The organism is Brevundimonas lenta (genome assembly GCF_014196335.1).
In the GTDB taxonomy this organism is placed as follows: domain Bacteria; phylum Pseudomonadota; class Alphaproteobacteria; order Caulobacterales; family Caulobacteraceae; genus Brevundimonas; species Brevundimonas lenta.
In genome coordinates this window covers 664,566-718,726 of the sequence record NZ_JACIDM010000001.1, presented here as the reverse complement: position 1 = coordinate 718,726, position 54,161 = coordinate 664,566, and the positions used below count along the sequence as shown (strand labels likewise).

Below are 54,161 nucleotides of genomic sequence, written 5' to 3'. Positions count from 1 at the left end.
ACGCCTATACCGAGAAAACTCCCGCAGGCGGACGCTGGCTGGGACGCCATTATCCGAATACGAGCGGCGGCGCCTGCGGCCTCGGCCCGACGATCATGCCGCTGTCCAGCGATGCCGCCACTATCAAGACCCGGATCGGCAATTTCGTCTCGTCAGGCTCGACCGCGGGCCAGATCGGCATCGGCTGGGGCTGGTACATGCTGTCGCCGGAGTTCAACTCTATCTGGCCGTCGGGCTCGGCAGGCGACTACAACCCGGCCAAGTTGCTCAAGGCCGTCGTCATCATGACCGACGGTGAGTTCAACACTCCGTACTGTTCGGGCGTGATCCCGGACAACTGGGGCGCCGGCACCAGCGCCGCGCAGAGGATCGACTGCACCGAGGACGGCGTCTCGCGCTACGAGGATCCCTTCGCCCAGAGCCGCAAGATGTGCGAGGCGATGAAGCTGAAAGGCGTCATCATCTACACGGTCGGCCTGCAGATCGACGCCAACGGCGACGCCGCCGACCTGCTCGAGGACTGCGCCAGCTCGCGGGACAATTTCTTCATGCCGGCCAGCGGCGCCGACCTCTCGGACGCCTTCGCCGCCATCGGCCGCGACATCGTCCAGCTGCGCATCTCGAAATAGAAGAAGGGCGGGACGTCATCGACGTCCCGCCCTTTCGTTCCTGGCGCTCAAGCAGCAGGCGCCCGCGGCGCCTGCGATAGCGTACGCAACCGCGCTCAAGCAGCACCCCGCCCCGCGGGGTGCGATAGCGCCACTCAGATGAGCCGGATTTCCTTCAGACGTTCGGTCAGGAAGTCCTCGGCCATGATCGACTTGCCGACGTAGCGGTCCGGGTTCTCCGGGGTCACCGTCGACGGCAGGCTCTCGATCACGAAGTCCGGGTTGAAGTGCAGAAAGAAGGGCGTCGAGTAACGCGCGAAGCTGGCGCGTTCCGGCGTCGGATTGATCACCCGGTGGCTGGTCGACGGCAGCACGTGGTTGGTCAGGCGCTGCAGCATGTCGCCGATGTTGACCACCAGCGCGCCCGGCGGCGGGGCGATGTCCAGCCACTCGCCGTCCGCGTCCTTCAGCTGCAGCCCGGCCTCTTCGGCCCCCAGCAGCAGGGTGATCACATTGATGTCCTCGTGGGCCCCGGCGCGCACGCCCGACGCGCCAGCCGCCACCGGCGGATAGTGCAGCATCCGCAGGATGCTGTTGCCCAGCTGAACCTTGTCCTCGAAGAAATCGTCGCCCAGCTCCAGATAGCGGGCGATCGCGCGCAGCACCTTGGCGCCCAGCGCGTCCATCGCGCTGAACATGCCGTACAGGTGCTCCTGGAAGCCCTCGACCTCGGTCGGCCAGACGTTGTCGCGCATGTATTTGCGGTACGGGTGGCCTTCCGGCAGCTCGCGGCCGACGTGCCAGAACTCCTTCAGATCGACGGTGGCCGCGCCCTTGGCCGCCTCGACGCCGAACGGGGTCAGGCCGCGCGCGCCGCCCGTGCCCGGCTGGTGATACTGGCGCTTCACGTCCTCCGGCAGGGCGAAGAAGGCCTTGGAGTCGTCGATGGCGGCCTCGATCACCGTCTCATCCAGCCCGTGGTCGGCGATGACGGCGAACCCGTAGCGCTTGAACGAGGCGCCCAGCTTGTCGGCGAACGCCTGGAAGTCGGCGTCATACAGTTTCATCGACACCGGCTCGATGGCGCGGCGGGCAGGGGTGTCAGCAGTCTGGGTCGAGCTCACGGACGGAACCTTTTGTAGTCGTTCTGGCGATGTCCATACGCCCTGCACCCCGACCTTGGCAAAGCGGAGGCGGCCCTGACCGGAAACAGGCTTTGCCGTTCATGCAGGGTACATCGGGAACCGTCACAGTAAGCCGGCGTTTTCAGCGCCTGTCCGCACCGTGGAAGGATCGTTCCCCCCAATGAATCTCAAACTGCTCGTCACCGCCGCCAGCATCACCGCCCTCCTGGGCACGGCCGCCTGCACCACCACCGACCCCTACAGCTCGACGCCGCAGCGCAACAACACCGGCACCGGCGCCCTCGCCGGCGCTGTCGGCGGCGCCCTGCTCGGCTATCTGACCAACACCTCTGACTCCGAACAGGGTCGCAAGAACGCCCTGATCGGCGCCGGCATCGGCGCCCTGGGCGGCGCGGCCGTCGGCCAGTACATGGACCGTCAACAGCGCGAACTCGAAGCGGAGCTGTCGGGCTCGGGCGTCGGCGTCGCGCGCCAGGGCGACAACCTCGTCCTGCGCATGCCGTCGGACGTGACCTTCGCGACCAACCAGTCGAGCATCAACTCGCGCTTCTATGCGACGCTGGACGACGTCTCCGCCATCCTGGCCCGCTATGACCAGTCGACCGTCGACATCATCGGTCACGCCGACGCCGACGGCGCGGACGCCTACAACCTCAACCTCTCGCGCCAGCGCGCCTCGTCCGTCGCCCAGTATCTGGTCGGCCACAACGTCCTGCCGGATCGCCTGTACGTCGACGGCAAGGGCGAATCCGCGCCCATCGCCTCGAACGACACCGCCGCCGGCAAGGCCCAGAACCGCCGCGTCGAGATCGTCATCCGCCCCTTCCGCGGCTGACGCGCGCAAGCGTAAGGCGCCCGCGCGCCAACCGCGCTCAAGCAGCAAGCGACCGCGTCGCGAGCGTTAGCGCACTGACAAGAAAGGGCGGGGCCGCGCGGCTCCGCCCTTTTTCCTGGCTGCACACCGTTCCGTGACTTGAAGTCCTGTTAACCAGATGCTGGAAAGGCTGCCGTTCGACTCGGGGGATTTGCGTGCGTCCGGACCATCAGGAATTCACCGACGGGCTGCGTCTCGCCGCCATCGCCGCAGTTTCGGCGATCGTCACGGCGACGCTGGTCATCGGCGCCGGCCGGTCCCTGCTGCCGGACCGCAACACCGCCCGCGCCGCGACGCCTGAACTGATCCAGGCCGTCTCCCGCTAGGTCAGGCGCGCCCGATCGAGCTGTAGCGGAAGCCGCGGGCCCGCATGTCGTCCGGGCGGTAGACGTTGCGCAGATCGACCATCACCGGCTGCTTCAGCAGCAGCTTCACCCGGTCCAGATCCAGCGCCCGGAACTGATCCCACTCCGTCAGGATCACCACCGCATCCGCGCCCTCGACCGCGTCATAGGGGCCGTCACGGAACACCACGCCGTCCAGCATCCGGGCGGCTTCGTGCATACCTTCCGGATCGAACGCCTGCACCGTCGCGCCCATGGCCATCAGGGCCGGGGCCACGTCCAGCGACGGCGCATCGCGCATGTCGTCGGTGTTCGGCTTGAAGGTCAGGCCCAGCAGGGCGACCGTCTTGCCCTTCAGATCACCGCCCAGCGCCTTGGCGACCCGCGCCGCCATCGCCTTCTTGCGATCGTCGTTGATCTGCACCGTGGTCTCGATCAGCCGCACCGGCGCGCCGGCGTCGGTCGCCGTCCGCACCAGGGCCAGGGTGTCCTTCGGGAAGCAGGACCCGCCGTAGCCGGGACCCGCATGCAGGAATTTCGAGCCGATCCGCTTGTCCAGGCCGATGCCCCGCGCGACCTGCTGCACGTCGGCGCCGACGTTCTCGCACAGGTCCGCCATCTCGTTGATGAAGGTGATCTTCATCGCCAGGAAGGCGTTGGCCGCATATTTGATCAGCTCGGACGTCCGGCGCCCCGTGAACAGGATCGGCGTCTCGTTCAGATTCAGCGGGCGGTACAGCTCGCGCATCACCTCCTGGGCGCGCGCGTCCTCGGTGCCGACCACGACGCGGTCCGGTCGTTTGAAGTCCTCGATCGCCGCGCCCTCGCGCAGGAACTCGGGGTTGGACACGACCGCGAAATCGGCGTCCGGGCGGCGTTCGCGGATGATCCGTTCGATCTCGTCGCCGGTGCCCACGGGCACGGTCGACTTGGTCACCACGACGGTGAAGCCCTCGATCAGCCCGGCGATTTCCTCGGCGGCGGCATGGACGTAGGACAGGTCGGCGTGGCCGTCGCCGCGGCGCGACGGCGTACCCACGGCGATGAATACGGCGTCAGCGGTGCGGATCGCCTCGGCGCCGTCCAGGGCGAAGCTCAACCGGCCGCCGCGGACGTTGGACGCCACCAGATCCTCCAGACCGGGCTCGAAGATCGGGATCTCGCCCCGCTCCAGCCGCTCGATCTTGGACGGATCCTTGTCGACGCAGGTCACCTCATGGCCGAAGTCGGCGAAACAGGCCCCTGACACCAGGCCCACATAGCCGGTTCCGATCATCGCTACGCGCATGCGGGCGCCCCTTTCGACTGTGGGCCCGGAGATAGCGGTCGGGCCCCGTTTTTACCACCCCGGCCCGGCTCGCCGCCTGGCGGAAATGCGAAACCGCCGGCCCCGTAAGGGACCGGCGGCTCCGGTAGTTCTGACTTGCCGTCCGTTCCCCGGCCCGAAGGCCGGGGGACGTCCCGACATCAACCTCAGAAGGTGATGTTGATGTGGGCGCGACGGTTGAGCGGCTCGCGAACACCATCGGCGGTCGGCTTGGCCAGCTCGGTTTCACCACGGCCATCCAGCGAGATGACGCCGCCGTTGACGCCCTGGGCGACCATTGCATCACCCACAGTGCGGGCGCGGCGTTGGGACAGACCCAGGTTGTACTCCGCGGAACCCGAGGTGTCGGTGTGACCGACGATCAGGATGCGCGTCGGACGACCCGTCTTCGCGTAGTTGACGGCTTGCGTGACGACCGCTGCGGCTTCGGTGGTGAGATCGTAGCGATCCCAGTCGAAGTACACCACGAACTCACGGGCTGCCGGACGAGGCGGCGGCGGCGGAGGCGGCGGAGGCGGCGGCGGGGGCGGCGGGGGCGGCGGGGGCGGCGGCGGCGGCACGTAGACCGGCTCATCTGCACCGAAGGCCATACGCAGACCCAGGGTGAAGGTGTGGCTGTCGTCGTAACGGCCCTCGAACGGACCGGCCAGCGGAGCCGCGGCCGGCAGCGACGTCACCGTATCGTAGTCCATGTCGGACATCAGATAGCGATAGGTGAAGTCGAGGTTCGCACGGCTGCCGATCCGCCAGGCGAAGCCGGCGATGACCTGCGCCGCCAGCTCGGTCGAGCTGTCGTCGGCGCCGACGCCGATCGTGCGCTGACGTTCGAAGGTGCCCGTGAACTCGGTGTCGACGCGGTTCACACCGGCGCCGAGGCCGACGAAGGGCCGGAAGCCCCACGACGCATTGCCGAAGTCATAGATGACGTTCGCCATAAGCGTGGTCGACGTGACTTCGCCCTCGGGAGCCTCGCAGGCCCCCACAGCCGGAGTCACGTTGCACACACCACCGATGAACTCGGGGTTCGGGTTGGTGATCCCGCCGATGTCGCCCGGGTCGCGATAGCCACCCTCGACTTCAACACGCCAGCTTTCGTTGAACCGGTAACCCAGTCGGGCGAAAGCCGCCCAGGAATCGTCCACGTTGATGTCCCATTTGGGACCCGTGGTCTGCGACGTCGTCTCCAGATCGTCGATAGTGTGCCAGCCGGCGTCGATCGCGCCGTACCAGCCGTTTGGCTCGGCAGCCGCGGCGCCAGCTGCGAACAGCCCTGCCATTGCGACTCCGGCGAGAAGTTTGACCTTCATCATATCCCTCACACTCAAGGTTGCCCGAATGCCCACGCTTGATCACGGGGCGCTCCCGAGGCCTAACCACAATGTACGGTTCCGGTTCCCGCAATCTGGTTGCGAATGCGGCGAGTGTGGCGCCGTTTCAACACAAATACCGGGGTTTCGCCTGACCAAACGGCTGCTAGGACAGGCGTCCAACAAGGAGAACAGTACAGATGGCGATTAGTTTCGACGGCCGCGTGGCCATCGTCACCGGCGCGGGCAATGGTCTGGGCCGTCAGCATGCGCTGGCGCTGGCGCGACGTGGCGCAAAGGTGGTCGTCAACGATCTGGGCGGATCCCGTGACGGCTCCGGCGCCTCCGCCACCGCCGCCGAGGCCGTGGTCGCCGAGATCGAGGCCGCCGGCGGCGAGGCCATCGCCAACGCCGCCTCGGTCACCGACTACGCCGCGGTTCAGGCCATGGTCGACGCCGCCATGGCGAAATGGGGCCGGGTCGACATCCTGGTCAACAACGCCGGCGTGCTGCGCGACAAGACCTTCGCCAAGATGGAACTGGAGGACTTCCGCTTCGTCCTCGACGTCCACCTGATGGGCGCGGTCAACTGCACCAAGGCGGTGTGGGACATCATGCGCGGGCAGAACTACGGCCGCATCGCCATGACCACCTCGTCGTCGGGCCTGTTCGGCAATTTCGGCCAGTCCAACTACGGCGCCGCCAAGATGGCGCTGGTCGGCCTCATGCAGACCCTGACCATCGAGGGCGCCAAGCACGACATCCGGGTCAACTGCCTGTCGCCCACCGCCCACACCCGCATGACCGAGGACCTCGGCGCCCGTCTGCCGCTCGAGCTGCTCGGGCCGGAGATGGTCACGCCCGGCCTGCTCTATCTCGTCAGCGAGGACGCGCCGAACCGTTGCATCCTCGGCGCCGGCGCCGGCGGCTTCGAACGCATCTACGTCGCCCTCACCCAGGGCGCCTGGATCGCCGGTGACGACGCGCCCGAGCAGATCGCCGCCCGCTTTGCGGAGATCTCGGACCGTACGGGCGAGATCATCCCCGAGATGGGCGCCGCCCAGGGCTTCATCGAACTGACCAAGGCGCAAGCGGCCCAGGCCAAGGCATGATATAAAGCGGGCGTCTGCCGGAGGCTCTCATGTCGACCACGGACGCCCGCCACGCCGCCTTCCTGGCGCTGGCGATGGCCATGCCCTTCGCGATCCTGTCGGGGATCGCCATGCTGGAACTCCAGCCGCTGGAGTCGTTCCTGCGCCGCGCCACCACTGACGGCAACGGCGGCCTGAACCTGCCGGGTCGCCTGCTGATCGGCGGCAGCCTGCTCCTTCTCCCGGCCGCCCTTCTGGTCAGCCTGCTTCCGGTCTTCCGGGGCGGCAGCCGTCCCTTCCTGGCGCTGAACCTCATCGTCGCGCTCGGCGTCGTCGCCCTTTCGGCGCCGGTCCTCCTGGCGCTCGGGGATGAATATGTGCGTTGCGAGGTGCGGCATCTCGCCAGATGCGACTGATGCGTCGACGACGCCTTGGCTGACGCAGCGATAACGCCTTACATCAAGGCCGAACCCACACCGCCCCAAGGCAAGGATCCTCCCTGATGCGTGAAGCCGTCATCGTCTCGACCGCCCGGACCCCGATCGGGCGCGCCTATCGCGGCGCCTTCAACGACACCCAGGCCCAGCAACTGGGCGCCCACGCCATCCGCCACGCCGTCGCCCGCGCCGGCATCGACCCGGCCGAGATCGAGGACGTGGTCATGGGCGCGGCCCTGCAGCAGGGCTCGACCGGCACCAACATCGGCCGCCAGGCGGCGCTGGCCGCCGGCCTGCCCGTCAGCGTCGCAGGCATGAGCATGGACCGTCAGTGCGCCTCGGGCCTGATGGGCATCGCCACCGCGGCCAAACAGGTCATCTTCGACCAGCAGAAGGTGGTCGTCGGCGGCGGCCTGGAGTCCATCTCCCTGGTCCAGAACCAGCATATGAACCTCTACCGCGGCAAGGACGAGGACCTGCTGAAGCTCGCGCCGCACATCTATATGTCGATGCTGGAGACGGCCGAGGTCGTGTCCCGCCGCTATGGCATCAGCCGCGACGCCCAGGACGAATACGCCCTCCAGTCGCAGCAGCGCACCGCCCAGGCCCAGGCCGAAGGCCGCCTCGACGCCGAGATCGTGCCGATGACCTCGACCATGCTGGTCGTCGACAAGGCCACCGGCGAGATCTCGAAGAAGGAGGTCACCCTCTCGAAGGACGAGGGCAACCGCGCCGACACCACGCTGGAAGGCCTGAAGTCGCTGAAGCCTGTCTTCGGCTCGGGCGAGGAAATCCAGCAGGGCGAGTTCATCACCGCGGGCAACGCCAGCCAGCTGTCGGACGGGGCCTCGGCCAGCGTCATCATGGAAGCGGGCGAGGCGGTTCGCCACGGCCTGCAACCGCTCGGCGCCTACCGCGGCATGGTCGTCGCCGGCTGCGAGCCCGACGAGATGGGCATCGGCCCTGTCTTCGCCGTGCCCAAACTGCTCAAGCGCCACGGCCTGACCGTCGACGACATCGGCATCTGGGAGCTGAACGAGGCCTTCGCCGTCCAGGTGATCTACTGCCGCGACAAGCTGGGCATCCCCGACGATCGCCTCAACGTCTCGGGCGGCTCCATCTCGATCGGCCACCCCTACGGCATGTCGGGCGCCCGCATGACCGGCCACGTCCTCATCGAGGGCAAGCGCCGCGGCGCCAAATACGGCGTCGTCACCATGTGCGTCGGCGGCGGCATGGGCGCGGCCGGTCTGTTCGAGATCTACTGAGGCGGACCATCAGCCTTGTGAGGCGAAGGAGACCCCTTCGCCTCCCACGCCGCCCGCTCGGCCTCCATCTTCGCATACCACCGCGCCCGCAGGACGGCGGGGCGGCCCGGATACCGGTCGTCGAGGAAGTCCGCCTCGACGACGCGGTCGGTGCGGAAGGTGCGGAAATCGTCGCGCGTCTCGCACCAGCCGACCAGCAGCCGCGTCGTCTCGCGATAGCCGACCAGGCAAGGCCAGATGACGCGCAATGTCTCCCGCCCCTGCTCATCCGCATAGTGCAGACGCAGCTTGCGCCCCGCGTGGATCCACGCCCGTACGCGCGCCATGTCCAGCGTCTCGATCTCGCGCTTCCAGGTCGGCGCCGACGCCACCGCCGGCTCCAGCAGGACGGGCCGCAGCTTCTCCGGCACGGTGGCGGCGATCTTGGCGATCAGGTCGCGCGCCGCCCGGGCCAGGGCGGGATCGCCGCGCCCCGCCACCCACTGCGCGCCCAGCACCGCCGCCTCGACCTCGTCGGACGTCAGCATCAGCGGCGGCATGTCGAAGCCGCCGTCCAGCACATAGCCGATGCCCGCCTCGCCCCGGATCGGCACCCGCTGGCCCATCAGGGTGGCGATGTCGCGATAGATGGAGCGTTTCGACGTCTCCAGCTCGGCGGCGATGGCGTCCGCCGTCACCGGCTTCGACGACCGCCGCAGCACCTGGATGATCTGGAACAGGCGGTCTGCGCGTCTCATTCCTGCACCCTGCCCGATCGCTGCTGACAACATGCTGGCAGCAGGGTGGCAGTAGATCAACAGGGCGGGCGGCGAGGGGCCGCCTGGCGCTCAAGCAGCGAGGGCCCGTGGCCCGAGCGATAGCGCCGCCAACAAGGAGATTGCAGATGCTGACGCTGTTCCACGCCCCCTGGTCGCGCTCCGGCCGCATCGTCTGGCTGCTGGAAGAACTCGGCGCGCCCTTCGACATCGAATACGTCGAGATCGTCCGCGCCCAGACCCGCAACGGCCGCCGCGACCCCGCCAATCCGCATCCGGACGGCAAGGTCCCCGCCCTGCTCCATGACGGCGCCCTGGTGACGGAATCCGCCGCCATCGCCCTGTACCTGACCGACCTCTTCCCCGACGCTGACCTGGGGGCCGCCGTCGGCTCGCCCGAACGCGCCGCCTATGTCACCTGGCTGGCCTGGACCGCCGGCGAGATGGAGCCCGCCTACTGGGGCCGGATCAGCGGCCAGACCGAAGGCGATCCCGTCGCGAAGGCCCGCTACGACGCGGTCAACGACCGCATCCTCACCGCCCTGAAGCACGGCCCGTATCTGATGGGGCACCGCTTCACCGCCGTCGACGTCATGATCGGCTCGGCCATGGCCTGGGGCCGCGAGTTCGCCCCCGAAAGCGAGCTGCTGGACGCCTGGCTCAAACGCGTCAGCGAACGCCCCGCCAATCTGGCCGCCGCCGCCAAGGACGGCACGCCGCCCGCGATGACCGAGGTGGCCTGATCTCACTTCATCCGCTCATCCCCGCGAAAGCGGGGACCCAGTTCTGTTGGTGAAGCGCCGGCGGTTCGGGACAACGGTCCGAGCGACCAGGGCAAGACCTGTCACCCAAAGCACTGGGTCCCCGCTTTCGCGGGGATGAGCGGATGGGGAAATCTAGGCCGCGCGGGCGGCGGCGTTGCCGCTGCCGTCCGCCGGCCGGTTGGTCGCCCGCAGCGAGGCGACGAAGTCGTCGCGCCAGATACTCACGTCGGTGTCCCGCACCACCTCCATCAGGCACTCCCATTTCCGCTTCCGCTCGGCCAGCGGCATGGTCAGCGCCCGTTTGATGGCGTCCGACAGCTCCTCGCGGCTGAACGGATTGACCAGCAGGGCCTCGCCCATCTGCTCGGCGGCGCCCGCGAACCGCGACAGCACCAGCACGCCGGGATCCTCCGCGTCCTGGGCCGCCACATATTCCTTGGCCACCAGGTTCATCCCGTCTCGCAACGGCGTCACCAGCCCGACCTTCGCCGCGCGATAGATTCCCGCCAGCTGATCGCGGCGATAGGTGCGGTTCAGATAGCGGATCGGCTGCCAGTCCATATCGGCGAACTCGCCGTTGATCCGCCCGGCCAGACCTTCCAGCCGCGAGCGGATGTCCTGGTAGGTGTTCACCTCGTCCCGGCTGATCGGCGTCACCTGCAGCAGGAAGACGTCGCCGCGCATGTCCGGATTGTCGTTCAGGAACTGCTCGTAGCCCAGCAGCCGCTGTTCCAGTCCCTTGGAGTAATCCAGCCGGTCCACGCCGACGATCATCGTCCGGAACGCCGCCGACGCCGCCATCCGGTCGTAGGTCCGCCGGCCGAACGCCGAGTTGCGCGCCTTCAGGAAGCCGTCGACGTCGATGCCGATCGGGAACACGCCCGTCTGCACCACCCGCCCGAACGCCTCAACCGCGTCGTTCGGCAACAGCCGCCCGCGCACCTCCGGCTCCGACGCGATGTAGTCCCTGAACAGGTCCAGCCATTCGCGCGTGTGGAAGCCGATCAGGTCGTAGCTGAACATCGACTCCACCAGCCGCCGATGGTGCGGCAGGGTCACCAGCAGCTGCCGCGCCGGCCACGGCGTATGCAGGAAGAAGCCGATCCGGTTGGTGACCCCGCGCCGCCTCAGGTCCCGGGCCAGCGGGATCATGTGATAGTCGTGGATCCAGATCACGTCGTCGGGCTGGATCAGCGGCGCCAGCACCTCGGCGAACCGCGCATTGGTCCGCTCATAGCCCTCGCCGTACGACCGCTCGTAGGCGGTCAGATCGACCCGGTGATGGAACAGCGGCCACAGCGTCTTGTTGGCGTAGCCGTTGTAGTATTCGTCGACGTCCTGCGGCTCCAGGTCGACCAGGGCGACGGTCACGCCGGACCGGTCCTCGATCTTGGCCTCGGGCACGAATTTCTCGACCGTCTCGCCCGACCAGCCGAACCACAGGCCGTCGTATTTCCGCAGCGCCGACGACAGCGCCATGGCCAGCCCGCCGACGGAGCCCGCGGCAGGGTCCTTCGGGGCTGAAACCCGGTTGGAGACGACGATCAAACGACTCATGAGGGCGTAACCGCCGCCTTCGCGCGTTGGTCGCAACGCAATGTCGTGAAACGGATCACCGCACGTCCGTCCACGACCGGCTCAGCAGCACCGCGCAGTTGATGATCCCGACCAGCGAATAGGTCTGCGGGTAGTTGCCCCACAGCTCGCCGTCGTTCAGCGAGATGTCCTCCGACAGCAGCCCCGCATGGGTCCGCCGGCTCAGCATCTGCTCGAAGATCTCGCGCGCCTCCTCGGTGCGGCCATTGAGGTGCAGCGCCTCGATGAACCAGAAGGTGCAGAAGTTGAACGCCGTCTCCGGCTCGCCGAAATCGTCCGGCTCGATATAGCGGAACAGGTACGGGCCCTTCTTCAGGTCCCGCTCGATGGCCTCGAACGTGCCCACCTGGCGCGGATCGCGCGGATCGAGGAAGCCCAGGTCGGTCATCTGCAGCAGCGAGGCGTCCAGTTCGCGATTGCCGAAGCTGGCGGCGAACCGGCCCTCGTCGGGCAGATAGGCCTCCTTCTCGATCCGCTCTCGGATGATCCTGGCCCGGTCGTTCCAGACGGCCGCCCGGTCCTCCAGCCCCAGGTGATGCGCCGCCTTGGCCAGCCGGTCGCACGCCGCCCAGCACATCACCGACGAATAGGTGTGCACCCGCGCGATGGTCCGGAACTCCCACAGCCCCGCATCGGTCTGGTCGTGCATGGCGAAGGCCCGCTCGCCGACCCGCTCCAGCGCATGGAAGTCGTCCAGCGTCGCCGGCCGCAGCAGGCGGTGATCGTAGAAGGCCTGCACCAGCGGCAGCACGATCTGGCCGTACACGTCGTGCTGCAGATGCTCGTGCGCCTGGTTGCCGACACGCACCGGTTTCATGCCGCGATAGCCCTCGACGCTGTCGACGATCCGCTCGCCGATGCCCGGCTCCAGCCCCACGCCATAGACCGGCTGCACATGCCCGCCCGCCGCGTCGTCGACCAGGTTCCTCAGATAGCCGAGGTAGTTCTCCAGGATGTCGACCGCGCCCAGCCGGTTCAGCGCCCGCACCACATAGTAGGCGTCCCGGATCCAGCAGTAGCGATAGTCCCAGTTGCGCCCGCTCTCGGGAAACTCCGGCACCGAGGTGGTCAGGGCCGCGACGATGGCTCCCGTCTCCTCATAGGCGCACAGTTTCAGTGTGATCGCCGCCCGGATCACCGCCCCCTGCCAGTCCAGCGGCAGGTACAGCTTGCGCACCCACTCCTGCCAGTAGGCCACGGTCCGCTCCAGCGCCGCCGACACGCCCGGCCCCACGTCCTGGTCGTAGCCCTCGTCCGGCCCGAGGAAGAAGGCATGCGCCCGCTCCAGCCGGAACACCCGCTCGTTCAGCACATGCGACACCGGGCAGTCGGTGGTCAGCCGCAGCGTCACATCGGTGCACAGATAGCGGATGTGGTTCGAACCGCTGGTCCGCTCCGCCGGCCGCGCGCCCCAGTCCGCCGACGGCCTCAACCGCACCCGGATGCGCGGCGCCCCGTGCAGCGGCCGCACGATCCGCCCGAAGGCCAGCGGCCGGTAGGTCCGGCTGTGCTTCGGATGCCGGGGCGAAAAGTCGATCACCTCGATGGCCGACCCGTCCTCGGCCGTCATCACCGTCCGCAGCACCGGCGTGTTGCGCATATAGGCCTGGGTGACTTCGGTCTGGCCCTCCAGCTCGATGTCCCAGAAGCCGTGCTGCGGATCGTTCCCGTCCATCAGCGCCGAGAACACCGGGTCGCCATCCACGCGCGGCGCACAGGCCCAGACGAACCGGCCGCGCCGGTCGATCAGGGCGCTGATCGAACAGTTGCCGATGGGGGCGAGGTCGAGGTCGGGGGTCATGCGCTCTCCTTCAGGCGTTCCAGCCAGTCCAGCACCCCGTCCACATCCGGCAGTCCGTATCGCGCCGCCGTCTCCCTCGGCGGCCCCACCAGCACGCCGAAACCGCCCGCCGCCTCCGCGGCGACGAAGCCGTCCTCGTCCGTCAGATCGTCGCCCAGCATCACCGGCACCCCGCCGGCGAACGGCGCCTCGGCCATGAAGGCGGTCAGGGCGGTGCCCTTGTCGGTCCCCGGCGTCTTCACCTCGACCACCAGATTGCCGGGCTGCAGCACCAGACCCGTGTCGTCCGCCAATCGCCGGGCGAGAGCCTTCGCGGCTTCCGCCTCCGCCGGCGCGCCGCGGAAATGCAGGCCCGCCGACACCGTCTTGTCCTCGACGATCATCCCGGGCCGATCGCGGGCGAAGTCGTGAAAGGCCTCCACCGCCTGCCGCACCGTCTTCGCCGGCTTGGCGTGATCCACCGAGCCGTCGGCCCGACGCCGCTCCAGCCCGTGGACGCCCGAGGCCGAAGCCAGCGCCGCCTCGGCGATCCGGTCGACCTCGGCGATGGTGCGCCCGCTGATGATCGCCACCCGGCCGTCCAGCCGTTCGGCCACCGCCTTCAGCACAGCCGTCCTCCGGCTGTCAGGCACCACCGCATCCGGGGTCTCGGCCAGCGGCGCCAGCACCCCGTCCAGATCGAGGAACAGCGCCGGCCGTTTCAGCTGGAGTGGAGGCGCGGGCAAACGCGGCGTGGCGTCGGCGGCCGCATTCGCGGCGTCGATAGTCGGATTGGACGTCCCCATGCGGGCCCTAACGCGCCGCCGACAGGTTTGGTTGTCCGACTGCGCCGTTTCTTTCGCAGCGCAACATCGCCGGGAGATTGTGAAACCGCCCCGGATGGGCCAATTCCCGACCATGACCGACAAGCTCTCCGCCGATCCGGCCGCCATGATCGCCCGCGCCCGCGAGGTCATCAGCCTCAACATCCAGGCGCTTCAGCAGCTGGAAGGCGCCATCGACGACAGCCTCGCCCGCGCGGTCGACACCATCCTGTCCCGCCCCGGCTATGTCGTCGTCACCGGCATGGGCAAGTCGGGCCACATCGGCGGCAAGATCGCCGCCACCCTGGCCTCGACCGGCACCAACGCCTTCTTCGTCCACCCGGCCGAGATGAGCCACGGCGACCTCGGCATGCTGCGCAAGGACGTCACCGTCCTGGCCATCTCCAACTCGGGCGAAAGTCGCGAGCTGCGCGATCCGCTGATCTACTGCCAGCGCGAGGGCATTCCGGTCATCGGCATCACCCAGCGCCCCAACAGCTTCCTCGGCCGTTCGTCCGCCGTCTGCCTGACCCTGCCCAACGCGCCCGAGGCCTGCCCGAACGGCCTGGCCCCGACCACCTCGACCCTGATGACCCTGGCCATGGGCGACGCGCTCGCCATGGTGCTGATGGACCGTCGCGGCTTCACCGCCGAGGACTTCGGCCTGCACCACCCGGGCGGCAAGCTGGGCATGAGCCTGCAGAGCGTGCGCGACTGGATGGGCGACCGTCCGCCGGCGCCGGCGACCCTGCCGCTGACCGCCACCTTCGCCGAGGTCGTCTCGGGCATCACCGAGGGCCGCAAGGGCGCCGCCGCCGTCATCAACGCCGACGGGACCCTGGCCGGCATCGTCACCGACGGCGACATCCGCCGCGCGTTTGCTCGCGGCGACCTGTCCGGCCTCACCGCCGCCGACGTCATGAGCCCGCGTCCCAAGGTCATCGGGCCGGACGCCCGCATGAGCGACGCCATCGACCTGATGACCCAGAACAAGATCGCCACCCTGCTGGTGATCGAGGACGACCACCCGCTGGCCATTGTCCACATCGCCGAGCTGATGCAGGCGGGTTACGTCAGCTAGCGCGCCGGATTCCCGGTCAGCTCGTCCAGCGTCGGCTCCTCGCCGCCGTTCTCCTCGCGCAGGGTCAGCGGCTCCGCCGGCTTGCCGGCCTGGAACTCCTCCGTCGCCGTGCGCTTGCGGGCCCGCATCAGGTCGGCCAGCTCGTCCATGTCCAGACCGGCGGCGCGCGCCTGGGCGAACATGCCCTCGGAGCGCTTCTCCTCCTCCTCGACATGGTGCTCGATCATCTCGGACAGCACCTTGACCTTGGCGTCATAGAAATCGTCCTCAGGCCCGCCCGCCTCGATTTCGTTGATCAGCTGCTTGGCCCCGTCGTGCTCGACATAGGCTTCCTTCAGCAGGTCCTCTTCGATGTGTCCCTTGCAGGCCGGATAGAAGACCTCCTCCTCCAGCACCGTATGAACCTTCAGCTCCAGGCAGGCCTGTTCGGCCAGGGCCTGTTTGCGGTCGCGGCTGCGCGCCTTTTCGAAGTCCGCGAAGATCTCCTCGACCTTGCGGTGATCGGCCTTCAGCATGGCGATGGCGTCCATGTCTTCGTAGGTCTGCGCCATAAGATTATCCTCCTGATCGAACGGCTTAGGGCTCAGAAAGACACCGGGCGCGCGCCTGTTCCCACGGCTCCGCTAGCTGAGAGTCGTTCGCGCGATTTCCGCCCTCCGGGCGTCCGGCAGCCGACACAACTCGCCCTTTCGCGCGTTTTCAGACGACGACAGGGAGCCCTCGGATGATCGACCACCTCGGCCTCGATGTCAGCGACATCGCCCGCTCGCGCGCCTTCTACAACGCCGCGCTGGAACCGCTCGGCTACCGCCTGATCCAGGAGTTTCCCGACGGCGACGCCACCGTCGTCATGTACGGGATCGAGAGCCCCGAGTTCATCATCGCCGACAAGGATCGGCCGGGCGAGGCGAACCACATCGCCTTCCGCACCGAAACCCGCGCCCAGGTCGACGCCTTTCACGCCGCGGCCCTCGCCGCCGGCGGCCGCGACAACGGCGGCCCGGGCCTGCGCCCAAACTACGGCCCGACCTACTACGCCGCCTTCGTCCATGACCCGGACGGTTTCAACGTCGAGGCGGTCTGCCATGCGGCGGAATAGAGGACTTGAGAGGGTGTCCGGAAACCCTCTCAATCCCTCTCAAGTCCGCCATTTCGATCACGCCTTCCGCAGGGCCGAACCTGACCCACGACCCCTTCTGACGCAGCCGTGTGCTTTAATGCCTCAATGTCCGCCAGGCGGGCGTTCTGACGGGCCGCGGCAGTTCGTTTCCCCTGCTCTGGCGCCCGTTTCGGCCGATCGCTGCGTCTTCCGCAAATAGAGGACTTGAGAGGGTTTGAGAGGTTTTGAGCATTTTTTGAATGAGAGGGTCCGGCGCCCCTCCCGCGCCGCCGCCGTCGTTGTTACTTGACGTTGACGTAAACGTACGCTTTCTGACGACCGAGTTTCGATTCCGCACCCTGTCCCTCAAGCAGCGAGGCCCCGCGGGCCGAGCGCCAGGGACCCAAGAGAGAGACCCACCTCATGGCCGACGCCTACATCTACGACGCCGTGCGCACCCCGCGCGGCAAGGGCAAGAAGGACGGTTCGCTCCACGAAATCACCGCCCTGTCGCTGGCCACCCAGGTCCTCCAGGCGCTGCGCGATCGCAACGATCTCGACACCTCGAAGGTCGACGACGTCATCCTCGGCTGCGTCTCGCCGGTGGGCGAGCAGGGCGCCGACATCGCCCGTACGGCCGTGCTGAACTCGGGCTGGGCCCAGACCACCGCCGGCGTCCAGGTGAACCGCTTCTGCGCCTCGGGCCTCGAAGCCGTGAACATGGCGGCCGCCAAGGTGAAGTCCGGTGAGGCCGACTTCGCCGTCGGCGGCGGCGTCGAGGCGATGAGCCGCGTGCCGATGGGTTCCGATGGCGGCGCCTGGCCGGTCGACCCGTCCTCGGCCTTCCCGACCTATTTCGTGCCGCAGGGCGTCTCGGCCGACATGATCGCCTCGAAATGGGGCTTCAGCCGCGACGACGTCGACGCCTACTCGGTGGAAAGCCATAAGCGCGCCGCCCGTTCGTGGGCCGAGGGCCGCTTCAAGGGCTCGGTCATCCCGGTGCTCGACCAGCTCGGCCTGGTCCGCCTCGACCATGACGAGACCATCCGCCCCAACACCGACATGCAGACCCTGGGCGCCCTGAACCCGTCCTTCGCCATGATGGGCGAGATGGCCTTCGACAGTGTGATCAACCAGCGCTACCCCGAGGTCGAGCGGGTCAACCACGTCCACACTCCGGGCAACTCCTCGGGCATCGTCGACGGTTCCGCCGGCGTGCTGATCGGCTCGCTGGAAGCCGGCAAGGCGCTGGGCCTCAAGCCGCGCGCCAAGATCCGCGGCGCCGCCTCGATCGGCTCGGAGCCGTCGATCATGCTGACCGGCCCCGAGTTCGTGGCCAACAAGCTGCTCGGCAAGCTGGGCATGTCGAAGAACGACATCGACCTGTGGGAGCTGAACGAGGCCTTCGCCGCCGTCGTCCTGCGCTTCATGCAGGCGCTCGACATCCCGCATGACAAGATCAACGTCTGCGGCGGCGCCATCGCCATGGGCCACCCGCTCGGCGCCACCGGCGCCATGATCACCGGCGTGGTCCTCGACGAGCTGGAGCGCTCCAACAAGGAGACCGCCCTCATCACCCTGTGCATCGGCGGCGGCATGGGCACCGCCACCGTCATCGAACGCGTCTGAGTTCGGAGGTTCATCACTAGGGCACGAAGCAGGCACGAAGTGCACGAAGAGGCAGCGCCTCATCGCCGCGCGCAGCGCCTCCCAAAATCCGGAACAGTCGCCTGCGGCGCTCCCACCGGTCCCTTCGTGTCCTTCGTGCCTCCTCCGTGGTCTTCGTGACGAACCATCAACAGTCGGCTCCAGGCGCCGACGTTTCAGAATAAGGGCCTTAGGCCGATGGAAAACTTCAAGATCGACGTCGACGCCGACGGCATCGCCCTGATCACCTTCGACGTCCCGGGACGGTCGATGAACACCCTGACCTCGGGCGTGATGAAGGAGATCCCCGAGTGGGTCGAGCGCATCAAGACCGACGACGCCATCAAGGGCGCGGTCCTCACCTCGGGCAAGACCAGCGGCTTCTGCGCCGGCGCCGACCTCGGCGACATGGCCGGCGGCATGCTGGCCGGCGGTTCGCTGCAGGACGCCTATGACGCAGGCTGGAAGCTGAACGGCGCCCTGCGCGCCCTGGAGACCTGCGGCAAGCCGGTCGCCGCGGCCATCAACGGCCTGGCCCTGGGCGGCGGCCTCGAGCTGACCCTGGCCTGCCACTACCGCGTGGTCGGCGACAGCCCGAAGATCCAGCTCGGCCTGCCCGAGATCAAGGTCGGCCTCTTCCCCGGCGGCGGCGGCACCCAGCGCCTGACCCGTCTGGTCGGCGTCCAGGCCGCCATGATGGCCATGAGCGAGGGCAAGTCCTTCCGCCCCAACGACGCCAAAGGCGCCGGCATCGTCCATGAGGTCGTGCCGGTCGGCGGCGAAGTCGATGCCGCCAAGGCGTGGATCAAGGGCGGCGGCAAGGCCGTCCAGCCGTGGGACGACAAGTCCTTCAAACTGCCCGGCGGCGGCCCCTACCACCCGGCCGGCATCCAGAATTTCCTCGTCGGCAACGCCATGCTGCGCAAGCAGTCCTACGGCAACTACCCCGCCGTCCTGAACCTGATGAAGGCCGTCTATGAGGGCGTTCAGGTGCCCATGGACGCGGCCCTGCGCATCGAGACCCGCTACTTCATCAAGACCCTGATGACGCCGCAGGCCCAGGCCATGATCCGCTCGCTGTTCCTGAGCAAGCAGGAGCTCGACAAGGGCGCCGTGCGTCCGGCCGGCCAGCCCAAGTCGGACCCCAAGAAGGTCACCGTCCTCGGCGCCGGCATGATGGGCGCGGGCATCGCCTATGTGCAGGCCCTGGCCGGCATCGAAACCATCCTGATCGACCGCGACCAGGAAGCCGCCGACAAGGGCAAGGCCCACGTCGAGGAGCTGCTCAAGAAACGCCTCTCGCGCGGCCAGATCGACCAGGCCAAATTCGACGCCCTGCTCGGCTCGGTCACCGCGACCACCGACTACGGCCTGATCAAGGGCTCGGACCTGGTCATCGAGGCGGTGTTCGAGAACCGCGAGATCAAGGCTGAGGTCACCAGGCGCGCCGAGGCCCAGCTCGAGCCGGGCGCCATCTTCGGCTCCAACACCTCGACCCTGCCGATCACAGGCCTGGCCGAGGCTTCGGTGCGCCCCGAGGACTTCATCGGCATCCACTTCTTCTCGCCCGTCGACAAGATGATGCTGGTCGAGGTGATCCTCGGCGAGAAGACCGGCGAGGCGGCGATCGCCAAGTCGCTGGACTACATCATGAAGATCAAGAAGACCCCGATCGTCGTCAACGACGGCCGCGGCTTCTACACCTCGCGCTGCTTCGGCACCTATGTCGCCGAGGGCCTGGCCATGCTCGAGGAGGGCTACGCCCCGGCCCTGATCGACAACATCGGCCGCATGACCGGCATGCCGCGCGGCCCGCTGGAAATGCACGACGACGTCGCCCTCGACCTCTCGGTGAAGATCGCCAAACAGACCAGGGAAGACCTCGGCGACGCCTATGTGCCGATGGCCGGCTGGCAGATCGTCCAGACCATGGTCGAGGACCTGGGCCGCTACGGCCGCAAGAACGGCAAGGGCTTCTACGACTACGACACCAAGCCCAAGAAGCTGTGGTCGGGCCTGTCGGAGCTGGCCCCGGTCAAGATCAACGACTCGACGCCTGAGCTGATCGAGGACCAGAAGCAGCGCCTGCTGTACCGCCAGGCGGTCGAGGTCGCACGTTGCTGGGAAGAGGGCGTCATCGACGACCCGCGCGAGGCCGACGTCGGCGCCATCCTGGCCTGGGGCTTCGCGCCCTGGACCGGCGGCCCGATCACCCTCATCGACCAGACCGGGCTGAAGGCCTTCGTGGCCAAGGCCGACGACTACGCCGCCCGCTACGGCTACCGCTTCAAGGTCCCGCAGCTGCTCCGCGACATGGCCGACCAGGGCCGCACCTTCTACGGCGACTTCGCCGGCAAGCAGAAGGCCGCCGCCTGATACAGACGGGGACGGGTCAGAGGTTCACCACCTCGAACCCGTCCTCGGCCTGCAACCGCTCCGCCAGCGCCGACCGGTGGCACCCCGCGTGGTCCGCCTCGAAGCACAGCAGGGCGGTCTTCCTCTTCCCCGCCAGTTCGCGCAATTCCTCGAACGCCAACTGCGACGGCGGCTCCTGCATATGTTCGGCGAAGATCTCGCGCATCTCGCCGATCCGCCCCTTCCGCGCCGCCTCCCGCCCCGCCTTGGGCGTGCCCAGCGGCCGCAGGTGGACGTAGTCGATGCCCGCGTCCTTCAGGCTGTTGCCCAGCACGGTCTTGGAGAACCCCGCCCGCCGCGACGCCGCCACCGCCCGCACGTCAGCAACCACCTCGACCCCGGCCGCCTTCAGCTTGTCGATGACCGCCGCCTGCGGTTCGCCTTCGTAGCCGACGGTGAACAGCTTCATCCTCGCCTCCCTCAGGGCAGGGCCCCACCGTCGATCGCCTCGTCGGCACAGCTCTGCAGCTCGGCCCGGTATTTGTCGGGATCGACGGCTTTCCGCGCGACGATGGAAGCCTCCAGCGCCATCCTCTGTTCCGCTGAGAGCGCCCCTGACGACGCGTCCTCCGGCAGTCGATCGGTCCACCAGTCGCGGATGAACCAGCTGGGCCCGGCGACCATCCCGGTCTCCCGCGACGCCTCGGCGATCATGGCGTTGACGTGGGCCAGGCAGAGCTCGGCCCGAGCGGGCTCGGGCTCGGCGGCGAGCAGGGTCAGGGCGAGTGCGATCACAGGCGTCTCCGTTCGCCACGAGCGTGACGGACAATCCGCTCCATGGCGAGTCCCCTGCGACCGCTTCTGACGTACCCGTCCGCCAACATGCCTCCGTTGCCGGCTCGCGCCCTTCCGGGCGAGACTCGTGAGACTCGTGAGACCGGTTTTTTCGCCACAGGGGTCTCACGTCGCTTCGGATCGGCCCCGCCCTGCGCCCTTGACCTTCACCGTTCCCGGCGTCACCGCTCGCAGGCCAAACTCCGGAGCTGACCGATGATCCGCCGCCTCGCCCTCGCCCTCCTGCTGGCCAGCGCCGCCGCCTCGGCCCAGGCCCAGGACCTGCTGATCAGCGGCGGCCCGATCTACACCGGCGTCGACGCCGCCCCGACCGCCGAGGCCGTTCTGGTTCGCGACGGCCGCATCGCCTGGGTCGGCCGCGCCGCGGACCAGCCCGCCGTCGACGTCTCGACCGTAAAGGTCATCGACCTGAAGGGCGCCGCCCTCTTCCCCGGCTTCACCGATGGCCACGCCCACCTCGACGGTGTGGGCTGGCGCGAACTGACGCTGAACCTCGAAGGCTCGGCGTCGGTCGCCGAGGCCATGTCGAAGCTGTCGGCCTGGGCCGAAACCCATCCCGAAGGTCCCATCGTCGGCCGCGGCTGGATCGAGACCCACTGGCCTGAAGGCCGCTTCCTGACCGCCGCCGACCTCGACGCCGCCGCGCCTGGCCGGGTCGTGCTGCTGGGCCGCGCCGACGGTCACGCCGTGGTCGCCTCTTCCGCCGCCCTCGCCGCCGCCGGTATCGACGCCTCGACCGACGCGCCGTCCGGCGGTGAAATCCTCAAGGGCCCTGACGGCAAGCCGACCGGCATGCTGGTCGACGCCGCCGAACAGCTCGTCTCCGGCCTGATGCCCCAGGCCGATCCCGCCGCCACCCGCGAGGCCTATCGCGCCGGCTTCCGGGTCGAGGCCGCCTACGGCTGGACCGGCGTCCACTTCATGAGCGCCCCGTGGCGCGACATCCCGCTTCTGGAAGACATGGCCGCCGACGGCGAGGCCCCGCTGCGCATCTACAACAGCGTCACCCCGGATGGGGCGCAGGCCCTGTTCGCCTCGGGTCCGCGCAGCGTCGCCGACGGCCGGATCATCACCCGGGCCGTGAAATACTACGCCGACGGCGCCCTGGGCTCGCGCGGCGCCGCCCTGTTCGCCCCCTACTCCGACCAGCCCGGCACCACCGGCCTGATGCAGACCTCCAGCAGCGAGGCCGTGCCCCTGTACGAACAGGCCCTGCGCTCCGGCATCCAGATCGCCACCCACGCCATCGGCGATCGCGGCAACGCCTCCGTCGCCGAATGGTACGAGACGGCCCTGGCCGCCGTGCCCGCCGACCAGCGCCCCACCGGCGAGGACGTGCGCTGGCGCATCGAGCACGCCCAGATCCTGCGCCCTGTCGACTACGCAGACTTCCAGCGCCTGCCGATCATCGCCTCGATGCAGCCCAGCCACGCCATCGGCGACTTCCATTTCGCCGCCGCCCGCCTCGGCGACGCCCGTCTGGACGGCGCCTACGCCTGGCACAGCCTGGTCGATCGCGGCGTGATCGTGGTCGGCGGCTCGGACGCCCCGGTCGAGCGCGGCGATCCGCTGATCGAGTTCTACGCCGCCGTCGCCCGCCGCGACCTGCAGGGCTTCCAGGGTCCCGACTGGCGCCCGGACGAGGCCGTCGATCGCGCCACCGCCCTCAAGATGTTCACCCTCTGGCCGGCCTACGCCTCGTTCCGCGAGAACGAGCTGGGCACCATCGAGGTCGGCAAGCGCGCCGACCTGACGGCCTTCAACGTCGATCTGATGACCGCGCCGTTCGCCGATATTCCCAAGGGCCACGCGACCCTGACGGTCGTCGACGGCGTCGTGGTCCACCAGGCCGACTGAGGCTTGAGGTCGTCAGCCGATGGCCCTAAGTCTGCCGTCGGCTCCGCGGGCATGATGTAGTGGTAGCCTGAAAGCTTCCCAAGCTTTTCGTGCGGGTTCGATTCCCGCTGCCCGCTCCAGCCTCTACTGCAGCCGCTCGGCCCGTACGCCCCGCGACCGCAGGATGCGCTGAACGCTGTGGTCGCCCGCCAGATGGGCCGCGCCGACGGCGATAAAGATGGTGCCCGAGCCTTCCAGCTGCTCCTGGATCTGCCCCGCCCAGTTGCTGTTCCGGTCGACCAGCAGGGCTCGATAGATGACCTCGCTCTCGTCACGCATGCCGTCCACGCCGTAGCGCTCGATCGCCGCCACGTCGCCGCGGGCCCAGGCGTCAACCAGCTGGTCCAGCTCGGTGGTCGCGTTGTCCCAGCTCGCAAGGGTGCCGCGCAGGAAGGCCAGCTGCTGGTCCTCCGGCAGGCCGGCGAGGACGCGGACCTGTTCGTCGAGGGTCTCGAAGCCATGGATCGGCTTGCCGGCCGCCTCGGCCTGGGCCTTCAGGGTCAGCTCCACGCCCGACTTCGGATCATAGCCGGCCTTGACCAGGGGCGAGATCGACAGGGTCAGACCCGCCAGCCAGGGCGGAAGACGTCCATCTGGGCGGACGGCATGCCGATCGCGGCCGCGGCCTCGCCCAGTTCGGCGTTCTCGGCCTCGGTCAGCAGGCTGGACAGGGGGCGGTCCGGCGACAGGCCGTATTGCTGGACCAGGGGAATGATCGCCGCCTGATCCTCGGGGTTCGAGATCTCGAGCCAGACCTGGTCGGCGCTGTCGAAGGCCTGCTCGACCCGGGCCCAGCGCCACAGGGTGGTGGGGCGCAGCACGTGGACCGTGCCGAACAGGTAGATGGTCGAGTCCTCGTCGCGGATGACCCACAGGGCCGGGCCGGAGCCGCCGACCGGCGCGGGCTGGACGACCGGCGCAGAGGCCGGGGCCAGGGTGCGGGCGAAGGCCTGCGCCGGCTGGAAGGCGATCGCCGCCGCCAGACCGAGGCCGAGGGCGACGCCGAGCGCGGAGCGGGCGACGCTGACGGCGGCGCGGATCGGGCTGGAGGTCATCAGGCGGTTTCCTCTTCGGAGAAGATGGATTCGATGGGCTGGCCGAAGACCCGGGCGATCTTGAAGGCCAGGGGCAGCGAGGGATCGTAGCGGCCGGTTTCCAGCGCATTGACGGTCTGGCGGGAGACGCCGAGCGCCTCGGCCAGATCTGACTGGCTCCAGCTTCGCTCGGCCCGCAGCGCCTTGAGGTGGTTGTTCACGAGGCGATCCTCACCGGCGTCTCCACCACCACCAGGCCCAGGCGATGAGGTAGCCGGCGAGCATGAGGAAGAGGATGCCGAAGGCCCCCGCGGCCATATAGGCGGCGGGATCGGTGCGGCCGTTGATCCAGGCCGGGATGTCCAGATCGGCGGTTTGCGGCAGGATCGTCATGATCATGAAGACCATGCCCACGGTCATGCCGACGGTGCCGCCCCAGTACCAGGCCGACTTGTGGGCCTCCTGCGCGGCCTCGTCGATGGAGCGCATCCAGCCCGCGCCGGCGGCCAGGGAGCCGGCCATCATCACGATGGCGAAGACGGCCAGGCCCCAGACTGTGGCCGGCCCGAGGTCGGTTCCGCGGGCCGAGACGTAGCCGGCTCCGACGCCGGCGAGGAACATCAGGACGAACAGCCCGCCCAGGCCCGCGGCGGACCAGAGGAGAACGGATTTCAGGCCCCTGGCCATGGCGGCGACGTCCCTTGAGAATGACAAGGACGTTTTACACACCCGACATCATCGATGTCAAGGACGCTTGTCAGCCGCCCTCGGCGATCCGCAGCTTCGGCGCCTCGGTGAGCTCGGGACGGCTGAGGGTGCGGGGGGTGTTGTCGACCGGCGCCAGTTCAGGCAGTTCCTTGCCCTCGTGATCGACCTGCAGATCCTCGAAGCGGCGGGCGGAGACCATGACCTGGCTCTCGAGCGAGCCGACGAACTGGTTGTAGCGGCCGACGGCGGCTTCCAGCGCCTTGCCGACCGAGGCGGCGTGGCCGCCCATGACGGACAGGCGCTTGTAGAGCTCCTTGCCAAGCTTCGCGACGTCCTCGGCGTTCCTGGCCTGCTCCTCGGCGCGCCAGCCGTACGCAACAGCTTTGCAGAGGGCGAACAGGGTGGTCGGGGTGACGATGACGACGCGCGAGGCCATGGCCGTGGTCATCAGGTCGGGCTCGTGGTCCAGAGCGGCGGCGAGGAAGGCGTCGCCGGGCACGAACATGGCCACGAAGTCGGGGCTGGGCTTGAACTGGTCCTGATAGGCCTTGGACGCCAGCTGGCGCACGTGGGTCTTCATGCTGGCGGCGGTGCGCAGCGAGGCGGCGCGGTTCTGCGCGTCCTGATCGCCGTCGGTCTCGTCGCCAAAGGCCAGCGAGACCTTGGCGTCGATCACGAACATGCCGCCGCCCGGCAGGCGGACGATGAAGTCCGGGCGCTGCTGGCGGCCGGCGTCGTCGGCGTTGGAGGTCTGCTCCTCGAAGTCGAAGCGCCCGGCCATGCCGGCGGCCTCGAGCACGTTGCGGCAGGTCTGCTCGCCCCAGCGACCGCGACGGCCGGTGTTGCCGCGCAGGGCCTCGGTCAGCTTGCGTGCCTCGTCGCGGGTGGCGCTGGAGGCGGACATCAGCTGGGCGAGCTGCTCCTTCAGGCCGCCGGTCTCTTCGGCGCGGCTCTTCTCCAGCGCGGCGACCTGTTCCTGGAATTTGGCGAGGGTCTCGGCGACGGGCTTCAGCTGGGCGTCCATGCGCTGCTGGGCCAGCAGCTCGCGATTGCGGAAGGTCTCGTCGTTGCGCTTCAGCAGCTCCTCCGCGACCGCATTGGCCGAGTGGGCGGCCTGGGCGCGCAGCAGTTCGGTCTGGGTGGCGGCCTGGTCCTCGACGAGGCGCATGCGGGCCTCGGTCTCGGCATGCCGTTCGCGCAGCTCCCAGTTCCGCGTCTCGGCGGCGGCGGCGCGGCGGCGCTCCATCAGGGCCCAGCCAAGGGCGACCAGGGCGAGGAGCGAGGCGGCGAAAAAGGCGACGAGGGAAGCGTTCATGCTCCGTTCCTTAGCGGGAGTCGCGAGGCGGAGCCATCAGACTCCGACCGCGAAAAAACAGTCTGAAGAGTCTGATTCGTCTGAAGGGCCGGAGCGGCGCGGGGGCGGGTCATGGCTCCATGCTGCACCGGGCCTACGTCAAAATCGGTCGTAGGCGGAAACCTCAATCATCCCGGCGAAGCCGGGCCCCAGATTGTCTGGGCCGGGGCGCCGGTGGTTCATCACGAAGGGCACGAAGGCGGCACAAAGGACACGAAGGCGTTCGCGCCACGCCCCGCTCCCTTTGTGTCCTTTGTGGTCCTTGGTGTTCTTCGTGATGAACCTGCGGGACCGGACCTCAAGCCAGGGATTGCGCTGCGCGCGGCTAGGCCGGGCGGCGCGCCCTCAGGGCCTGGATGATGGTGCCGTCGTCCAGCCAGTCCAGTTCGCCGCCGACGGGGACGCCGCGGGCAAGAGAGGTGATCTCCACCCCCGAGCCGGCGACGCGTTCGGCGATGTAGTGGGCCGTGGTCTGGCCATCGACCGTGGCAGGCAAGGCCAGCACGACCTCTTTCGCCTCACCGCCGCGGACGCGTCCGACCAGTTCGGCGATGCGCAGGGCGTCCGGGCCGACGCCGTCCAGGGCGGACAGCAGGCCGCCCAGCACATGGTATTTGCCGCGGAAGGCGCCCGAACGCTCCATGGCCCAGAGGGCCCCGGCCTCCTCAACGACGCAGATCAGGCCGTTGTCGCGGGAGCCGTCGGAGCAGATGGAGCAGGGATTGCGGGTGTCGGGCGCGCCGCAGACGCTGCACGACGACACCTTCTCGGCCGTCTCCGCAAGGGAAGCGGCGAGCGGGACCAGAAGCTGCTCGCGCTTCTTCAGCAGGGCCAGGGCCGCGCGCCGGGCCGAGCGCGGGCCCATGCCCGGCAGCTTGGCCAGCAGCGAGATCAGGCGTTCGATTTCAGGTCCGGCGGAGGCGGCCAAGTCAGAACAGTTTGGGCATGCCGGGGATGTTCATCCCGGCCATCGGTCCGGCGGCCTCGCGCATCAGGGCGGCGTTGACCTCGTCCAGCTTGCGCTTGGCGTCGGCGTGGGCGGCCACGATCAGGTCAGCGAGGATTTCAGCCTCTCCGGAGACCATCAGGCTGTCGTCGATGACGACGGCCGTGACCTCGCCCGGTCCCTTGAGGGAGACGGTGACGAGGCCGCCGCCGGACGTGCCGGAAGCGGAGGTTTCAGCCATTTTGGCCTGGGCGTCCTGCAGTCGCTGCTGCATCACCTGGGCCTGTTGCATCAGGGCGTTGAGGTCTTTCATGCCCCCTAGATAGGCCTTCCGGCGGGGCGGCGCCAAGCGCGACCGGCGGGTTGCTGGCGACAGGCGAAGGGGCTTCACAACGGGCACGACGAAAGCACGACGAACACGGCGGGTCCCGTGCGAGGCTCCGGCCCCGCTGTGCCCGTAGTGGACCGTTGTGTTCGTCGTGATGAACCCCCGGGCTCGGGAAGTTGCGCTGCGCGCGGGGCGGCGGTCGATCTGTAACAGAATTTGTGCCAGAACCCTTGGCGCCGTCCCCGCGCTCTCCTATTTGGTATTCGCTGCTGTTGCAGTTTCTAATCAGGAGGGACCAGTTCATGGCCTTTGACGCTCTCACCACCCGCGACCGTCCGCTCTCGGAGCCCGCGCTCGCCCAACTGTTCACCGAAGCCCGCACCCGCAACGCCTGGACGGACCGTCCGGTGGACGAGGACCTCCTGCGCAAGCTGTACGACCTGACCAAATTCGGGCCGACGGCGGTGAACGCCACCCCGGCGCGCTTCGTCTTCGTCACCTCGCCCGAGGCCAAGGCCCGGCTCGCCCCGCTGATGGCCGACGCCAACCGCGAGAAGACCCTGCAGGCGCCGGTGAACGTGATCATCGGCCACGACATCGAGTTCCACGAGCACCTGCCCGTACTGTTCCCCCATGCACCCGGCGCGAAGGACTGGTTCGGCGAGGAAGGCGGTCGCCGCGAGACCGCGTTCCGCAACGGCTCGCTGCAGGGCGGCTATTTCCTGCTGGCCGCCCGCGCCCTGGGTCTGGACGTCGGCCCGATGTCCGGCTTCGACGCCGAGGGCGTCCGGAACGAATTCTTCCCCGGCACGACCATCGAGCCGAACTTCATCGTCAACCTCGGCTACGGCTCGGACGAGAACCTGTTCCCCCGGTCGCCGCGCCTGAGCTTCGACGAGGCGGCCCAGATTCTCTGAAGGCCCAGGCGGAGCCCCCGCCGCTCACGACTTGCTCATACTTCCCTCATGACCTCGTCCGGACATGCCCGCTAGCGTGTCCGGACGTTTGCTATCAGGGAGCGGGAAGCATGAGTGAAACGAACCGGAACGGATGGGCCTTCGGAGGCGGAATCGCCCTGGTCGCCGTGATCTCGCTTCTGATCGTCTGGACCACCATCGTGCGCGACGACGGATCCGCCGCCGGATATTTCATGCTGATCCTGGCCGCCGGCGTCGGAAGTTTCGCGACCCGGTTCCAGCCAGCCGGCATGGCGCGAACCATGGCGGGGGTCGCCGGCATGCAGGCCGCGCTCGGACTTCTGACAGCGACTGCGCCCTCGACCGCGAACCTGGACGGCGGACCCGTGCAGGTTCTGATATTCGCAGGCGTGTTCGTGCTGCTCTGGCTCACCGCGGCGGCGCTGTTCTACGTCGCCGGCAGGTCTATCGCGCAGCCTTGGAGTTCGAGGGTCTAGCTTGTCATCCCGGCCGACGCGCAGCGGAGAGCCGGGACGGACCTGTCCCCCCATCCCCTCCTCCCGGAAATCGCGAAGCGATTGTCCGGGAGCCAGCCGACGACGTCCCGACCTGTCTCCCGGATAGCTGCTGGCGCAGCTTCCGGGAGGGCGTGGTTATAAGCATTCGCGTCCCGGATCGCCGCTGCGCGGCGTCCGGGATGACAAGGCGTCCAGGGGACCGATTGAGCTCGAAAGCAGCCGCCTCCAATGACCGCACTGGGTGGAAGGCTGCCGTTGGCCCACCTGAAGGAGCACGCTACTACCAGCCAATGGCGACGCACTTCCTGATAGACGGCATGCTATCCGGCACCGGAGTGCGGGACGGTATTAGCGGCGGCTACGTCGAACCCGGTTTGATCGGCATTTCGCCGTCATTGGTAAGAGACATATCCGCGTGGCAGCAGAGATATGAGGGGTGCCATTTTGAAGGCTTTCCCGCCGAGCTTGTCTCAGAGCTGGACACAGAAGGAATGGTGCTTGCTGTCAGAGCAGGCGCTGAGCGGCCTGATCTGAGCATCGGCTACTTCTCAAACGGATTGATGAAGCGGATGGCCTAGCTTCCGCGATGGATCGGAAGCAGCGCCCGGATCCTACTCAGTCCTCGTCCGCCTCGTCCGGAATCGCCGGCAGTTCGACCGCGGGCGCGAGCTTGCGGATCTCGCTGATCTTCGCGCCGGGGAAGGCCTCCATCACGGCCACGATGAAGGGGTCGGCCTCGACCTCGGCGCGCTCCTCGGCGCGCTTGCGGCGGTCGACCTCGATCATGGTCTCGCCGCCGCCCTGGCCGTTGGCGGCGATCAGCCAGGTGCGGCCGGTCCACTCCTTCAGCCGCGACGACAGCCGCCGGGCCAGATCGAGCGGCGCGCCGTCGACGCTCTCATAGGTGATGGCGCCGGGCTTGAAGGCGACCGGGCGGACGAAGCGCTGCACGTCCATCTGCAGGCCGACCTCGCGCTTTTCGCCGATCAGGGCGACGACCTGTTCGAAGGTCTGCGGATCGGGGATGACGGGCGCCGCGACAGGCCGCGCCGCCAGCTGGGCCGAGGCGCCGCCGCCGCCCCCGCCGCCGCGCGGGGCCGCCCCGCCGGAGCCGCCGCCGACCGGTTCGGCGTCGCGCAGGGCCTTGAGCGCCTCTTCCGGTCCCGGCAGGTCGGCCGCATAGGCCAGACGCACGATGGCCATCTCGACCGCATCGGCCGGATTGGGGGCGCGGCGCACCTCATCCAGGGCCTTGAGCAGCATCTGCCAGACGCGAGCCAGGGTGCCCGCCGAAATCACCGCGCCGAGCGCCGCCAGCTTCTGCGCCTGGTCGTTGGGCAGGCGGGTGGCGTTCGGGCCCAGCATCTTGGCCACCGAGGCGGCGTGGCAGTGCTCCAGCAGGTCGTTGGTCACCTGCACCGGGTCGGCGCCGTAGCCGTAGAGGGCGCGGAACAGCTCCAGCGCCTCGGGCGTGCGGCCGGCCATGACCGCCTCGAACAGGGCGATGGTCTGGGTGCGGTCGGCGAGGCCCAGCATGTCGCGGACGGTCTCGGTCTTCACCGTCTCGCCGCTCTCGGCCTGGACCAGGGCCTGGTCCAGCAGGGACAGGCCGTCGCGGACCGAGCCCTCGGCGGCGCGGGCGATCAGCGCAAGGGCCTCCTGTTCGATCTTCATGCCCTCGCGGTCGGCGATGCGGGCCAGGTGCTCGACCAGGATCTCGGGCTCGACGCGGCGCAGGTCGAAGCGCTGGCAGCGGCTGAGGATGGTCACCGGCACCTTGCGGATCTCGGTGGTGGCGAAGATGAATTTGGCGTGCGGCGGCGGCTCCTCCAGCGTCTTCAGCAGGGCGTTGAACGCCTGCGTCGACAGCATGTGGACCTCGTCGAGGACATAGACCTTGTAGCGGGCCTCGACCGGCGCGTAGCGGACGCTTTCCAGGATGTCGCGGATGTCGTTGACGCCGGTGTGCGACGCCGCGTCCATCTCCATGACGTCCATGTGCTGGCCGGCCATGATGGCGGCGTCGTGCCGGCCCAGCGCGGTCAGCTCCAGCGAGGGCCGGTCGATGACGTCGGTCTCGTTGTTCAGGGCGCGGGCCAGCAGGCGGGCGGTGGTCGTCTTGCCAACCCCGCGGACGCCCGTGAGCATGAAGGCGTGGGCGATGCGGCCGGTGGCGAAGGCGTTGGTCAGGGTGCGGACCATCGCCTCCTGGCCGATCAGGTCCTCAAAGGTGCGCGGGCGGTATTTCCGCGCCAGCACGGTGTAGGCCTCGCCGTCGCCCTCGACCGGCGCGGGTTCGGAGACGGCGATGGGCTTCACGGCCTTCGGCGCGGCGACCGGCGTTTCGACGGGCGCGGCGGCGGCCGACTCAGGCGCGGGAGCCGGGGCGCCGAACATGTCCTCTGTATTGGGGTCGCGCTCCTCCGCCTCGCCGGCGGGGGCGTCCTCGTCCCACGGGGGACCTTCGAGACTCGGATCGACGTCGCTCATGTCCGATCCTTAGCGCGACGGACGAAGAGTGCCATCCCCCGAGCGCCACGCGACCGTGGATCAGTGCGGTGACCTTGTCGGCGAACCGCCGCGTGTTAAGGCTGCCGGGGCCGCGAAGGCCGGGGGGATACCAGTATGTTTCGTGCAGCAGCCGTGGGCGGCGTCCTCGCCGTTTGCCTCTTCGCCAGTCCGGCGGCCGCCGAGCCGTTCGAGAATTTCGTCAAGCTTTGCATCAATACGAAGGTCGATGGCGCCACATCGGCCGCACTCGCCAAGGCCGACGGCTGGGTGCCTCTGCCGCCGGAGACGCTGGGCGAAGAGCCGATGTTCGAGGATCCGCGGATCTTCCTCAGCCAGGATCCCGCAGGATTCACGGACAAGCCGCCGACCGAGCTGGACCTGCTGATGACGGGCTGGGGCAGCGGCGAGGACGTCTTCGGCCTCGGCGGCGTGAAACTGGATTTCTGCGCGATCGCCCCGGTGATCGGCGAAAAGGGCGACTTCATCGCGCAACTCGGCGCGTTCCTGGCCATCGAACCGATGCAGGTTCAGGAGCACACGGCCTGGGTGTTCTCGCCGCAGGGCGCAGGCTTCATCTCCCGCCCGGACCTGCTCGACGACGATAGTGAGGCGGAGTTCCTCCGCGTCGTGCGGGAGGAGAAGGTCTTCCTGGCCACGGTGGTGGAATCGGACGGGACCGAGATGCTGCTGATCGGCGCGATCCGACCTGCCGACTGACGACGTCAGACGGGGCCTCGACCTGGCGATTTCAGGAGAAGAGGTGGAGACCGCGACCCGAAGGTGAATTCGTTGTGGCTGCTGCCTTCCGGCCCTGACCAGATTGGCGAAGCCTTCGCCCGCGATCTCCGAGACGGGATATGACGGTTCAGGACGGTTGAATCAAGGCTCTCGCCGACGCCCCTCCCGTTCCGTGCGGTGGAGGTTTAAGTGAGGGCCATGCCCCTTCCCGCGCTGAACACCTTCGCCGGCAATCCGCTCGACCGGGCCGGAGACCGCCGCAACGATCCCGAATGGCTGGCCGAGCAGGGGGCGAACCCCGAGGCGCTGGCCATGGTGCTGTGGCAGGGCAAGCCGCTGATCGAGGACCACCGCGATGGGCCGCGCCTGCAATGGCTGGGGCTGGAGCATGCGCGGGCCGTGGTGCCGGACCGGGAGCTGTTCCTGGGCCTCTGGAAGGACGCGCCGGTGTTCGCGGTCGAGGTCGAGGGGCCGGTCGATCCGACGGCCGGGCCGCTGCAGGGGCTGGGCGTGTTCCATGAGATGCGCGAGGCGGCGGCGATGCTGGCGGGGCCGGACGCGGCCATGGCGGGGACTGCCAAGAGCCTGTTCGACTGGCGCGCACGGCACGGCTTCTGCGCCGCCTGCGGCACCAAGAGCGAGGATGCCTCGGGCGGCTGGAAGCGCGTCTGTCCGGCCTGCGGCACCGAACATTTCCCGCGCACCGACCCGGTGACGATCATGCTGGCGATCTACAAGGGCGGAGCGGAACCGCGCTGCCTGCTGGGGCGGCAGGCGGCCTGGCCGGAGGGGCGGATGTCGGCGCTGGCGGGGTTCCAGGAGCCGGGCGAGACCATCGAGGAGGCCTGCGCTCGCGAGATCGCCGAGGAGGCGGGGCTGACGGTGACGGCGGTGCGCTATCATTCCAGCCAGCCGTGGCCCTTCCCGTCGCAGCTGATGATCGGCCTGTTCTGCGAGGTCGATTCGGAGGACGCGCGGCCGGACCAGACGGAGCTGGAGGCGGTGGCCTGGCTGACGAAGTCGGAAGCCGCCGCCGTGCTGGCGGGAACCCACCCTACGATCAAGGCCCCGCCGAAGATCGCCATCGCCCGGACGCTGCTGCAGGCATGGGTGGACGGGTTCGAGGTGTGATCAATCGGCGAAGCCGAATTTCATCACAAAGGACACGAAGGGTGCACGAAGATCACAAAGGTATTGGTGCGAGGCGCGACCCTCTTCGTGTCCTTCGTGCACCCTTCGTGGCCTTCGTGATGAACTCAGGCCGGTGACTGGCCCCGGATGAACGCCGGCTTCGCCGGCCGATCTCAGCCCGCCAGCGCCCGAGCCGCTTCCAGGTCGACGGGGTTGTCGACGGACAGGGGCGCCTCGTCGATGACGGCGGCCCAGATCTGCAGGCCCATCTCAAGCGCGCGGAGCTGTTCCAGTTTCTCACGGCGCTCCAGCGGCGACGGCGGGGCGGCGCAGAACTTCAGCAGCGCCTCGCGGCGGTAGCCGTACAGGCCGATGTGCCGCCAGACGGGGGCGTCGCCGTACAGGGTCGAGCGGGTGAAATAGAGGGCGCGGCCCTGACGCTCGCCCTCGGGCAGGGCCAGCACCGCCTTGACCACGTCCGGGTTGGAGCGGTCGGAGACGTCGGCCTCGCGGGCGACGAGGGTCGCGATGTCGCAGGACGGTTCGCCGTGCAGCAGGGCGGCGCAGGCCGTGGCCAGGCCCGGATCGGCGAAAGGCATGTCGCCCTGCAGATTGATCACGGCGTCGTGCGCCCCGTCCGGATCGATGGCCTCCAGCGCCGCGCGGATGCGGTCGGAGCCCGACGGCAGGTCCGGATCGGTCAACACGGCGACGCCGCCAATGGCCTCGATGACGTCGACGATCTCGCGGTCGCCGGCGGCCACGGCGACAGGCAGGCCGGACAGGGCGGCCTGTTCGTAGGCGCGCACGATCATCGGCTTGCCGCCGATATCCGCGAGCGGCTTGTTCGGCAGGCGGGTCGCGGCCATGCGCGCGGGGATCAGGATCAGGGGATTCATCGTTTCATCCGCGCCTGCGACGCCCGGACAGTTCCGGGCCGGTTGCGAAGGCGGCGCTAGCGTGTAAGAGACGCCCACGCAAGAATTCGCCCGCCGTCTTTCCGGCCGGGCCCTAACGTACGGGATGCGACGACGCGATGAGCGGCGATCTGAAGTGGAACAAGATTCTGGGCGCCGGTCTGGCGACCGCCTTCGTAATCCTGCTGGTGCGCGAAGGCACGGCGATGGTCTTTCACACCGAGCCCCCCGCAAAGATGGGCTTCTTCGTAGACGCGCCGGAAGAGGCTGAGGCGGGGACCCCCGCGCCGGTCCTGCCGCCGGATTGGGGTACGGTTCTGCCGACCGCCGATCTGGCCGCCGGTGAAGCCGCCTTCGCCAAATGCATGGCCTGCCACGACGCTCACCAGGGCGGCGCCGACAAGATCGGCCCGAATCTGTATGGCGTCCTCGGCGGACCGGTCATGCACCGCGCCGGCTTCGCCTATTCGGACGCCATGGCGACCCACAAGGCCGAAGCGCCGACCTGGGGCTACGACCAGCTTGACCAGTTCCTGACCAACCCGGGCCGCTATGTCCCCGGCACCAAGATGTCGTTCGCCGGCATCCGCGACCAGCAGACCCGCGTGAACCTGATCGCCTGGCTGCGCACCCAGGGTTCGACGGGTACGGCCATTCCGGCGCCGGATCCCTCGCGTCAGCCCGGCGCCGCCGCGACTCCGGATGAAGGCGCCGCCGAGGCGGGCGCTGAGGCCGCTACCGGCGAGGCCCCGATCGACGGCGCTTCGCCGGCCGCCCAGTCGACGACCCAGGCGACGCCTGCGGCTCCGTCGGCCTCGACCAGCAGCGGCACCAGCCCGCGCTAAGGTCACGACGATCCATACGGAAAGGCCCCGCCGGCGACGGCGGGGCCTTTTTCGTTCCAGTGACGGAAATCAGAGGCGGCGGAAGCGCGGAGCGCTGAAGCCCCCGGCGGCGTAGCGGGCCTCGGCCTCGGCCAGCGGCTCGACGGCCACCGCACCGTGGTGGCCGGTGGCGTGCAGCACCTGGCCGTCGGCCAGCAGGAAGGCCGAGTGACCGTTCCACGGGCCGAGATCGCCGTGCAGCCAGATCACCAGGTCGCCCCGGCGGGCGTCGGCGCGGTCGACGGCCTCGCCCAGTTCGACCTGCTGGTCGGGATAGCGGGGGGCGGCGCGGCCGCAGGCGTAGAGGGCCTGCTGGACCAGTCCGGCGCAGTCGGTGGCCTGGGAGGAGCGCGCGCCCGGACGATGCGGCACGCCGAGCAGCCGCTCGGCGACCTCGACAGGATCGGAGGCGAAGGCGCCGATGAGGGCGAGCCCTTCCGGCTCTCCGGCTTCGACCACGAGGGCGTTCAGCGGCAGCGGAGCGTCGGTCGAGCCCACCCGGTGGGTGGCCAGCGGCGCGCCGCCCGCGAGCGAGGCGCGGTCGACCCAGCCGACGACGCCGTCGCGACGGGCGCGGCCCCACAGGCGATCGCCCTGCATATCGAGGACGTCGAACGCCTCGCCGAAAATCAGTTGGTCAACGAGGGTGGAGTCGCCCGCGATATCGGCCCGGATGTCGGCCACGGCGACCGCGCAATGCATCGGCCGCGGCGCGCGATAGACCCGCGCACGCACGACGCCCTCCAGCCCCTGATCGGCCAGATCGGGCCGGGCCAGGGTGGTGCGGGGGTCGAAACTGTCGGCGGCTGTGGTCAAGCGAGGCTCGTCCGGTTGAGCCGTCTTCGTAGCGCCATATGCCGAAAGGGCCGTTAACGGACGGACGGTTTCGCAGACCGTGGACGCGTTCCGGGCTCCGAACCGGTCACTTTTTCGCGAAGCGGCGGGTCAGCATCTCGAAACTGGCCCTCAGCCCCTGGGCTTCGCCGCCTTCCGGCCAGCCGGGCCGGCCGCGGGGATTCCAGGCGAAGATGTCCATGTGAGCCCACGCCCCGGTCGCCGGCGCGAACCTTTGCAGGAACAGGGCGGCGGTGACGGAGCCCGCCTGGGCCCAGGCCGCCGGGTCGTTGCGCAGGTCGGCGATCTCGGCCTCCAGCGCCGGGCGATATCCGGGCCACAGCGGCATGCGCCACAGCGGGTCGCCGACGGCGCGGGCCGCGTCGAGCATATCCGCCGCCAGCCCCTCGTCATCCGTGTAGAGCGGCGGCAGTTCGGGCCCCAGGGCCATGCGCGCCGCGCCGGTCAGGGTGGCGAAATCCAGCGTCAGGTCCGGGGCATGCTCCTCAGCCCGGGTCAGGACGTCGGCCAGGACCAGGCGGCCCTCGGCGTCGGTATTGCCGACCTCGATGGTCAGGCCCTTGCGGGTCGACAGGATATCGCCCGGCCGGAAGGCGTCGCCCGAGACGGCGTTCTCGACCGCCGCGACCAGCACCACCAGCCGAACCGGCAGATCGGCCTGCATCACCAGCCGGCCCAGCCCCAGGGCGTGGGCGGCGCCGCCCATGTCCTTCTTCATGTTGCGCATGCCGGCCGCGGGCTTGAGGTCCAGGCCGCCGGTGTCGAAGACCACGCCCTTGCCGACCAGCGCCACCAGCGGGAGGTCGGTACGATCCAGCTTCCAGCCGATCTCGATGACGCGCGGGGCCCGGTGCGGGGCGGCGGCGCGACCGACGGCGTGGACCGAGGGATAGTTGTCCTCCAGCAGGGCGTCGCCGGTGGTGACAGCGATCGAGGCCGACGAGGCGCTGGCGATTTCCCGCGCGATCGTCTCGATCTGCAGCGGCCCCATGTCCGCGGCCGGGGTGTCGACCATCTCCCGCGTCAGGGCGCAGGCGGCGGCGATGTTCAGCAGTGGCGCGACCTCGCCTCCGGGAACGGCCATGCGGGCGGCCGCCGCCGGGCGGGCCTTGTAGCGGTCAAAGCGATAGGCCCCGAGAGCGAAGGCGAGCGCCGCCCTGCCCGCGTCGTCGGCGCTGACGCCTTCCAGCCGCCACAGCCCCTCCGGAAGCCGCGCCGTAAGCCCGCGCGCGCTCATGGGATCGAAGGCGTCTCCCGCGCCGAACAGGGCGCCCGCCACGGCCCCGTCAGGGCCCGGCAGAAGCAGCAACTGGCCCGCCTTGCCGGTGAAGTCGTTGGCCCTGGCCCACGCCGCCTCGGTCCCTTCCAGCGCCGCGTCCTTCGCGACGACCCGGACGGGCAGCGCGCCTTCCGCGTCGGCGGTCAGCAGGTCGGGGTGCAGAATGGACATAGTGACGGCCTTTCCGACCCGGCGAGGGCCGATGTTAACCAGCAGTTGACGCCGAAGACCGACTTTGGAGCCGAAATTTCCGGAGCGCCCCCCATGTCGCGCACGACCGCCGTCATCGCAACCGTCGCCCTCATCGCCGCCCTCGCCGGGCCGGCGGCGGCGCAGCAACGGCAGACGCAGCAACAGCAACGCCAGCAGGCCCCTGCGCCGGCGGCCGCGGCGCCCGCCGCCCCTGCCCCGCGCGTGCCGGCCACGGCCGAGGTCCGCGCCGCCTACGATCGCGCCGATCCGCTGAGCCGCTCGATGTTCTGGGCCGAGCAGGCCGAGATCAATCCGGCCGACCCCGTCGCCGGGGTGAAGGCCGCCGAGGCGCTGCGTCAGATGGGTCGCTACGACCAGTCGGTCGACATCGCCCAGCGGGTTCTGATGGTTCAGCCCGCCAACGTCGAGGCGATGCTGGAGGTCGGCCGCGGCCACATCATGCGCGGCCAGGCCTTCTACGGCATCCATGCGCTGGAGTACGCCCGCAACCTTCAACCGAACGACTGGCGTGCGTGGTCGCTGCTGGGCGCGGCCTACGAACAGGTCCGTCGCGCCGATGACGCGCGCGCCGCCTGGGCCCAGGCCCTGGCCCTGTCGCCCGAGAACCCCGACGTGCTGACCAATATGGCCATTTCGTCGATGGCGCGGGGCGACAACGCCTCGGCCGAACCCCTGCTGCGCCGCGCCGCCGCCCAGCCGGGCGCCTCGCTGAAGGTGCGGCTGAACCTGGCCATGGCGCTGGGCCTGAACGGCAAGCTGGGCGAGGCGGAACAGATTCTGCGCCGCGACCTGCCGCCCGAACTGGCCGACCAGAACCTGGAATGGCTGCGCGTCCGCATGGCGGGCGGGACCGTGGAGCAGCAGGCCAGCACCCGGACCTGGACCTCGCTTCAGGGCAGCTGATCCCTTACATAGGGCTCCATGATCGACGAGCTCTACAGCGCGCGCATCCTCAAGCTGGCGGCCAACCTGCCGCACAGCGGCCGTCTGCCTGCGCCTGAAGGCACCGGCGAGCGGGTCGCCAAGCTGTGCGGTTCGAAGGCCGTCGTGGACGTGGTTCTGGACGACGCGGGCCGTATCGCCGCCTTCGCCCAGGACGTGAAGGCCTGCGCGCTGGGCCAGGCCGCGGCGGGCGTGCTGGGCGAGTCCGTCATAGGCGCGACGGCCGATGAGCTGGACGCCGCCCGCGACGCCATGCTGGCCATGCTGAAGACCGGCGGCGAAGGTCCGGAAGGCCGTTTCGAGGGCCTGCGCGCCCTGAAACAGGTCGCCGACTATCCGGCGCGCCACGCCTCGACCATGGTCGCCATCGAGGCGACGCTGGACGCCGTGCGCGAAGCCCTGGCGCGGAAAACGCCCGACACCCGAACTAGCCTCGCCGGCGCGGCCTGATGGTCGCTTGTCCTGACCGCCCTCGCGGTCGATAAGCGCGACCAACATGGCATCCGGCGGATCTCTCTACGAACGCGGCGTCCGACTGGCCCATCGCGGGTACAAGGTGACGCTGTCGCCCCTGATCGGGCAGCAGTGCCGGTTCATGCCGACCTGCTCCGACTACGGACGGGACGCGCTGATCCAGCACGGACCGCTCAAGGGGGGATGGCTCACGGTGCGGCGCCTCTGTAAATGCCACCCCTTCGGCGCATCGGGCTACGACCCGGTTCCGCCCAGGGGCCAAAAAGCCAAAGCAGACTGACGATGATCGATCTTAAATTCCCTGACGGCGCGGTTCGAAGCTTCGAGCCCTCGGCCACCGGCCGCGATGTCGCCGCCTCCATCTCGCCGTCGCTGGCCAAGCGCGCGGCGCTGGTCGAGATCAACGGCAAGCAGTGGGACGTGGACCGCCCGCTGGAAGTCGGCGGCGACTTCAAACTGATCATGCGCGACGACCCGGACGCGCTGGAGACCATCCGCCACGACGCCGCGCACATCCTGGCGCAGGCGGTGCAGGAGCTGTTCCCCGGCACCCAGGTCACCATCGGCCCGGCCATCGACGACGGCTTCTATTACGACTTCTTCCGCGAGGAGCCGTTCTCGACGGACGACTTCACCGCCATCGAGAAGCGCATGGCCGAGATCGTCGACCGCGACGAGAAGCTGGTGCGCGAGGTCTGGGACCGCGACGAGGCGATCAAGCTGTTCGAGGGCAAGGGCGAGGCCTTCAAGGCCGAGCTGATCCGCGACCTGCCGGCCGGCGAGACGATCACCACCTACCGGACGGGCGACTGGGTCGACCTGTGCCGCGGGCCGCACTTCCCGTCGACCAAGTTCGTTGGCAAGGCCTTCAAGCTGACCAAGCTGGCGGGCGCCTACTGGCGCGGCGACCACCGCAATCCGCAGCTGCAGCGCATCTACGCCACGGCCTGGGCCAACCAGGCCGACCTGGACGCCTATCTGCTGCGCGTCGAGGAGGCCGAGAAGCGCGACCACCGCAAGCTGGGCCGCGCCATGGAGCTCTTCCACATGCAGGAAGAGGGCCGGGGCATGGTCTTCTGGCACCCGAAAGGCTGGGTCCTGTGGCAGGTCATCGAGGCCTATATGCGCCGTCGCCTGGACGCCGCCGGCTATGTCGAGGTCAAGACGCCCCAGGTGCTGGACCGCACCTTCTGGGAGAAGTCGGGCCACTGGGAGAAGTATCGCCCCAACATGTTCGTCTGCGAGACGGTCGAGGGAGAAACCCTGTCCCTCAAGCCGATGAACTGCCCGGGCCACGTGCAGATCTTCGGGATCGGCCAGCGCTCGTACCGCGAGCTGCCGCTGCGCATGGCCGAGTTCGGGGCCTGCCACCGCTATGAGCCGTCGGGCGCCCTGCACGGCCTCATGCGCGTGCGCGGCTTCACCCAGGACGACGCCCACATCTTCTGCCGCGAGGACCAGATCGTCGAGGAGACGGAGCGCTTCATCCGTCTGACGCGGATGATCCACGCCGACCTCGGCATGGAGACGGCCTACATCAACCTGGCCACGCGCCCGGAAATCCGCGCCGGCTCGGACGAGTTCTGGGACAAGGCCGAGGGCATGCTGGCCGAGGCCGCCGCCGCCGCCGGCGTCGACCCGGTGATCGCCGAGGGCGACGGCGCCTTCTACGCGCCCAAGCTCGACTTCGTGGTCAAGGACGCCATCGGCCGCGAATGGACCTGCGGCACGCTGCAGCTGGACTACGTCCTGCCCGAGCGGCTGGATGCGACCTACATCGGCGAGGACGGCCAGAAGCACCGGCCGGTCATGCTGCACCGGGCGATCCTGGGCTCGTTCGAGCGCTTCATCGGCATCATGATCGAGAACTACGCCGGGGCCTTCCCGCTGTGGCTGGCGCCGACCCAGGCCGTGGTGGCGACCATCGTCTCGGAAGCCGACGACTACGCCCGCGAAGTCGTGGCGAAGTTCAAGGCCGCCGGCCTGCGGACCGAGATCGACCTGCGCAACGAGAAGGTCGGCTACAAGGTGCGCGAGCACTCGGTCGGCAAGGTCCCGGTCATCGCCGTCGTCGGCAAGAAGGAGGCCGAGGAAGGCAAGGTCGCCATCCGTCGCCTCGGCTCCCAGGCCCAGGAAGTCGTCACCGTCGAAGAAGCCATCCGCATCCTGACGGAAGAGGCCACGCCGCCGGATTTGCGTCAGGCCTGATCCGGACGCGCTGAAAACAGAAAGCCCGCCCTCGCGATCACGGGGGCGGGCTTTTCATTGGGCGTCAGGCCGTCGGGGGTCAGCGCGGCTCGTCGCGCTCCCGGCACCACACATCCGCGGGCAGGCCGAGGCTCTCGATGAGGGATTTGAGCCGCTCGCGGTCGTAGGCGAGTTCATTCCAGTAGGGATGCAGCGGCCCGCCCCCTTGGTAAGGGAACAACGCTGGCGTCGAGACCGCGCCGCTGCAGCAGAAACAGACGGCGATCTCGCCGACCTTTTGCCCGGCCGCGTCGTAGTAGCGAAGGAAGTGATGCGGGATGAAGCAGGCCGCGGCGCTGCCACCCCGACTTGACACCTTCGACAGGGAGTCTTCGAACTCCCTGCGCTGGGCGGCAGTCAGCAGGCGCCCCTGCGGTTCGATCATCACCCCGACTTCGGGACTACCCTCGGGCCCGTCGTTCTCGACGAACAGCCGCGCCGAAACCGCATCGGGGTAGGGACGGACAGGTGTTTCGGACACCAGCTCATAGGCCAGTTCACCATGCTCGCCGACCTTTGGAGGCCAGAGGAAATGCTCCAGCGGCCGCTGCCACGAGTCAAAGGTGAAGACAGCGGCCAGGACAGCCGCCGCCAGCACAGCGAGAAGGGTGACTACGAGCTTTTTCAGAGCAGCCGCTTACGCATGGCCTGGGACAGCATGTCGATCAGGGTCACGGCGATGACGATGATGATCACGATGGCGGAGACGGCCTGGAAGTCGAAGGCGTTCATGCGGTCGAACAGCACCTGGCCGATGCCGCCGGCGCCGATCAGACCCAGCACGGTGGCGGAGCGGCTGTTCGACTCGAAGCGGTACAGGGCGAACGAGGTCCACAGCGGCGCGACCTGCGGGATGACCCCCCAGTTGATCTCGTGCAGCTTGGAGGCGCCGGTGGCGCGCACGCCCTCGACCGGGCCCTTGTCGATCGACTCGGCGGCTTCCGAGAACAGCTTGGCCAGCACCCCGGCGGTGTTCAGGGCGATGGCGAGAACGCCGGGCAGCGGGCCGAGGCCGACGGCGACGACGAACAGCAGGCCGATGACCAGATCGGGGATCGAGCGCAGCAGGTTCATGACCCAGCGCACCGGCGTCACGACCCACACCGGCGCAATGTTGCGCGCGGCGGCCAGACCCATCGGGATGGCCAGGAAGACGGCGATGAACGTGCCCCACAGCGCGATCTGGACCGTCTCCCACATCTTCTCGACGAACAGGCGCCAGTCGGTGAAGTCGGGCCGCAGAAGCTCGCGGGCGAAATTCTGGGTGTTCTCGTTGTTGCTGAACAGGCGGGTGACGTTGCCCAGCTCGACCGGGCCGAAGCTGTAGATCAGCAGCACGGCGACGCCGCCCCAGATCAGGACGTCGAGCGCCCACGCGCCCATCGACTTCGAGGGAGGCTTCGGGATCGCCGTCGGCGCGACGGCGGGAGCAGCGGCGGTCAAGGCTGGACCTCACGCAGGCTGCGCAGACGTTGCAGTTCGCGCTCGGCGGCGGTGACGGCCGCGGCGTCGCCCTTGGCGCGGGCCTCGGTCAGCTTCTGGTCGGCGACCATTTCGCGGACCGGGTTCAGGTAGTCGTCGTCCGCGGCGTTGAAGCGCGAGTACTCGAGACCCGCCAGCACCTGGCGCTGACGCTCGGCCTCGGCGCCTTCGCCCTGGCCATAGGTCAGGAAGAAGCTGCGGATCTTCTCCTTCAGCTCGGGGGGCAGGTCCTCACGCACGACGATGCCCGACTCCGGGATCGGCGGGGACTGCCAGATCTCCTGGATCTGACTCAGAACCTGCGGGTTCTGCTTGCGCATGAAGACGGTGTTGGTGGTGTTCGACGTGGCCACGTCCAGCACGCCCGAGGCGACCGAGAAGGCGTTCGACTGGTGGTTGGCCGAGCGCACGGTCTTGAAGCACTGGGCCGGGACGATCTGGCGCGGATTGAACAGGAAGGTCATCGGAGCCAGCGTGCCCGAGGTCGACTGGGCGTCGCCGATGCCGAAATTGTAGCGCTGGCCGCAGGCCAGAACCTGCTCAAGCGTGATGCCCGACCCGGCGCGGACGATCAGGGTCGAACGATAGCTGTCCATCCCTTCCTTGTTGACCGTGCGGGCGATGACCTCGGCGTCGGCGCGATCGATCGCCTCGATCGCCGGCTTGGCCGAGAACCAGGCCACTTGGGTCTGGTTGCCGCGCATGGCCTCGACCAGCACGGTGTAGTTCGAGCCGAAATAGGGCTTCACCGGCACGCCGATGGCCTTGGACATGTCGTCCAGCAGCGGCTGCCACAGCGGGCCCGACGAGGCCTGGCCCTCGGCCGAGAGGATCGAGAAGGTGATCTCGGTCGGCGCGCCGCCGGCCTTCTTCGCGTCGCCGCCAGCGCCGCACGAGGCGACACCGAGCGCGAGCACGGCGGCGAGCGCCAGCCGGCGGGTGAAACGGGGGAAGGTCATGCCTTGGTTTCCCAGAACGCGTCCTCGAATTCGGGACCGTAGATTTCGATCAGGCGCTTGGTGTCCAGGCCCGTGGAGGGACCGTCGTAGACGATCTTGCCGGCCTGCAGCGCGATGACGCGCTCGCAGTAGCGAATAGCGTAGTCGACCTGGTGCAGCGTCACGATGACGCCGAGCCCGTCGCGCTGGTTCAGCTCCACCAGCAGTTCCATCACCTTGCGCGCGGACACCGGGTCCAGCGAGGCGACGGGTTCGTCGGCCAGAATGGCTTTCGCGCCCTGCACCAGGGCGCGGGCGATGGCGCCGCGCTGCTGCTGGCCGCCCGACAGGGTGTTGGCGCGCTGGGCGGCGTATTCGGACACGCCGACGCGGTGCAGGGCGGCCATGGCCTTCTGCTTGTCCGCCATCGGCCAGGCGCCGAAGAAGCCCTGCCAGCCCGGCAGACGGCCGAGCGCGCCGAGCATGACGTTCGAGAACAGCGACAGGCGACCGACCAGATTGAACTGCTGGAAGATCATGCCCAGCTTCTGGCGCGCGGCGCGGACCTGACCGGTCACGCGGCCGTTCTTCTGCACGACTTCGCCGAAGACGGAGATCGTGCCCTTGCCCGCGTCGATCGACTGCAGGCCGGTGATGGAGCGCAGAAGGGTCGACTTGCCCGAGCCCGAAGGTCCGATCAGGGCGACCATCTCACCTGCTGCGACCTCGACGGAAACGCCGTTCAGGGCCTTTCGGGAGCCGAATGTCTTGGACACGTCCTTCACGGACGCGACGGCGGCTGTGGCTGTGGTCATGGACACGCTGGAAGCGGTTGCAAGGGCGCGCCGCATGCCCCCAACGGGGCCGCGAGGCAAGTCTTAATGACACGGCGGCGGCGATTTCGTCCAGCAGAACGGAGTCGCCGCCACATGTGCGTCACTGGGCCGCGCGCACCTCGACCGGAAGGCCGAGGCCTTCCAGCTGCGGGCGCACGGTGGCGGCGTCGCCGACGACGACCCAGACGAAGTCAGGGCTGTCGATGATGCGGCGGGCGGCCTCGTCCATCGCTTCGCCTGACATGGCCTCATAGCGCGGAGCCAGCGTCTCCCAATAGTTGTCCGGACGGCCGTACAGGGCGTTGGTGCGCATGGCGTTGAGGACGGCCGCCGAGGTTTCGAAGCTGCCCGGCAGCTGACGGACGTTGCCGTTGACGGTGCGCTCGCGCTCGGCGGCGCTGACGCCGCGATCCGACAGGAACGCCTTGTACTGATCCATCAGGACGGCGATCGACTCGCCGGTGCGGTTCGACTGCACCGGGGCGCTGATCAGATAGGGCGAGCGCTGCTCCGTCAGGGTCACGCGGCCGCTGAGGCCGTACGACCAGCCGCGCGTTTCGCGGATGTCCTGGTTGATGCGCGACAGGAAGCCGTTGCCGATGACCTCGTTGGCGGCCTGGAAGGTGACCAGGTCGTCGCGGCCCGACACCGGCAGCACCTCGGCGCCGATGATCAGCGACTGCGGCGACTGCGGCCGGTCGATCAGGACAATGCGCGGCGTCGGCGCCGGGATGGCGGCGTCGAAATTCTTCGCCCCCTTCGCCACCGACGGCGCGGCCCAGGAGCCGAAGCGCGGCTCCAGCAGGGCGACCAGTTCGCCCAGCGGCTTGTCCGACACCACGAAGATGCGGGCGTTGTCCGGACGGATCCAGCGCTGGTGGAAGGCGGTCAGGTCGTCGCGGTCCAGCGCTTCCACGGCGGCCGGATTTCCCAGGCCCGAGAAGGGACGGCCGTAGGGGTGGTCCGGCCCGTACAGCAGACCCGGCCAGGCGCGCGCGCCCATGCCGTTGGGCGAGCTCTGCTCCTGGGCGATCGCCGACAGCTGTTGCGCGCGCATGCGCTCCAGATCGGCGGGCGCGAAGGTCGGGTGCTGGATGACGGTGGCCAGCAGATCGAGCCCGGGCTCCAGATTGGGGCTGACGACGCCGAGGCTGACGGCGGTGCGGTCGATGCCGGCATTTGCGGTCAGGCTGGCGCCCAGCCGTTCCGTCGTCTCGGCGATCTGGACGGCGTTCATATCGCCCGCGCCCTGGGTCAGCAGGTTCAGCATCAGGCGCTGGGTGCCCAGCGCATCGGCCGGGTCGGCGGCGACGCCGGCGTTGAACTCGACCGTCATCTGGGTGGTCGGGACGGTGGTCGAGCGGGCGTAGACGATCTCGATGCCGTTCGACAGGCGGGCGCGCTCGACGGTCGGGAAGTCCAGCGGCTTCATCTGCCCGACGGCGGGCATGGGCTCGCGCGGCGCGATCTCCAGCGGCGCCGGCGGCAGCGGCGCGGGACGGTCGGATGCGGCCTCGGCATAGGGCTCGCGCTCGCCCGGATCCACGCGGATGGCCAGCACGGGGCGGGTCAGCCAGCGGTTCATGGCGGTCTGGACCGAGGCCGGGGTCACCTGGCCGTAGGCGGCCAGCTCCTGACGATAGTGGCCCGGATCGCCGGCGTAGAGTTCGCCTTCCGCCAGCACGACCGCCTTGCCGGTGAAGCCGCCGACCGGCTCGAGCGAGCCGATGCGCTGGGCCATGCGGGTGTTGACCACGCGGGTGACCTCGTCGGCGTTCGGGCCCGAGGCGATGAAGTCGGCCATCAGCTGGTCGAGGCGGGCCGAGACGGCGGCGACGTCCTCGTCCGGCTTCACGTCCACACTGACCTCGAACATGCCGATGCGGTGGAAGGGCTGGTAGCTGGCGGTGACGGCGGTGGCCGTCTGGTCGCCGCGCACGAGTTCATTGTCGAGGCGCGAGCTGGCCAGGCCGCCGAAGACGGTGGCGGCGACGTCGAGATCGGCGGCAGAGGCGTCCAGCAGGCCGGGCACGATCCAGGTGCGGTACAGGCGGGTGTTCGGCACCCGGTCGTGCAGCGTCTCGTCAATCCGCGCGGCCAGTGTCGGGATGTCGGCTTCCGCCGGCTCGTTCACCGCGCCGCGGGGGATGTGGCCGAAGTATTTGTCGACCAGCCGCCGCGCCTCCGCGGCGTCGATGTCGCCAGCCAGCACCAGCACGGCGTTGTTGGGACCGTAGTTGTCGCGGTGCCACTGGCGCAGGTCCTCGAGGCTGGCGGCGTCGAGGTCGGCCATCGAGCCGATGGTCGAGTGGCGGTACGGGTGGCCTTCAGGGAAGAGCGCGTCCAGCTGGGCGTACTCGACCAGACCGTACGGCTGGTTGTCGCCCTGACGCTTTTCGTTCTGGACCACGCCGCGCTGGTTATCGAGCCGCTCCTGGTTGAGCGCGCCCAGCAGGTGGCCCATCCGGTCGCTCTCCATATAGAGAGCCTGGTCCAGGGCCGAGGTCGGCACCGTCTGGAAGAAATTGGTGCGGTCGAACCAGGTCGTGCCGTTCCAGTCCGTGGCGCCCATGGCGCGCAGCGGCTCCATCAGGCCGCCGGGGACGTTCTCGGTCGGATTGAACAGGCCGATGTGTTCGAACAGGTGGGCGAAGCCCGTACGCCCTGCCCGCTCGTCCTTGGAGCCGACATTATACCAGGCGGCCACCGCCACGACCGGCGCCTTGCGGTCGGTGTGAACGACGACCCGCAGGCCGTTGTCGAGGGTGAACTCCTCGAACGGGATGTCGACGCTGCGCGCCAGCTCCGAGGCCGGAACCTGGGCCATGACGGGCGAGACGCCCGCCACCAGGGCGAACGCCAGAGCGGCGACGACGGTCCTGCTGCGCATGATGGATATTCCCCTGTCCCTGCAACCGGCCGAAACCGTATCAGCCGCGCCCGGGGCGACAAGTTACGGCTGAGTCACGAACAGCGACGCTGGACGCGGCGGCGCTCCCGACCTGTCGGCGAAATGACTGTCCGTTCCCGGACAAACGACCGGCAACCTCAGGACCTGCCTGAAAAAAACCGCTTTACATGACAGGCGCATGACCCCATATCGCGCCTTCCGGCGGACCCCGTAGGTCTAACGTTGCGCTGCTAACGCCGGTCTGGGTTTAACAATTACAGGGGTTTACGTGAATTGCGCACGTATCCATTTCCCCTGGACCTGGTCCGCGAGCGGTCCCCTGAACGCCCCGTCGCACTCGTGCGGCCGCGTTCGGTTTCCGTAGCGGCGCGCTGGTTCCAGGACAATCTGAACGCTGACGTCTTCTATGCGGTGAAGGCGAACCCCTCGCGCTGGGTCATCGAGACCCTGATCGAGTCGGGCGTCACCGCCTTCGACGTCGCCTCCCTCGCCGAAATCGAGCTGGTGCGCTCGGTCAGCGCCGACGCGCGCCTGGCCTTCATGCATCCGGTGAAGAGCCGCGGGGCCATCACCCGCGCTTATTTCGACCACGGCGTCCGCACCTTCTCGCTCGACAGCCATGACGAGCTGAAGAAGATCGTCGACGCCACCGGCGACGCGAACGACCTGAACCTGGTCGTGCGCATGGCCGTCTCGGCCGACGGCGCGGCCTATTCGCTGTCGGGCAAGTTCGGCGTCTCGCCGGACCAGGCCCCGTCCCTGCTGCTGGCCACCCGCCAGGCCGTGAAGGACGGCCTGATGGGCGTCTCGTTCCACGTCGGTTCGCAGTGCATGCGCCCGTCCGCCTATGAGGCCGCCATGGCCCAGGTCGGCCGCGCCATCAGCCGCGCCGGCGTGATCGTCGACATCGTCGATGTCGGCGGCGGCTTCCCCTCGGTCTACCCGGGCATGGTCCCGCCGGACATGAGCGAATACGCCGACGCCATCCATCGCGGCTTCCGCGAGATGCCGGTCACCCACACCACTGAACTGTGGTGCGAGCCCGGCCGCGCCCTGGTCGCCGAATCCTCGTCGGTCCTGTGCCGCGTCGATCTGCGCAAGGGCGATGCCCTGTATCTCAACGACGGCTCGTACGGCTCGCTGTTCGACGCGACCCACTCGCGCTGGCCCTTCCCGACCAAGCTGGTCCGGGACGGCGACGCCTCGAACGATCTGAAACCGTTCCGCTTCTACGGCCCGACCTGCGACTCCATCGACCACATGCCAGGCCCGTTCTGGCTGCCGGCCGATGTGCAGGAAGGCGACTTCATCGAGATCGGCATGCTCGGCGCCTATGGCGTGGCCATGTCGACCGGCTTCAACGGCTACGGCGAGCACGACATCGCCGCGGTCGAGGACGCCCCGATGGCTTCGCTCTACGGCCTGGCGCCGCGGTCCATCCCGACCGTGCGCACCTCGGCCGAAGAGCAGGCCCGCAAGGTCGTCCGTCTGTCGCGCCCGAAGGGCAAGGCAGGCCAGCGGAAGAAGCAACGGCGCTAAACCGTCACTAACGCGTTCTATTCAGCAGCGGCCCGTCGCTCCGTCCGGGCCGCTGTTCCTATTGACGACGGGCGCTCAAACCAAAGGGAAACCCTTGCAATGAACGCTCCCGTTCAGACGAACCAGAAGGCCGAGCTGCTCCAGAACATCGTCGAGCACGTCGACATCACCTCGTTCGACGCGCGCCCGATCATCGACAGCATGCGCAAGATGTCGTTCTCGTCGCGCGACACCGCCCGCGCCGCCGACATCTTCAACATGGCGATCGAGGACACCGCCTGCTCGCCGTGGCTGATCCTGGCCGGTTCGACCTCGGCCGGCGGTTGCATGCATGTGTACCGCGACATGGTGAAGTTCGGCATGATCGACGCCGTGGTCGCCACCGGCGCCTCGATCGTCGACATGGATTTCTTCGAGGCCCTGGGGTTCAAACACTACCAGGCCGCCGGCCAGGTGGACGACAACGTCCTGCGCGACAACTACATCGACCGGATCTACGACACCTACATCGACGAGGAAGAGCTCCAGGCCTGCGACCACACCATCCTGGAGATCTGCAACCGTCTGGAGCCGCGCGGCTATTCCTCGCGCGAGTTCATCTGGGAAATGGGCAAGTGGCTGTCGGAAGGCAACGCGAAGAAGCCCGGCTCTCTGATCCAGACCGCCTATGAAGAGGGCGTGCCGATTTTCTGCCCGGCCTTCGTCGACAGCTCGGCCGGCTTCGGCCTGGTCAAGCACCAGAAGGAGCGCATCGCCGCCGGCGAACCCTATCTGATGATCGACGCGGTCGCCGATTTCCGCGAACTGACCGACATCAAGATCGCCGCCGGCGTCACCGGCCTGTTCATGGTCGGCGGCGGCGTGCCCAAGAATTTCGCCCAGGACACCGTAGTCTGCGCCGAGATCCTCGGCGTCGAGGCCGACATGCACAAATACGCGGTCCAGATCACGGTCGCCGACGTGCGCGACGGCGCCTGCTCGTCGTCGACGCTCAAGGAAGCCGCCTCGTGGGGCAAGGTCTCGACCACCTACGAACAGATGGTCTTCGCCGAAGCCACCACGGTCGTGCCGCTGATCGGTTCGGACGCCTATCACCGCGGGACCTGGAAGAACCGCGAGAAGCGCCGCTGGGCCAAGCTGTTCGGCAAGTAAGCCGACCAAACTCCAGACATGCTGAAGGGGCCGCGAGCGATCGCGGCCCCTTCTTCATTTCAGTGGCGGACTACTCGCCGCTGACGTCGCGGACGGCCTTCATCAACACCTCGACCACACGTGCGGTCTCGGCGTCGTTCCAGCCGCCGGAGCGGGTCATCACGGCGTGGCGCAGGGTGTGCATCGACTCGCGCACCACCTCGGGCATCTGCTCGCCGGACACCATGCGGGCCGCCAGGGCCATGCGCTGCATGACGCCATCGACCGCGGCGCGGTTCTCGTCCAGCCAGGCCCGGCCCGCGTCGGTCAGGGAGAACAGCCGCTTGCCGCCGCCGTCCTCGACCCCCGCCAGCAGACCTTCGTCCGCCAGAAGCGACAGGGTCGGATAGACCACGCCGGGCGAGGGCGCGTAGCCGCCGCCGAACAGGGTCTCGATAGCCTTGATCAGGTCGTAGCCGTGGCGCGGCTCCTCCTGCTCGATCAGGGCCAGCAGCACCAGCCTCAGATCGCCCGGGCCGAACATGCGCCGTCCCCGGCCCGGTCCGCGCCCCATACGGCCGCCCGGCCCGCCGCGACCGAAGCCGCCTCGGCCGTGACGACCTTCGCCGTCGCCGTGCGAAGGCCCGCAGTGGCTGTGGTGGCGACGCTCGCCGCGTTCGCCGCGTTCTTCGAAAAATCCGAACATCTTCATTCCTTGTCTCGTTTTCATCAGCGAAAGATATATCTCAACTCGCGCAACGCAAGCCTCTTAAGATATATTTTTGGGACTGCGACAGCTTGGCCGTGGAACCGGCGGAGGCCGCGACGGCTTTGACTCGCAAAGGAGCCTCCCCATGAACCAGCAGCATCCGCCGCAAACCGAGGACGCCCGCGAGGCCGACGACATGGGTGAAAAGCCCGATCTGGGCCGCACGCCCGACGCCCTGACCGAGGCGCTATCGGGCACGGACATGGGCTCGGACACCCGCGCCGGGTCCCTCGAAGGCGGCGCAGCGACCGGATCCGACCGCGATCCTGATCAGGATACGATCAACGAGGTGCTCGCCAGCGAAGGCATGGCCTCCGCCGCGCCGAAGACGCCTGCGGGCGTGGAGCCGAACCCCGTCAAGAACACCGGCGAGGATCAAGCCGGCCCGGCCGGCGGCGCGGCCAGGGGCAAGGGCGACGACGTCGACGCGGCCACAGGCTGACGGATAGTCGCGTTCGGTCTTCGAAGAGGCTCGAACCCGCCTTGCCGCCGCCTCAGGCTTGCGCCACGGTGAAGCCAACGATCAAAGTCTTCTTAAAGGACGAACACGGGATGAAGCGTACGCTTACGGCCGCCGCAGTGATGGCGACCATGGCCATGGTCGGGTGCAGCCAGCCTGCGGAGAAGACGGCGCCTGACGCCGCCGCCGCCGCGGAGGTCGCGACCGACGCCGCCGACGTCGCTCCGGCCGCCGCCGCCGCGCCCGCCGCCCGGGCCGCGCCCGCGGCCCCCGGCGCCCCCGTGTTCGCCGTCATCTATCCCGGCGGCACGCCCGACGGCCCCGCCACCACGGCCCAGAGCGCCGAAGGCCCCGGCGGCATCCTGTCGTTCAAGACCGACGCGACGCCGGACCAGGTCATCGCCTTCTATCGCCAGCGCGCCGAAGCGGCGGGCCTGAAGTCGATCAACACCATGAACCGCGACGACGCCCGCGCCTATGCGGCCGGCGACGGCGCCGACGGCACGGGCAAGCTGCTGAACGTCATCGCCACCCCGGTCGACGGCGGCCCGACCGACGTCATGCTGTCGTGGTCCAACGGCCGGTGAGGTCCGCGGCCGCCCTGGCGGCCTGCCTGATCCTCGGCGCATGCGCCACATCCGACGGCTCCGGCCCGCCGGCGGCCGTGCTCGCTGAGGGATACCTCGACGGCGCGGCCCTCGACCAGCTCGCCGCCGCCTCGGTCCCCTCGCCCTTCGTTCCCGGCAATGAGCCGTCCGACCACGCCAATTTCGGCCCGGGGACGGATCGCTGGTGGCTGGCCATTGCCCATGCCGAACTGCGCCCGCCCGAAGCCGCGCAGCATTTCGACTGCATCCTGGGCACACGGTTGGCCGAAAAGCCGCGCCCGGCCCTGACGCGGCTTATGACGCGGCTGCTCATCGATACCGACCGGCTCACCCGGCAGCTGGCGGAAGCCCATCCCCGCGCCCGCCCCGTGGCCGTTGATCGCAACCTTCAGCCCTGCCAGCGGATCACTGACGCCATGCGCGACAGTCCGTCGTGGCCGGCGGGCGGCGCTGTCGCGGGCGCTGCCTATGGCGAGATGTTCGCGCAGCTGGCCCCGGACCAGGCTGAGGCCCTTCGCGCCCGCGGTGCGGAGATCGGCTTCAGCCGGGCGGTGTGCCGGATGAACTGGATGGCGGACTCTTTCGATGGCGCGGAGATCGGCAAGGCCGTCTACGCCCAGGCGGCGCAGACGCCGGCCTTCGCGGCGGATCTGGAGGCCGCGCGCGCCGAACTGACGGCGGCCCGCGCCGAAGGCCTGACCAACCCCGCCTGCGCCGCCGAGCGCCGGGCGCTCAGGCGGACGGGCTATTAGGCCGGTCGCGGACTGACCAGCGAGCCGTACAGGTCCGTCCGACGATCGCGGAAGAAGCCCCACGCCGCGCGGTGGCGGTCGACGTAGTCGAGGTCGAAGGTGTGCACCAGCACGCCCTCCTCCCGCTCCAGGCTCTCGACCAGATCGCCGCGATGATTGGCGATGAAGGAGTGGCCGTAGAAGGTCTGGCCCGCCTCGGTCACCTGCTCATGGCCGATCCGGTTGGCGCCGACGACCGGCACGACGTTCGAGACGGCGTGACCCTGCATGGCGCGACGCCACGGCTCGGCGGTGTCCAGTTCCTTGTCGTGCGGCTCCGAGCCGATAGCCGTGGGATAGAACAGCACCTCGGCGCCCTGCAGCATCATCGCGCGCGCCGTCTCGGGGTACCACTGGTCCCAGCAGATGCCGACGCCGATCCGGCCGTGGCGGGTGTTCCAGACCTTGAAGCCGGTGTCGCCGGGCCGGAAATAGTATTTCTCCTGATAGCCGGGGCCGTCAGGGATGTGGCTCTTGCGATAGACGCCCATGGCCGAGCCGTCGGCGTCCAGCATGACCATCGAATTGAAATAGTGCGGCCCCTCGCGCTCGAAGATCGAGACGGGGATGGCGACGCCCAATTCCTTTGCAATCGGCTGGAGCTGGACCACGGCCGGATGCTCGCGCCACGGATAGGCCGTGCCGAACCACTTCTCCTCCTGCGAGACGCAGAAATACGGCCCCTGGAACAGTTCGCTGGGCAGGATGACCTGCGCGCCCTTCGACGCCGCCTCGCGGATCAGGGCGATCGTCTTGTCGATATTCGCCTGCATGTCCTCGCCGTACGAGGTCTGAAGCGCGGCGACGGTGATGGTGCGGGTCATTGGGCCTCCTCGACGCGAACGCCGTCGCGATAGGTTGCTATGCGCCGGATGGGACCGACGATCATCTCATTGAAAGCGCCCAGCTCCTCGGCGGGCACCCACAGTTCCTCATGCACGCGCCCGCCGGCGATCTGGACGGGCCAGCGGTTCGTCACGTCCTCCGACAGATCGAAGGCCAGCACATAGCCGACGCCAGAAGGCTCGTGCTTCGAGTTCCAGTCGCGGGCGATTTGCTCGGCGTAGTCGGCGTTCATCACCGGATAGAAGATCGGCTGCTCCGGCAGGCGCGGAGGGAAAGCCCGCCAGTCGCTATCCGCGATCAGCGCGAGTTCCGTGTCTCCGACGGGCCGGAACAGGGTGACCGTGCTCACGCCGGCTCCTGCTGGGAGATGCAGTGGAAGGAACCGCCGCCCGACAGGATGGCGATGGACGGCAGCGGGATGATCTCCCGGTCCGGATACACCGTCTTCAGGCCCTGACAGGCCAGGTCGGCGGCGCGGTCGTCGCCGTAGGTCGGGACGATGACGGCGCCGTTGGCGATGAGGAAATTCATATGGCTGGCCGGGACCGGCTTCTCATCCTCGTCGCCGACGAAGCCCGGCGACGGCAGGCGCAACACCTGGATCGGCTGCCCCTCGGCGTCAGTCATCTCCGACAGGGCCTTGGCCACGGCGTCATAGACGTCGTCGTTCGGGTCGCCCCGGCCCCAGGCGATCGGACAGGCCACGACGCCCGGCGCGACGAAACGGGCCAGGTTGTCGACGTGACCGTCGGTGTGGTCGTTCAGCAGGCCGTCGCCCAGCCACAGCACCTTGCGGGCGGC

General features: G+C 68.8%; 55 protein-coding genes, 1 tRNA gene, 1 other RNA gene and 1 pseudogene (2 of these 58 cut by a window edge). 28 read left to right on the top strand and 30 right to left on the bottom strand.

Annotated elements, in window-relative coordinates; all coding sequences use genetic code 11:
* Window positions 1–629, top strand: the 3' end of a protein-coding gene (locus tag GGR12_RS03680) for a TadE/TadG family type IV pilus assembly protein (RefSeq protein WP_183202996.1). Its footprint begins 1,297 nt before the window's first position; 629 of the gene's 1,926 nt are visible here — the last part of the coding sequence; its start codon lies beyond the left edge, outside the window; it ends in the stop codon at window positions 627–629.
* A gap of 134 nt (window positions 630–763) precedes the next feature.
* On the opposite strand, the gene GGR12_RS03675 is transcribed toward GGR12_RS03680, so the two are convergent.
* On the bottom strand, window positions 764–1,675 hold the full coding sequence (locus GGR12_RS03675; RefSeq protein WP_183203746.1) for an isopenicillin N synthase family dioxygenase: 912 nt from the start codon (window positions 1,673–1,675) through the stop codon (window positions 764–766).
* Between the two features lie 238 nt (window positions 1,676–1,913).
* Between GGR12_RS03675 and GGR12_RS03670 the strand changes: the two genes are divergently transcribed.
* Together GGR12_RS03670 and GGR12_RS03665 are read left to right on the top strand one after the other, a co-directional pair.
* Window positions 1,914–2,588, top strand: a complete 675-nt coding sequence (locus GGR12_RS03670) for a YiaD family glycine zipper/OmpA-like lipoprotein (protein ID WP_183202994.1) — start codon at window positions 1,914–1,916, stop codon at window positions 2,586–2,588.
* A 194-nt stretch (window positions 2,589–2,782) separates the two neighbouring features.
* Complete coding sequence (locus GGR12_RS03665; RefSeq protein ID WP_183202992.1) at window positions 2,783–2,953, top strand: hypothetical protein; 171 nt, start codon at window positions 2,783–2,785, stop codon at window positions 2,951–2,953.
* Window position 2,954: 1 nt separating this feature from the next.
* On the opposite strand, the gene GGR12_RS03660 is transcribed toward GGR12_RS03665, so the two are convergent.
* Together GGR12_RS03660 and GGR12_RS03655 are read right to left on the bottom strand one after the other, a co-directional pair.
* Entirely contained in the window at window positions 2,955–4,259 is a 1,305-nt protein-coding gene (locus GGR12_RS03660; RefSeq protein ID WP_183202990.1) for a UDP-glucose dehydrogenase family protein, read from the bottom strand.
* A gap of 185 nt (window positions 4,260–4,444) precedes the next feature.
* Window positions 4,445–5,605: an outer membrane beta-barrel protein gene (locus GGR12_RS03655; RefSeq protein ID WP_183202987.1), complete on the bottom strand. Its 1,161-nt coding sequence runs from the start codon at window positions 5,603–5,605 to the stop codon at window positions 4,445–4,447.
* A gap of 200 nt (window positions 5,606–5,805) precedes the next feature.
* Between GGR12_RS03655 and GGR12_RS03650 the strand changes: the two genes are divergently transcribed.
* The 3 genes from GGR12_RS03650 (at window position 5,806) to GGR12_RS03640 (ending at window position 8,401) form a co-directional block, all read left to right on the top strand.
* Window positions 5,806–6,717 carry an SDR family NAD(P)-dependent oxidoreductase gene (locus GGR12_RS03650; RefSeq protein WP_183202985.1) on the top strand — a complete coding sequence of 304 codons (912 nt, stop codon included), beginning with the start codon at window positions 5,806–5,808 and terminating at the stop codon, window positions 6,715–6,717.
* Window positions 6,718–6,746: 29 nt separating this feature from the next.
* Window positions 6,747–7,112 (top strand): hypothetical protein, encoded by a 366-nt coding sequence (locus GGR12_RS03645; RefSeq protein WP_183202983.1) that lies wholly within the window; start codon window positions 6,747–6,749, stop codon window positions 7,110–7,112.
* Window positions 7,113–7,198: 86 nt separating this feature from the next.
* The gene (locus GGR12_RS03640) at window positions 7,199–8,401 is read left to right on the top strand and encodes an acetyl-CoA C-acyltransferase (RefSeq protein WP_183202981.1); all 1,203 of its coding nucleotides are present in this window, start codon (window positions 7,199–7,201) and stop codon (window positions 8,399–8,401) included.
* On the opposite strand, the gene GGR12_RS03635 is transcribed toward GGR12_RS03640, so the two are convergent.
* On the bottom strand, window positions 8,395–9,138 hold the full coding sequence (locus GGR12_RS03635) for a helix-turn-helix transcriptional regulator (protein ID WP_183202979.1): 744 nt from the start codon (window positions 9,136–9,138) through the stop codon (window positions 8,395–8,397). The genes GGR12_RS03640 and GGR12_RS03635 overlap by 7 nt on opposite strands.
* Before the next feature lie 146 nt (window positions 9,139–9,284).
* Here GGR12_RS03635 and GGR12_RS03630 point away from each other — a divergent pair, with 146 nt between their 5' ends.
* Window positions 9,285–9,899, top strand: a complete 615-nt coding sequence (locus GGR12_RS03630) for a glutathione S-transferase family protein (RefSeq protein WP_183202977.1) — start codon at window positions 9,285–9,287, stop codon at window positions 9,897–9,899.
* 153 nt (window positions 9,900–10,052) lie between these two features.
* Here the strand turns inward: GGR12_RS03630 and GGR12_RS03625 are convergent, their stop codons facing one another.
* The 3 genes from GGR12_RS03625 to otsB are packed head-to-tail and all read right to left on the bottom strand — an operon-like array spanning window position 10,053 to window position 14,102.
* Window positions 10,053–11,477, bottom strand: coding sequence for an alpha,alpha-trehalose-phosphate synthase (UDP-forming) (locus GGR12_RS03625; protein WP_183202975.1), 1,425 nt, complete (start codon window positions 11,475–11,477; stop codon window positions 10,053–10,055).
* Between the two features lie 55 nt (window positions 11,478–11,532).
* Entirely contained in the window at window positions 11,533–13,317 is a 1,785-nt protein-coding gene (locus GGR12_RS03620; RefSeq protein ID WP_183202973.1) for a glycoside hydrolase family 15 protein, read from the bottom strand.
* Window positions 13,314–14,102 (bottom strand): trehalose-phosphatase, encoded by a 789-nt coding sequence (gene otsB, locus GGR12_RS03615; protein ID WP_183202971.1) that lies wholly within the window; start codon window positions 14,100–14,102, stop codon window positions 13,314–13,316. Before otsB ends, GGR12_RS03620 begins: the two co-directional genes overlap by 4 nt.
* Window positions 14,103–14,214: 112 nt before the next feature.
* On the opposite strand from otsB, the gene GGR12_RS03610 reads away from it, so the two are divergent.
* A complete protein-coding gene (locus GGR12_RS03610; RefSeq protein WP_183202969.1) occupies window positions 14,215–15,201 on the top strand; it encodes a KpsF/GutQ family sugar-phosphate isomerase in 987 nt (328 codons plus the stop codon).
* Here GGR12_RS03610 and GGR12_RS03605 read toward each other — a convergent pair.
* The gene (locus GGR12_RS03605; RefSeq protein WP_183202967.1) at window positions 15,198–15,752 is read right to left on the bottom strand and encodes a hemerythrin domain-containing protein; all 555 of its coding nucleotides are present in this window, start codon (window positions 15,750–15,752) and stop codon (window positions 15,198–15,200) included. The two genes, GGR12_RS03610 and GGR12_RS03605, sit on opposite strands and share 4 nt — an antisense overlap.
* 173 nt (window positions 15,753–15,925) lie before the next feature.
* On the opposite strand from GGR12_RS03605, the gene GGR12_RS03600 reads away from it, so the two are divergent.
* The 3 genes from GGR12_RS03600 (at window position 15,926) to GGR12_RS03590 (ending at window position 20,323) form a co-directional block, all read left to right on the top strand.
* Window positions 15,926–16,300, top strand: coding sequence for a VOC family protein (locus GGR12_RS03600; protein ID WP_183202965.1), 375 nt, complete (start codon window positions 15,926–15,928; stop codon window positions 16,298–16,300).
* Between the two features lie 423 nt (window positions 16,301–16,723).
* Window positions 16,724–17,929 (top strand): acetyl-CoA C-acetyltransferase, encoded by a 1,206-nt coding sequence (locus GGR12_RS03595; protein ID WP_183202963.1) that lies wholly within the window; start codon window positions 16,724–16,726, stop codon window positions 17,927–17,929.
* Window positions 17,930–18,145: 216 nt separating this feature from the next.
* Window positions 18,146–20,323, top strand: coding sequence for a 3-hydroxyacyl-CoA dehydrogenase NAD-binding domain-containing protein (locus GGR12_RS03590; protein WP_183202962.1), 2,178 nt, complete (start codon window positions 18,146–18,148; stop codon window positions 20,321–20,323).
* Between the two features lie 16 nt (window positions 20,324–20,339).
* Here the strand turns inward: GGR12_RS03590 and GGR12_RS03585 are convergent, their stop codons facing one another.
* Window positions 20,340–20,771, bottom strand: a complete 432-nt coding sequence (locus GGR12_RS03585; RefSeq protein WP_183202960.1) for a DUF488 domain-containing protein — start codon at window positions 20,769–20,771, stop codon at window positions 20,340–20,342.
* Between the two features lie 11 nt (window positions 20,772–20,782).
* Complete coding sequence (locus GGR12_RS03580; RefSeq protein ID WP_183202957.1) at window positions 20,783–21,097, bottom strand: hypothetical protein; 315 nt, start codon at window positions 21,095–21,097, stop codon at window positions 20,783–20,785.
* 255 nt (window positions 21,098–21,352) lie between these two features.
* On the opposite strand from GGR12_RS03580, the gene GGR12_RS03575 reads away from it, so the two are divergent.
* The gene (locus GGR12_RS03575) at window positions 21,353–23,014 is read left to right on the top strand and encodes an amidohydrolase (protein ID WP_183202955.1); all 1,662 of its coding nucleotides are present in this window, start codon (window positions 21,353–21,355) and stop codon (window positions 23,012–23,014) included.
* A 45-nt stretch (window positions 23,015–23,059) separates the two neighbouring features.
* Window positions 23,060–23,133 (top strand) — tRNA-Gly (locus GGR12_RS03570).
* Window positions 23,134–23,137: 4 nt separating this feature from the next.
* Here the strand turns inward: GGR12_RS03570 and GGR12_RS03565 are convergent.
* From GGR12_RS03565 to GGR12_RS03540, 6 genes and pseudogenes are all read right to left on the bottom strand, one after another.
* Window positions 23,138–24,108 (bottom strand): annotated as a pseudogene (locus GGR12_RS03565) (TraB/GumN family protein).
* A complete protein-coding gene (locus GGR12_RS03560; RefSeq protein WP_183202953.1) occupies window positions 24,108–24,308 on the bottom strand; it encodes a helix-turn-helix domain-containing protein in 201 nt (66 codons plus the stop codon). The pseudogene GGR12_RS03565 and the gene GGR12_RS03560 overlap by 1 nt, the downstream one beginning before the upstream one ends.
* A gap of 10 nt (window positions 24,309–24,318) precedes the next feature.
* Window positions 24,319–24,774 carry a hypothetical protein gene (locus GGR12_RS03555; protein WP_183202951.1) on the bottom strand — a complete coding sequence of 152 codons (456 nt, stop codon included), beginning with the start codon at window positions 24,772–24,774 and terminating at the stop codon, window positions 24,319–24,321.
* A gap of 70 nt (window positions 24,775–24,844) precedes the next feature.
* Window positions 24,845–26,110, bottom strand: a complete 1,266-nt coding sequence (locus GGR12_RS03550; RefSeq protein ID WP_183202949.1) for a DNA recombination protein RmuC — start codon at window positions 26,108–26,110, stop codon at window positions 24,845–24,847.
* 364 nt (window positions 26,111–26,474) lie between these two features.
* A complete protein-coding gene (gene recR / locus GGR12_RS03545) occupies window positions 26,475–27,077 on the bottom strand; it encodes a recombination mediator RecR (RefSeq protein ID WP_183202947.1) in 603 nt (200 codons plus the stop codon).
* A gap of 1 nt (window position 27,078) precedes the next feature.
* Window positions 27,079–27,408 carry a YbaB/EbfC family nucleoid-associated protein gene (locus GGR12_RS03540; protein ID WP_183202945.1) on the bottom strand — a complete coding sequence of 110 codons (330 nt, stop codon included), beginning with the start codon at window positions 27,406–27,408 and terminating at the stop codon, window positions 27,079–27,081.
* Between the two features lie 317 nt (window positions 27,409–27,725).
* On the opposite strand from GGR12_RS03540, the gene GGR12_RS03535 reads away from it, so the two are divergent.
* From GGR12_RS03535 to GGR12_RS03525, 3 genes are all read left to right on the top strand, one after another.
* Window positions 27,726–28,340 (top strand): malonic semialdehyde reductase, encoded by a 615-nt coding sequence (locus GGR12_RS03535; protein ID WP_183202943.1) that lies wholly within the window; start codon window positions 27,726–27,728, stop codon window positions 28,338–28,340.
* Window positions 28,341–28,450: 110 nt separating this feature from the next.
* The gene (locus GGR12_RS03530) at window positions 28,451–28,837 is read left to right on the top strand and encodes a hypothetical protein (protein WP_183202941.1); all 387 of its coding nucleotides are present in this window, start codon (window positions 28,451–28,453) and stop codon (window positions 28,835–28,837) included.
* A 311-nt stretch (window positions 28,838–29,148) separates the two neighbouring features.
* Window positions 29,149–29,436, top strand: coding sequence for a hypothetical protein (locus tag GGR12_RS03525; RefSeq protein ID WP_183202939.1), 288 nt, complete (start codon window positions 29,149–29,151; stop codon window positions 29,434–29,436).
* A 37-nt stretch (window positions 29,437–29,473) separates the two neighbouring features.
* On the opposite strand, the gene GGR12_RS03520 is transcribed toward GGR12_RS03525, so the two are convergent.
* Window positions 29,474–31,348 (bottom strand): DNA polymerase III subunit gamma/tau, encoded by a 1,875-nt coding sequence (locus tag GGR12_RS03520; protein WP_183202937.1) that lies wholly within the window; start codon window positions 31,346–31,348, stop codon window positions 29,474–29,476.
* Between the two features lie 135 nt (window positions 31,349–31,483).
* On the opposite strand from GGR12_RS03520, the gene GGR12_RS03515 reads away from it, so the two are divergent.
* Complete coding sequence (locus GGR12_RS03515) at window positions 31,484–32,086, top strand: hypothetical protein (RefSeq protein WP_183202935.1); 603 nt, start codon at window positions 31,484–31,486, stop codon at window positions 32,084–32,086.
* A 39-nt stretch (window positions 32,087–32,125) separates the two neighbouring features.
* On the opposite strand, the gene ffs is transcribed toward GGR12_RS03515, so the two are convergent.
* Window positions 32,126–32,219, bottom strand: an RNA gene (gene ffs, locus GGR12_RS03510) — signal recognition particle sRNA small type.
* A gap of 86 nt (window positions 32,220–32,305) precedes the next feature.
* On the opposite strand from ffs, the gene nudC reads away from it, so the two are divergent.
* Complete coding sequence (gene nudC, locus GGR12_RS03505; RefSeq protein ID WP_183202933.1) at window positions 32,306–33,238, top strand: NAD(+) diphosphatase; 933 nt, start codon at window positions 32,306–32,308, stop codon at window positions 33,236–33,238.
* Between the two features lie 173 nt (window positions 33,239–33,411).
* Here the strand turns inward: nudC and GGR12_RS03500 are convergent, their stop codons facing one another.
* Window positions 33,412–34,137, bottom strand: coding sequence for a 3-deoxy-manno-octulosonate cytidylyltransferase (locus tag GGR12_RS03500; RefSeq protein WP_183202931.1), 726 nt, complete (start codon window positions 34,135–34,137; stop codon window positions 33,412–33,414).
* 137 nt (window positions 34,138–34,274) lie between these two features.
* Between GGR12_RS03500 and GGR12_RS03495 the strand changes: the two genes are divergently transcribed.
* Window positions 34,275–35,000, top strand: a complete 726-nt coding sequence (locus GGR12_RS03495; protein WP_183202929.1) for a c-type cytochrome — start codon at window positions 34,275–34,277, stop codon at window positions 34,998–35,000.
* 69 nt (window positions 35,001–35,069) lie between these two features.
* On the opposite strand, the gene GGR12_RS03490 is transcribed toward GGR12_RS03495, so the two are convergent.
* A complete protein-coding gene (locus GGR12_RS03490) occupies window positions 35,070–35,855 on the bottom strand; it encodes a C40 family peptidase (RefSeq protein ID WP_183202927.1) in 786 nt (261 codons plus the stop codon).
* A gap of 106 nt (window positions 35,856–35,961) precedes the next feature.
* Window positions 35,962–37,344: a leucyl aminopeptidase family protein gene (locus GGR12_RS03485; RefSeq protein ID WP_183202925.1), complete on the bottom strand. Its 1,383-nt coding sequence runs from the start codon at window positions 37,342–37,344 to the stop codon at window positions 35,962–35,964.
* Window positions 37,345–37,437: 93 nt separating this feature from the next.
* Here GGR12_RS03485 and GGR12_RS03480 point away from each other — a divergent pair, with 93 nt between their 5' ends.
* Genes GGR12_RS03480 through thrS form a run of 4 tightly spaced genes read left to right on the top strand, consistent with a single transcriptional unit; the run spans window position 37,438 to window position 41,010 of the window.
* Window positions 37,438–38,289 carry a tetratricopeptide repeat protein gene (locus tag GGR12_RS03480; protein ID WP_183202924.1) on the top strand — a complete coding sequence of 284 codons (852 nt, stop codon included), beginning with the start codon at window positions 37,438–37,440 and terminating at the stop codon, window positions 38,287–38,289.
* An 18-nt stretch (window positions 38,290–38,307) separates the two neighbouring features.
* Window positions 38,308–38,778 (top strand): iron-sulfur cluster assembly scaffold protein, encoded by a 471-nt coding sequence (locus tag GGR12_RS03475; protein WP_183202922.1) that lies wholly within the window; start codon window positions 38,308–38,310, stop codon window positions 38,776–38,778.
* 46 nt (window positions 38,779–38,824) lie between these two features.
* The gene (gene yidD / locus GGR12_RS03470) at window positions 38,825–39,082 is read left to right on the top strand and encodes a membrane protein insertion efficiency factor YidD (protein ID WP_183202919.1); all 258 of its coding nucleotides are present in this window, start codon (window positions 38,825–38,827) and stop codon (window positions 39,080–39,082) included.
* 2 nt (window positions 39,083–39,084) lie between these two features.
* The gene (gene thrS, locus GGR12_RS03465; protein WP_183202917.1) at window positions 39,085–41,010 is read left to right on the top strand and encodes a threonine--tRNA ligase; all 1,926 of its coding nucleotides are present in this window, start codon (window positions 39,085–39,087) and stop codon (window positions 41,008–41,010) included.
* A gap of 79 nt (window positions 41,011–41,089) precedes the next feature.
* Here the strand turns inward: thrS and GGR12_RS03460 are convergent, their stop codons facing one another.
* The 5 genes from GGR12_RS03460 to GGR12_RS03440 all read right to left on the bottom strand — a co-directional run bounded on the left by GGR12_RS03460 (window position 41,090) and on the right by GGR12_RS03440 (window position 47,195).
* Window positions 41,090–41,647 carry a hypothetical protein gene (locus GGR12_RS03460; RefSeq protein ID WP_183202915.1) on the bottom strand — a complete coding sequence of 186 codons (558 nt, stop codon included), beginning with the start codon at window positions 41,645–41,647 and terminating at the stop codon, window positions 41,090–41,092.
* A 26-nt stretch (window positions 41,648–41,673) separates the two neighbouring features.
* The gene (phnE, locus tag GGR12_RS03455; protein WP_183203745.1) at window positions 41,674–42,432 is read right to left on the bottom strand and encodes a phosphonate ABC transporter, permease protein PhnE; all 759 of its coding nucleotides are present in this window, start codon (window positions 42,430–42,432) and stop codon (window positions 41,674–41,676) included.
* A 56-nt stretch (window positions 42,433–42,488) separates the two neighbouring features.
* Window positions 42,489–43,490 (bottom strand): phosphate/phosphite/phosphonate ABC transporter substrate-binding protein, encoded by a 1,002-nt coding sequence (gene phnD, locus GGR12_RS03450; RefSeq protein ID WP_183202912.1) that lies wholly within the window; start codon window positions 43,488–43,490, stop codon window positions 42,489–42,491.
* Window positions 43,487–44,284: a phosphonate ABC transporter ATP-binding protein gene (gene phnC, locus GGR12_RS03445; protein ID WP_183202911.1), complete on the bottom strand. Its 798-nt coding sequence runs from the start codon at window positions 44,282–44,284 to the stop codon at window positions 43,487–43,489. Before phnC ends, phnD begins: the two co-directional genes overlap by 4 nt.
* Window positions 44,285–44,405: 121 nt before the next feature.
* Window positions 44,406–47,195, bottom strand: a complete 2,790-nt coding sequence (locus GGR12_RS03440; protein WP_183202909.1) for a M16 family metallopeptidase — start codon at window positions 47,193–47,195, stop codon at window positions 44,406–44,408.
* 294 nt (window positions 47,196–47,489) lie between these two features.
* On the opposite strand from GGR12_RS03440, the gene GGR12_RS03435 reads away from it, so the two are divergent.
* Complete coding sequence (locus tag GGR12_RS03435; protein WP_183202907.1) at window positions 47,490–48,755, top strand: type III PLP-dependent enzyme; 1,266 nt, start codon at window positions 47,490–47,492, stop codon at window positions 48,753–48,755.
* A gap of 99 nt (window positions 48,756–48,854) precedes the next feature.
* Window positions 48,855–49,907: a 1,9-bis(guanidino)-5-aza-nonane synthase gene (locus tag GGR12_RS03430; protein ID WP_183202905.1), complete on the top strand. Its 1,053-nt coding sequence runs from the start codon at window positions 48,855–48,857 to the stop codon at window positions 49,905–49,907.
* A 70-nt stretch (window positions 49,908–49,977) separates the two neighbouring features.
* Here GGR12_RS03430 and GGR12_RS03425 read toward each other — a convergent pair whose 3' ends face one another.
* On the bottom strand, window positions 49,978–50,592 hold the full coding sequence (locus GGR12_RS03425) for a PadR family transcriptional regulator (protein ID WP_183202903.1): 615 nt from the start codon (window positions 50,590–50,592) through the stop codon (window positions 49,978–49,980).
* Window positions 50,593–50,740: 148 nt separating this feature from the next.
* On the opposite strand from GGR12_RS03425, the gene GGR12_RS03420 reads away from it, so the two are divergent.
* From GGR12_RS03420 to GGR12_RS03410, 3 genes are all read left to right on the top strand, one after another.
* Window positions 50,741–51,097: a ribonuclease gene (locus GGR12_RS03420; RefSeq protein ID WP_221212190.1), complete on the top strand. Its 357-nt coding sequence runs from the start codon at window positions 50,741–50,743 to the stop codon at window positions 51,095–51,097.
* 110 nt (window positions 51,098–51,207) lie between these two features.
* On the top strand, window positions 51,208–51,702 hold the full coding sequence (locus tag GGR12_RS03415; protein ID WP_183202901.1) for a hypothetical protein: 495 nt from the start codon (window positions 51,208–51,210) through the stop codon (window positions 51,700–51,702).
* On the top strand, window positions 51,699–52,475 hold the full coding sequence (locus tag GGR12_RS03410) for a phosphatase PAP2 family protein (RefSeq protein WP_343053076.1): 777 nt from the start codon (window positions 51,699–51,701) through the stop codon (window positions 52,473–52,475). The genes GGR12_RS03415 and GGR12_RS03410 overlap by 4 nt, the downstream gene beginning before the upstream one ends.
* Here GGR12_RS03410 and aguB read toward each other — a convergent pair.
* The 3 genes in view from aguB to GGR12_RS03395 are tightly spaced (each overlapping or abutting the next) and all read right to left on the bottom strand, a layout consistent with a single transcriptional unit that may run on beyond the window.
* Window positions 52,472–53,338, bottom strand: a complete 867-nt coding sequence (gene aguB / locus GGR12_RS03405) for an N-carbamoylputrescine amidase (protein ID WP_183202897.1) — start codon at window positions 53,336–53,338, stop codon at window positions 52,472–52,474. The genes GGR12_RS03410 and aguB overlap by 4 nt on opposite strands.
* Window positions 53,335–53,709, bottom strand: a complete 375-nt coding sequence (locus GGR12_RS03400) for a hypothetical protein (protein WP_183202895.1) — start codon at window positions 53,707–53,709, stop codon at window positions 53,335–53,337. The genes aguB and GGR12_RS03400 overlap by 4 nt, the downstream gene beginning before the upstream one ends.
* A protein-coding gene (locus GGR12_RS03395; protein WP_183202893.1) for an agmatine deiminase family protein crosses the window boundary here: on the bottom strand, window positions 53,706–54,161 show its final stretch. 546 nt of this gene lie beyond the right edge of the window; the window shows 456 of its 1,002 coding nt (coding positions 547–1,002); the start codon falls outside the window, past its right edge; the stop codon is at window positions 53,706–53,708. Before GGR12_RS03395 ends, GGR12_RS03400 begins: the two co-directional genes overlap by 4 nt.

What these genes read in the sequence shown, in the direction of transcription:
- GGR12_RS03675 (WP_183203746.1), bottom strand. Translation starts at nt 1,675, where the DNA reads ATGAAACTGTATGACGCCGACTTCCAGGCGTTCGCCGACAAGCTGGGC.
- GGR12_RS03670 (WP_183202994.1), top strand. Translation starts at nt 1,914, where the DNA reads ATGAATCTCAAACTGCTCGTCACCGCCGCCAGCATCACCGCCCTCCTG.
- GGR12_RS03660 (WP_183202990.1), bottom strand. Translation starts at nt 4,259, where the DNA reads ATGCGCGTAGCGATGATCGGAACCGGCTATGTGGGCCTGGTGTCAGGG.
- GGR12_RS03655 (WP_183202987.1), bottom strand. Translation starts at nt 5,605, where the DNA reads ATGAAGGTCAAACTTCTCGCCGGAGTCGCAATGGCAGGGCTGTTCGCA.
- GGR12_RS03650 (WP_183202985.1), top strand. Translation starts at nt 5,806, where the DNA reads ATGGCGATTAGTTTCGACGGCCGCGTGGCCATCGTCACCGGCGCGGGC.
- GGR12_RS03645 (WP_183202983.1), top strand. Translation starts at nt 6,747, where the DNA reads ATGTCGACCACGGACGCCCGCCACGCCGCCTTCCTGGCGCTGGCGATG.
- GGR12_RS03640 (WP_183202981.1), top strand. Translation starts at nt 7,199, where the DNA reads ATGCGTGAAGCCGTCATCGTCTCGACCGCCCGGACCCCGATCGGGCGC.
- GGR12_RS03635 (WP_183202979.1), bottom strand. Translation starts at nt 9,138, where the DNA reads ATGAGACGCGCAGACCGCCTGTTCCAGATCATCCAGGTGCTGCGGCGG.
- GGR12_RS03630 (WP_183202977.1), top strand. Translation starts at nt 9,285, where the DNA reads ATGCTGACGCTGTTCCACGCCCCCTGGTCGCGCTCCGGCCGCATCGTC.
- GGR12_RS03625 (WP_183202975.1), bottom strand. Translation starts at nt 11,477, where the DNA reads ATGAGTCGTTTGATCGTCGTCTCCAACCGGGTTTCAGCCCCGAAGGAC.
- GGR12_RS03620 (WP_183202973.1), bottom strand. Translation starts at nt 13,317, where the DNA reads ATGACCCCCGACCTCGACCTCGCCCCCATCGGCAACTGTTCGATCAGC.
- otsB (WP_183202971.1), bottom strand. Translation starts at nt 14,102, where the DNA reads ATGGGGACGTCCAATCCGACTATCGACGCCGCGAATGCGGCCGCCGAC.
- GGR12_RS03610 (WP_183202969.1), top strand. Translation starts at nt 14,215, where the DNA reads ATGACCGACAAGCTCTCCGCCGATCCGGCCGCCATGATCGCCCGCGCC.
- GGR12_RS03605 (WP_183202967.1), bottom strand. Translation starts at nt 15,752, where the DNA reads ATGGCGCAGACCTACGAAGACATGGACGCCATCGCCATGCTGAAGGCC.
- GGR12_RS03600 (WP_183202965.1), top strand. Translation starts at nt 15,926, where the DNA reads ATGATCGACCACCTCGGCCTCGATGTCAGCGACATCGCCCGCTCGCGC.
- GGR12_RS03595 (WP_183202963.1), top strand. Translation starts at nt 16,724, where the DNA reads ATGGCCGACGCCTACATCTACGACGCCGTGCGCACCCCGCGCGGCAAG.
- GGR12_RS03590 (WP_183202962.1), top strand. Translation starts at nt 18,146, where the DNA reads ATGGAAAACTTCAAGATCGACGTCGACGCCGACGGCATCGCCCTGATC.
- GGR12_RS03585 (WP_183202960.1), bottom strand. Translation starts at nt 20,771, where the DNA reads ATGAAGCTGTTCACCGTCGGCTACGAAGGCGAACCGCAGGCGGCGGTC.
- GGR12_RS03575 (WP_183202955.1), top strand. Translation starts at nt 21,353, where the DNA reads ATGATCCGCCGCCTCGCCCTCGCCCTCCTGCTGGCCAGCGCCGCCGCC.
- GGR12_RS03555 (WP_183202951.1), bottom strand. Translation starts at nt 24,774, where the DNA reads ATGGCCAGGGGCCTGAAATCCGTTCTCCTCTGGTCCGCCGCGGGCCTG.
- GGR12_RS03550 (WP_183202949.1), bottom strand. Translation starts at nt 26,110, where the DNA reads ATGAACGCTTCCCTCGTCGCCTTTTTCGCCGCCTCGCTCCTCGCCCTG.
- GGR12_RS03540 (WP_183202945.1), bottom strand. Translation starts at nt 27,408, where the DNA reads ATGAAAGACCTCAACGCCCTGATGCAACAGGCCCAGGTGATGCAGCAG.
- GGR12_RS03535 (WP_183202943.1), top strand. Translation starts at nt 27,726, where the DNA reads ATGGCCTTTGACGCTCTCACCACCCGCGACCGTCCGCTCTCGGAGCCC.
- GGR12_RS03530 (WP_183202941.1), top strand. Translation starts at nt 28,451, where the DNA reads ATGAGTGAAACGAACCGGAACGGATGGGCCTTCGGAGGCGGAATCGCC.
- GGR12_RS03525 (WP_183202939.1), top strand. Translation starts at nt 29,149, where the DNA reads ATGGCGACGCACTTCCTGATAGACGGCATGCTATCCGGCACCGGAGTG.
- GGR12_RS03520 (WP_183202937.1), bottom strand. Translation starts at nt 31,348, where the DNA reads ATGAGCGACGTCGATCCGAGTCTCGAAGGTCCCCCGTGGGACGAGGAC.
- GGR12_RS03515 (WP_183202935.1), top strand. Translation starts at nt 31,484, where the DNA reads ATGTTTCGTGCAGCAGCCGTGGGCGGCGTCCTCGCCGTTTGCCTCTTC.
- nudC (WP_183202933.1), top strand. Translation starts at nt 32,306, where the DNA reads ATGCCCCTTCCCGCGCTGAACACCTTCGCCGGCAATCCGCTCGACCGG.
- GGR12_RS03500 (WP_183202931.1), bottom strand. Translation starts at nt 34,137, where the DNA reads ATGAATCCCCTGATCCTGATCCCCGCGCGCATGGCCGCGACCCGCCTG.
- GGR12_RS03495 (WP_183202929.1), top strand. Translation starts at nt 34,275, where the DNA reads ATGAGCGGCGATCTGAAGTGGAACAAGATTCTGGGCGCCGGTCTGGCG.
- GGR12_RS03485 (WP_183202925.1), bottom strand. Translation starts at nt 37,344, where the DNA reads ATGTCCATTCTGCACCCCGACCTGCTGACCGCCGACGCGGAAGGCGCG.
- GGR12_RS03480 (WP_183202924.1), top strand. Translation starts at nt 37,438, where the DNA reads ATGTCGCGCACGACCGCCGTCATCGCAACCGTCGCCCTCATCGCCGCC.
- GGR12_RS03475 (WP_183202922.1), top strand. Translation starts at nt 38,308, where the DNA reads ATGATCGACGAGCTCTACAGCGCGCGCATCCTCAAGCTGGCGGCCAAC.
- yidD (WP_183202919.1), top strand. Translation starts at nt 38,825, where the DNA reads ATGGCATCCGGCGGATCTCTCTACGAACGCGGCGTCCGACTGGCCCAT.
- thrS (WP_183202917.1), top strand. Translation starts at nt 39,085, where the DNA reads ATGATCGATCTTAAATTCCCTGACGGCGCGGTTCGAAGCTTCGAGCCC.
- phnE (WP_183203745.1), bottom strand. Translation starts at nt 42,432, where the DNA reads ATGGGCGCGTGGGCGCTCGACGTCCTGATCTGGGGCGGCGTCGCCGTG.
- phnD (WP_183202912.1), bottom strand. Translation starts at nt 43,490, where the DNA reads ATGACCTTCCCCCGTTTCACCCGCCGGCTGGCGCTCGCCGCCGTGCTC.
- phnC (WP_183202911.1), bottom strand. Translation starts at nt 44,284, where the DNA reads ATGACCACAGCCACAGCCGCCGTCGCGTCCGTGAAGGACGTGTCCAAG.
- GGR12_RS03440 (WP_183202909.1), bottom strand. Translation starts at nt 47,195, where the DNA reads ATGCGCAGCAGGACCGTCGTCGCCGCTCTGGCGTTCGCCCTGGTGGCG.
- GGR12_RS03430 (WP_183202905.1), top strand. Translation starts at nt 48,855, where the DNA reads ATGAACGCTCCCGTTCAGACGAACCAGAAGGCCGAGCTGCTCCAGAAC.
- GGR12_RS03425 (WP_183202903.1), bottom strand. Translation starts at nt 50,592, where the DNA reads ATGTTCGGATTTTTCGAAGAACGCGGCGAACGCGGCGAGCGTCGCCAC.
- GGR12_RS03420 (WP_221212190.1), top strand. Translation starts at nt 50,741, where the DNA reads ATGAACCAGCAGCATCCGCCGCAAACCGAGGACGCCCGCGAGGCCGAC.
- GGR12_RS03415 (WP_183202901.1), top strand. Translation starts at nt 51,208, where the DNA reads ATGAAGCGTACGCTTACGGCCGCCGCAGTGATGGCGACCATGGCCATG.
- aguB (WP_183202897.1), bottom strand. Translation starts at nt 53,338, where the DNA reads ATGACCCGCACCATCACCGTCGCCGCGCTTCAGACCTCGTACGGCGAG.